Raw genomic sequence first — 53,983 nt, 5'->3', positions numbered from 1 at the left:
ATGCGCACCGCCGGTTCGCTGCGCAGCGTCGCGATCTGCTCCGGGATCAGGTTGAAGGCGGCGTTCACGTCGCCGCGCCGCACGGCGAGCAACTGCGCCGCGCTATCCGACAGGTGACGGATGATGACGCGTTCGAAGGGCGAGGCGCCGCCCCAGTAGTGCGGATTGCGCACCAGCTGGATCTGGTTGTTGCGTTCCCACCGTACCAGGCGGAAGGGGCCGGTGCCGGCGGAGTTGTTGTTCAGCCAGTCGGTCGCCTTGTCGGCTTCTCGCGCATTCTCCGCATCGGTGCCGCCCTGCGCCAGCACCGCCGCCTTCTCGAGGATGCCGTTGCCCGGTGCGGCGAGGATCGGCAGCACCGGCGCATTCGGCGCATTCATGATGAAATCGACGGTCTTGGGATCGACGACTTCGACGCGATCGACCGACTTCAGGTACTGCTGCGTCTGCTCCTTCATGTTGAGCAGGCGCATGAAGGTCCAGCGCACATCCTCGGCCGTCAGCGGATTGCCGGAAGCGAACTTCACGCCGTCGCGCAGGGTGAAGCGCCAACCACGCCCATCGGGCGTGCGTTGCCAGGATGCCGCCAGCGCCGGCTTGACGTTGACGAGGTCCTCCGGCGTCAGCGTCACCAGCGCGTCATAGGTCGCGGCCAGCGTCATCGGCGGCGTGTATTGCGCCTGGCGCACCGGATCGAGTGTCACGGTGTCGCTGATGTCGATGCCGATCACCAGCGTGTTGCTCCGCGACTGCGCCAGTACCTGCGCGGGCAGCATCGGCAGGGCAGCAGCCGAAAGGCCCAGCATGCGGGCAAGCGTGCGCCGATCGATCACGGTGGCTGTCATGGGGGGAATCCTCCTGCGAACCCTTGTGTCGGGTCTTTCCGGCAGGCAGCCTAATCCCCGTCTGCAACGGCGTGGAAGCCGGAATCGACAAGGGGAGAAGGCGCCATGGCGACCGGCGTCGGCATCATCGGCCTTGGCATGGCCGTGACGCCGCATATGCTCGCATTGCGGGATCTGGCTGCGGCCGGGCGTGCGCGGATCATCGGCGGACACGCTCCGTCGGCGGCGCGACGCGATGCCTTCGCGGCACGCTGGGCGGCACCGGTCTTCGACAACCTGCCTACGCTGCTGGCCGCGCCTGGGCTGGACCTCGCGCTGGTGCTCGCGCCGCCGGGCGCGCATCTGCCGATTGCCGAGGCAGTCGCCGCCGCCGGCAAGCACATGATCGTCGAGAAGCCGCTCGAACGCACCGTCGCGCGCGCCGAGGCCTTGGCGGGGCTGGCGGAACGCGCCGGCGTGCGCGCATCCGTCTGCTTCCAGCACCGCTTCCGCCCCGGCGCGCTGGAATTCGCGCGACGGTTGCGTGCGGGTGACCTCGGCACGCCGCTCAGCGCATCCGCCAGCATCCGCTGGTGGCGGGATGCCAACTACTTCGCGCAGCCCGGTCGCGGCACCATGGCGCGCGATGGCGGGGGCGTGCTGCTGACCCAGGCCATCCACACCATGGACCTGCTGCTGCACCTGATGGGGCCGGTCCGTGAAGTGACGGGCTTCGCGCGCAATTCCGGCCTGCGCGCGATCGATACCGAGGATGTTGCCGCTGCGGCGATCCGCTTCGAGAATGGCGCGATCGGCGTCGTCGATGCGACCTCCGTCGCCCGGCCCGGCTTTCCCGAGCGCATCGAGATCGCCGGCACCAAGGCGAGCGCGATACTGATCGGCAATCGCCTCGAATGGTATGCCGGGGATGGGCCGCCGGAGGTGATCGATCCCGGATCGGGCACCGGCGGCGGCGCCGATCCGATGGCCTTCGACCACGGCCCGCACCGCGCGCTGATCACCGAGATGCTCGACGCCATCGCCGAAGGGCGCGCGCCTTCGAACGACGCGCGCAGCGCGCTGCATGTCCAGCGACTGATCGAATCCTGGTTGGGGACGCAGGCATGACCATCACCGGCGCAACGCGCCTTTTCGCCATCGTCGGCGACCCGGTCGCGCCGCTGCGCTCGCCCGCGGTGTTCAATGCCGCCTTCGCGCGGCTTGGGCGCGATGCGGCCTTCATCGCCTTCCAACTGCCCGCGGGGACGCTCGCGCGCGCCTGGCCGGGCTTCGCGGCGATGGCGAACCTCGATGGCCTGGTCATGACCATGCCGCACAAGGAAGCGGTGGTGCCGTTGCTTGCGGCACTCGGCCCGACAGCGCGGCTGACGGGATCGGTGAACACGGTGCGCCGCCGCGCCGATGGCGCCTTCGAAGGCGACATGTTCGATGGCGAGGGCTTCCGCGACGGGCTGGACCGCGCCGGCCACCCGCCGCGCGGCAAGCGCATCCTGCAGGTCGGCTGCGGTGCGGCGGGGACGGCGATCGCCTGTGCGCTCGCACGGGCCGGCGCGGCGGAACTCACCTTGCATGACAGCACGCAGGAACGAGCGAAGGCGCTGGCCGCGCTGCTCGGTGCGAACTTTCCGTCGACGCGCGTGGTGATCGGACCTCCCGATCCGCGCGGCTTCGACATCGTGGTGAATGCCACGCCGCTGGGCCTGCGCGCGGGCGATGCGATGCCGGTTGATGCGGCGCTACTGGTGCCATCACAGGTCGTCGCCGACGTCATCCCGAACCCCGAGGTCACGTCCCTGATCGCCACCGCGCGGGCCATCGGATGCCCGACGACGACCGGGCGCGACATGCATGAAGGCCAGGCGAGGCTTGCCGCCGCCTATCTCGGCATCGAAGGCTGGTGACCATGCGCGATGACGGCCGCCTCGCCTATGACGACATCGCGGACGACCTCGCCTGGGAGACGCCGGGCATCACCGTGACGGAAAGCCACATCTTCGCCTTCGCCGGACTGTCCGGGGATTTCTACGAGATCCATGTCGATGACGACTATGCGCGCGCGCTTGGCTATCCCGGCCGCGTGGCACATGGGCTGCTCGGCCTCGCCCTGGCGGATGGGCTGAAGAACCGGTCCGCGGTGCGGCTCGCGGCGATCGTCTCGCTGGGCTGGCGCTGGCGTTTCGCCGGGCCGATCCTGGTGGGCGACCGCGTCCATGCAATCATCAAGGTCATCGGCAAGCGCACCACACGCCACGCCGATCGCGGCATCGTCACGCTGGACCTGACGCTGTTCAACCAGAAGGGGGAGGTGGTTCAGGCCGGCGAGAACGACCTGATGGTGCACCGTGCTATGCCAGCAGCGTCCGCGCCATGATCATGCGCTGGATCTGATTGGTGCCTTCGTAGATCTGCGTGATCTTCGCGTCGCGATAGAGCCGTTCGACCCGCACGCCGCGGATGTAGCCCGACCCGCCATGGATCTGCACTGCATCCGCCGTGCGCGCCACCGCGGCATCGGCGGCGAAGCACTTCGCCATGCTGGCCGCGAGCGTCGCGCGTCCGCCGCCATCGAGCAGCCGTGCCGCCTCCATGACCATCAGCCGCGTCGCCTGTGCGTCCTTGGCCATGTCGGCGATCATCCACTGCACCGCCTGGAATTCCGCGATGGCCTTGCCGAACTGCTCGCGCTGCTTCGCATAGGCGATGCTGTCCTCAAGCGCCGCCATCAGGATGCCGAGCGCCAGCGCGGCGATGCCGACACGCCCCTTGTCGAGCACCGACATCATCATGTGGAAGCCGCGGCCTTCCACCCCCAGCAGCGCATCGGTGGGCAGGCGCACATCCTCGAAGTTCAGGCCGCCGACGGGGGAAGCACGCTGCCCCATCTTGTGTTCCTTGCGCCCGCGCGACACGCCCGGGCTATCGAGATCGACCAGGAGCACCGACATGCCGCGATGCCCGGCCGTGGGGTCCGTGCGTGCCAGCACCGCGGCGAAATCCGCGATCGGCGCGTTGTGGATCCACAGCTTCGCGCCGTTCAGCACCCAGCCGGCGCCGTCACGCCTGGCCTCGGTCTTCAGCGACCCCAGGTCCGACCCCGCGCCGGCTTCCGTCAGCGCATAGGCGCAGCGCCGCTCGGCCTTCAGCAGCGGCGCGAGATACCGCGCCTGCTGCGTCGCCGTGCCGTGCTGCGTCAGCAGCGTGCCGAGCAGTTCCACCAGCCCGACCTGATCCGCGACCGAGGCATAGCCGCGCGAGAGTTCTTCCATCACCAGCGCATAGGCCAACGCATCGGCGCCGGCGCCGCCCAGCGCCTCCGGCACGGTGATGCCGAACAGCCCGGCGGATGCAAGGCTGCGATACAGCGCCGCCGGATAGGTCTCGCTCTCGTCGAGCTCCGCCGCGAGCGGCGCGATCTCGGCCTGTGCGAAGCGCCGCGCGGTCTCGCGCATCGCGGCATGCGTCTCGGACAGGCCCTGCGCGTCCAGGAGTTCGATCGTCATGCCGCTTCCCTCAACCCGCATCGTCCTTGCGGGGAAGTCTGCACCGCGCGGGCGGTGCGCGCCATGTCAGGCGGCGATCTCCACCAGCGTGATCTCCGGCGGCACACCGAGCCGCACCGGCAACGTGCTGATGCCGAGCCCGCCCGACACCACCAGGTCGCGCCCGTCTTCCCGCACATGCCCCCAGGCGTAGCGGTTGCCGTAGCGCGACGGCGTGTGCGGCGACCAGCCAAGCAGCCGCACCTGCCCGCCATGGGTGTGCCCGCTGAAGGTAACGGCGACGCGTCCCGGGAGCCTCGCGAAGATGTCGGGCTCATGCGCCATCAGCAGCAGCGGCGCATCGCCCGTCACCTGGCCGAGCAGGCGCGGCACGTCCTCCGCGCCGCGGTTCAGGCCGAAGGCCCATTGCGATTCAAGCCCGCCGACAAGGACCGGCCCGGCGCGTAGCACCTGGTTGCGCAGCACCGGAATGCCGACACCCTCCAACGCACGGGCCATCGCGGGGACGGCGCCGCCGCCACGGCGCATCGCCTCGCGATCCTCCCACCAGTCATGGTTCCCATTCGACGCATAGACGCCGAGCGGCGCCCGCAGCCCGGCGAGGCGCCGCGCGACGTCGGCGTGTGGCAGGACCCGGGTGACGAGGCGGCAGGATGGTCCGAAATCCCCGCTCATCAGCACCATGTCGGGCGACAGCGCATTGGTGCGCTCGACGATGTGCTCGATGCGCGCCTCATCCATCAGCGGTGCGCCGGCATGCAGGTCCGACAGCAGGGCGACGCGCAGGGACAGTCCTGGCGGCCATCCCGTCGGCCGCAGGCTGTGCCGCTGCACGGCAAGGCGCAGGAACGGCTCCACGCCGAAGCCATAGGCCGTCAGGCCTGCCCCGGCGGCTACCATGCCGCCCAGCCCCGAGATGATGCCGCGCCGTCCGATCATGCACCCATATTGCACGAGCGAAGATGGCGGTGTCGCGGCGAAGATTGCTGCATTCCCGCCGCGGGACCTCAAGCCGGTCGTGCCCAGGCCGACAATCGCCGCCAGCGCATCGGGGCAGGGCGCGAAGGCCAGGCAGGTGCATGCTGGCGCAGGCGGCGGCAAATCAACCGAGGCCCGGCGACGAGGACCCCTGGTGCGGTATTATTCGGTCGGGCGCTTCGCCCGGGCGCGCCTATGTGCGGCCGTAGGTGTCCTCGTAGCGCACGATGTCGTCCTCGCCGAGGTAGGAGCCCACCTGCACCTCGATCAGCACCAGCGGGATCATCCCCGGATTCTCCATCCGGTGCACGCAGCCGAGCGGCAGGTACACGCTCTCATTCTCGCGCAGCATGATCTCCTCCGCATCGCGCCGGACGATGGCGGTGCCGGAGACCACGACCCAATGCTCGGCGCGGTGGAAGTGCTTCTGCAGCGACAGCTTGGCACCCGGGCGGACCTGGATCTTCTTCACCTGGAAGCGCTGGCCGAGGATGAGGCCCTCATAATGGCCCCAGGGGCGATAGGCGCGGCGGTGCTCCGTCGCTTCCTTGCGGCCCTTCGCGCGGAGCTGCTCCACCAGCTTCTTCACGTCCTGCGCGCGGTCGCGATGCATCGCCAGCACCGCATCGTCGGTGACGACGACGACGGCGTTTTCAAGCCCCACGACGCCGGCGAGGATCCCTTCGCTGCGCACCAGGCAGTTGCGCGCGTCGACGAGCTCCACCGGCCCCTGCGTCGCGTTGCCGTTGGCGTCCTTCTCGCTGATGTCCCACAGCGCGGCCCAGGACCCGATGTCGGACCAGCCGATCGCGGCGGGCACCACCGCGGCGTGCCGGGTGCGTTCCATCACCGCATAGTCGATGCTGATCGACGGCGCGGCGGCGAAGGCGGCAGCGGCGAGGCGAACGAAATCCATGTCGCGGCTCGCGCCCTCGACGGCCGCGCGCACGGTCGCGAGCATCGTCGGTTCATAGCGTTCGAGTTCGGCGAGCAGGACCGAGGCGGTGGCGACGAACATGCCCGAATTCCACAGGTGCCGCCCGCCGGCGACGAATTCGGCGGCGCGGGCGGCGTCCGGCTTCTCGACGAAGCGGGCGATGGCCTGCACGCCGGGCAGGCCTGGCAGGGCGTCACCGACCTCGATATAGCCGTAGCCGGTCTCGGGCGCGGTCGGCTTCATGCCGAAGGTGACGATCCGCCCGGCGCGCGCGGCCGCGGCTGCCTGGCCCAGCGCGGCGTGAAGCGCCGGCAGGTCGGCCACCGCCGAATCGGCGGCCATGATCCACATGACCGTGTCGGGGCCGGCTTCCTCGGCCAGCAGGGCGGCGGCGGCGATGGCCGGGGCGCTGTTGCGCCCGCTCGGTTCCAGGACGATGCGCGCGTTGCGGCCGCGCAGCTGCTCGGCGACCAGGAAGCGATGCGCCTCATTGCAGACGACCATGGGGGGCAGGAAGCCCGCGCCCTCGGCGCGCGCGGCCGTTTCCTCCAGCATCGGCTGGGCGGAGGCGAGCGGCCAGAACTGCTTCGGATAGCCTTCGCGCGACAGGGGCCAGAGGCGCGTGCCGGTCCCACCCGAAAGGATGACGGGAAGGATCTGCGAGGTCGTCTGTGTCATGTCGTCCGGTGGTCTGATGCTGGAACGGGGCTGGTATGCGACGCAATGGCGGCAAATGGAAGGCGCGGCTCCCGCCGCCCCGGAAGGCACCGTAGCATCGCCGGGACCACAACCAAGGGGGCGTGAATGGCCGATGGCAGGGCGGCGGATGGTGCGGCGGAAGGGCAGGGCGCCATTCCCGCGGGTTTCGTGCCGCGGCGGGCGGGCGGCCCGTTCCTTGAGCCGATCGGTCCGATCTACCTCCGCGCGGGGGATGGCGGGTCGACCTTCGGCATCCGGCTGGAACGACGGCACTGCAACAATCAGGCGGTCGCACATGGCGGGATGCTGGCGACCTTTGCCGATCTGGTGCTGGGCATTGGCGGCACCGAGCAGGCCGGCGCGCCCGGGTCCTTCATCACGGTCAGCCTGGTGACGGACTACCTTGCGCCCGCGCCGCTCGGCGCCTGGTTGGAATGCCGTCCGGTCCTGCTGCGGCGGACGTCACGGCTGATGTTCATGGAGGGGCGCTTCGAGGCGGACGGCGCCGCCGTGCTGCGGGCAAGCGGCGTGTTCAACCTGCCGCGGCCAAAGGGCTGAGCCGCCGCGGCCCGGTCAGATCGGATCGAGGCGCGCCTCGATCCGGGAGCGCACGGCGCGACCGCGCCCAGGCCACCCACCGTCACCGATACGCCAGTGCAGGGCGCGAAAGCCAAGCCGCCGCATGGCGGCGCCGGCGTTTGAGGCACAAGAAAAGAAAAAGGCGGGCCCCGCAGGGCCCGCCTTCCCGTCATCCGACCGACAATCGCGGCCGGAGCAACATCAGCCGCCTTCCTGCAGCGCCGAGTCCTTGCCCTTGCGGATATTGGGCATGAGCATCGCGGCAAGGGCGATGGCGGCGACGGCGAGCATGCCGGCGCTGATCGGGCGCTCGATGAACACCATGGGGTCGCCGCGCGACAGCAGCATGGCGCGGCGCAGGTGTTCTTCCATCATCGGGCCGAGGACGAAGCCGATCAGCATCGGCGCGCCTTCCAGCCGCAGCTTCGAGCAGAGGTAGCCGAAGATGCCGAAGAACACCGTCTGGTACACGTCGAACACGTTGTTCTGCAGCGAGTACACGCCGATCGCGCAGAAGATCATGATGGACGGGTACATGTAGCGGTATGGCACCGCGAGCAGCTTCACCCACATGCCGACCATCGGCAGGTTGATGACGAGCAGCATCAGGTTGCCGACCCACATCGACGCGATCAGGCCCCAGAACAGGTCCGGCTGGGCCTCCACCATGCGGGGGCCGGGCTGGATGCCCTGGATGATCAGCGCGCCGACCATCAGCGCCATCACGGCGTTGGCCGGGATGCCGAGGGTGAGCAGCGGGATGAACGACGTCTGCGAGGCCGCGTTGTTGGCTGATTCCGGCCCGGCCACGCCTTCGATCGCGCCGGTGCCGAACTCATGCCGGCCCTTCGAGATCTTCCGCTCCATCATGTAGGAACCGAAGGAGGAGAGCGCCGCGCCGCCGCCCGGCAGGATGCCGAGGATGGAGCCCACCGCCGTGCCGCGCAGCACCGCCGGGATGGCACGACGAACTTCCTCGCGCGTCATCATCAGGCTGCCGACCTTGCCCGACATGACCGAACGCGCTTCCGGGCGCTCGAGGTTGAGGATGATCTCGGCGATGCCGAACATGCCCATGGCGATCGAGACGAAGCCGACGCCGTCCGACAGTTCCGGGATGCCGAAGGTGAAGCGCTGCTGGCCGGTTTGCACATCCGTGCCGACCATGCCCAGCGAGACGCCGAACACCACCATGCCGATCGACTTGACGACCGAACCCTGCGCGAGCACGGCCGAGATCACGAGGCCGAGGAACATGAGGGAGAAGTAATCGGCCGGGCCGAAGGACAGTGCCACCTGCGTCAGCATCGGGCCCGAGGCGGCGACCAGCACCGTCGCGACCGTGCCGGCGAAGAAGGAGCCGAGGGCGGCGATCGTCAGTGCCGCGCCCGCGCGCCCGCGCCGGGCCATCTTGTAGCCCTCAAGTGTCGTGACGACCGAACTGACCTCTCCTGGCAGGTTCAGCAGGATGGCCGTGGTCGAACCACCGTACTGCGCGCCGTAGTAGATGCCGGCGAGCATGATGATGGCGGTCGTGGCCGGCTGGCCGAAGGTGATCGGCAGCAGCAGGGAGATGGTCGCCACCGGGCCGATGCCCGGCAGCACGCCGATCGCCGTGCCGATGACGCAGCCGATGAGGCAGAAGAGCAGGTTGTTCAGCGTCAGCGCGACGCCGAACCCATGCCCAAGGTTCGCGATGAGATCCATTGTTCCGGCCCCCTTACTTCAGAATACCGGCCAGACCGGCACGCGGATGTCGAGTTCGTAGATGAACACCGCCCAGCACAGCACGCACAGAAAGACCACAAGGCCCACGACACCCTTCGGCGTATGCGTCTCATCGGCGAAGGCGGAAAGGATGACCGAAGTCGCGATGGCGATGATCAGCCCGAGCGGTTCGAGCACCAGCCCGAACAGGGCGAAGGCCGCGCTGATCAGGAACAGCGGTCGCCACGATTTGACGATGCTGGGTACGAGGCAACCGACGAACATGCCGATGCCGAGTGGGTTCCAGCCCGCCGACGGCCAGCCCGGCATCTGCGCGGCAATCAGCCCGGCCGCGGTGCCGACGACCGCGCCGCCGATCAGGAAGCCGATCTCCGCACTTGTCCACTTGTCGAGCGGGTCGGGCCCATTGAACAGCCCGAGCAGCAGCACGATGCAGCCGAGGCCAAGCTGCAGCGCGAAGGCGAGCCAGGGCATGTAGCCCGGTCCCATGCGCCGCGCGGTGCCCATCGTGTGGTCCATGTTGAGCCACAGCCCCACGGCTGCCAGCCCGATCAGGAGCGCTGCCGACAGCAGGTCCTTTGTGTTTAGCTTCATCCGCTTTCGCCCACCCACTAGATGATGAAGTTGGTCAACATACCGGCTAGTCCGCCGTCGCGCCGGAAGCCTGCACGAGTGGCGCCCACAGGGCCACCTCCCGCCGCACGAATTCCGTGTAACCTTCCGCCGTCAGGTCTCCGGGCGTGCCGCCGAGTTCGGCGAAGCGCCCCCGGATGTCGGGATTGGCGAGGAAGGCCCGCGTCTCCCGGTTCAGCCGATCGACAATGGCCGCCGGCGTGCCGGCGGGGAAGGACAGCCCGAACCAGGAATCGCTCGCCAGGTCGAAGCCCTGCTCGCGGAAGGTCGGGACGTTGGGAAAGGACGGGTGCCGTGCGGCGGACGCCATGCCCACCGCCAGCACCGAGCCCTGGTTGATGTGCGCTGCAGCAGACGGCAGGCTGTCCGACATCATCGGCACCTGGCCTGCGATCACGGCCTGCATGGCTGGGCCCGCGCCGCGGAAGGGGATGTGGTTCAGCTCCTTGCCGAGCAGCTGGCCCATGCGCACCACCATCAGGTGGTTCGACGATCCGGCGCCGGAGGTCGCGACATCGAGCCCACTCGCCGAGCGTGCCTTGGCCGCGGCATCGGCCAGGCTGCCGATGCCCGCGCGGGGATTGGCCACCCAGACGGTCGGATTGGTCACCACCAGCGCCGCATGTGCGAAGTCGGTGACCGGATCATAGCGGACGCGGCCGCGATAGACGGCAGGGCTGATCGCATGGCTCGCGATGTTCGACATCACCAGCGTGTAGCCATCGGGTGCGGCACGGGCGACGGTCTCGCTGCCCAGCGTGGCGCCCGCGCCGGCGCGATTCTCGACGATGACGGTGGCGCCCAGCCGTTCCTGCAGCCCGGCAGCGACAAGGCGCGCGACGAGGTCGGTCGTGCCGCCTGGCGCGAAGGGCACCACGATACGGATCGGCTGCGACGGCCAGGACTGCGCAACGGCGCAACGTCCGGCGATCGGTGCGATCACGCTCGCGGCCAGCAACGTGCGCCGGCCAGGCACCCAGGACATTGAACCCCCCAACTTATTTCCGCCTCGCCCTATGGCATGCACCTTCCGGAGGGGCAAGCGCCAGCCTTGCCTGCGCTGCGCGCGCACCTATGCTCGATGTAATCTGACGTTTCATCGGAATCACCGACATGCTCCCCAATGACCCGCAGCGTGCGATCAGCGAAGCCACCGATGCCGTCGCGCAGCATCTGATCGCGCTGCGACGCAACATCCATCGCGTGCCCGAACTCGCCTTCCAGGAAACACGCACCGCGGGCATCGTCGCAGCCGAGCTCGCGCGGCTTGGCATTCCGCACCGCACCGGCCTTGGCGTGACCGGCGTGGTGGGGGAGATCAAGGGCGGCCGGCCCGGACCCACCCTCGCGATCCGCGCCGACATGGACGCGCTGCCGATCCATGAGGAGACGGGGATCGAATACGCCTCGACCGTCGATGGGCAGATGCATGCCTGCGGGCACGACATCCACACCACGACGCTGCTCGGCGTCGCCGCGGTGCTGAAGGATCTCGCGCCGCAGATCGCCGGCACGGTGCGGCTGGTTTTCCAGCCAGCGGAAGAAGTGCTGGAAGGTGCGGCGGCGATGATCGCCGATGGCGCGGCCGATGGCATCGACATGGCGATCGGCTTCCACAACCATCCGGACATGCCGGTGGGCACCTTCGGCTTCGTGCGCGGGGCGTGCCTTGCTGCGTCGGACCGCTTCGACCTCGTGGTGCAGGGCAAGTCGGGTCATGCCGCGCATCCCTATGCCGCCGTCGATCCCATCGTCGCCGCGGCGCATTTCATCAGCCAGGCGCAGACGGTGGTGAGCCGCGAGATCAAGCCGCTGCATCCGGCGGTGGTGACGGTGGGCATGGTGCAGGGCGGCACCACCTACAACATCATCCCCGAGCGCGTGGCGCTGAAGGGCACGGTACGCACGCTGCATGCGGCGGCGCGCGACACCGCCGAAGCCGCGCTGCGTCGCCTGGCCGCGGGGCTGGAAACCACGATGCGCGTGCGCTGCGACCTGCGCTACGAGCGCAAGGTGCCGCCGCTGGTCAATGACGACCGCGTGCTGGAACCCGTGCTCGCCGCCGTCACGCGCCAGATGGGCATCGCGCCGGAGGAAGGCGAGCCGTCCATGGGCTCGGAGGATTTCGCCGAATTCGCAGCCCGCGCCCCGGCCTTCCAACTGCGCATCGGGTCCGGCGCGCCGGGCCGCGACGACCGGCTGCACAACGCCTTCTACCAGCCGGATGAAGCCTGCATCGCACTCGGCGTGCAGGCGCTCAGCCGGGCGGCACTCGACCTTCTGCGCTAAGGTAGCCGCCCTGGCGGAAGTCGCGGCCGGCTGGCACAACGGCACGGCCGGGCCCTGCCCGGGCTGATCGGAGGGAGGCGTCGCCATGCTCGGAATGGAGTTGCTTCGCGATCGCGGCATCGTCGTGCTGGAACCCAGCGGCCCCCTGATGGCGGAGGATTTCGACCGCCTCGCCGCGCTTGTGGATCCCTATCTCGCGGAAGCCGGGGAACTGCGCGGCGTCCTTGTCGACACGCGTCGCTTCCCGGGCTGGGATGGCCTCGACGCGCTGCTCGCCCATGGCCGCTTCGTGCGCGGCCACGTCGCACGCGTGAAGCGCGTTGCCATCGTCACCGCCAGCGACCTGGCCGGCATGATCGCGCGCGTCGCCGCCGCCATCATGCCGCCGGAGATACGCCGCTTCGAAGCCGGCGAGCGGGCGCAGGCCCTTGCCTGGCTCACCGCCGAAGACCCCGCGGCGTGACGCCGCGCCGCGCCCCGGACCCGTCCCTTCCTCGCAAGGCAATCGCATGACCCATCGCATCGCCGAACTCACCGCCCCGGAGGTCGCGTCCCGCCTTGCCGCCGGCGCGGTCGCCCTGCTGCCCATGGGAAGCCTCGAAACCCATGGCCCAGCCCTGCCGATGGGCGACTACCTGCTTGCCGAGGACATCGCCGAGCGCATCGCCGCCGCGGCCTCCGCCCAGGGTGCGGATACGCTGGTGGCGCCCGCGATCCCCTTCGGCGGGGAGGACTACTTCACCGGCGTCGCCGGGGGCATCACGCTCAGCGTCGCGACGCTGACCGCGGTGGTCGAGGAGATGGCCGAGGCCTTCCTGCGCACCGGCACGCGGCGGATCATGATCGTCAACGGCCATGCCGGCACGATCGGCCCGGCCGAGGCCGCCGCGCGCGCGCTGCGCCGCCGCCACGGCGTCATCATCCCCGCGCTGCACCTGTGGCGGGAGGCCGGGAAGCTGCACGCCGAGCTCGGCGGCGGCGCGCTGCGCTTCGGCCATGGCGGGGACCCGGTGGCCTCGGTGGCGATGGCTTTGCGCCCCGAACTGTGCCGCCCGCAGGATGCGCGGGAACGGCAGGGCGTCGGCCCGTTCCTGGGGCTGCCGCCCGCGAATTTCGGCGTGGTGCGCACTCATGGCGTGGATTTCTCGGTGCCGATGTGGGTCGAGGAAGTCGCACCCGGCGGCGTGATCGCCCCGGATGCGCGCGGGGCCAATGCCGAACACGGCACGGCGATCGTCGAGCGGCTGGTTGCCGGCGGGGCGTCGATGTGCGCGCTGCTGCGGGACCAGGTGAACTGATCCGCGCGCAGCGACGGGTCCGAGAGGGGCCTTGCCCCTCTCGGGCTCACCCCACCAAAGGCCAGGGGGCCTTTGGAATGCCGGTTTTTGGCGCCGGGCGTGGCGGCCGCGCCCACGATTGGCCGGCGCGGGAATTGCACGCGCGTCGGCGCGACTTCTTCGAGGAATTTCCATGACCCGTATCTGTGTCTTCGGGGCCGGCGCCATCGGCAGCCACCTCGCCACCCGTGCCGCCCTTGGCGGGGCGGAGGTCTCCGTCATCGCCCGCGGGCCGCATTTGGAGGCGATGAAGGCGAACGGCATCACCCTGCATGCCCATGACGGCATCAGGACGGTGAAGGTGCAGGCGGCCGCGACGGCCGCCGAGATCGGACCGGTGGACGCCGTGCTGATCACCACCAAGGTGCCCGCCCTTCCCGTCGCGGCGCAGGCGATCGGCCCGCTGCTCGGCCCGGACACGCCGGTCGCCTTCGTCACCAACGGCATCCCCTGGTGGTACTTCATGCGCCATGGCGGGGCGGCCGAAGGGGGCCGCATCCCGCTGCTCGACCCCGGCGGGGTGATCGAGCGCTTGGTCGGCATCGAGCGCACGCTCGGCGGCGTCGTCTATTCCGCCAGCGAGGTCCTCGCACCGGGCGTGGTGAAGTCCGAGCACGCCGACATCCGCCTGTTCCTCGGCGAGCCCGATGGCAGCCTCAGCGAGCGCGCCAGGATGATCGCGGGGTTCATCGACGCCGGCGGCATGCCGTGCCCTGTGGTGAACGACATCCGCCACCGCGTCTGGGGCAAGCTGATGGGCAACATCACCTCCGGCCCGCTGTGCATCCTGTCGCGTTCGCACATGAAGGCGACGCTGGCGGACCAGGCCGTGTTCGACGCCGCCGTCCGCATCGCCGAGGAAGGCGCGGCACTCGCCATGGCCTATGGCTTCGACCTGGCGACCGCGGCCGAATCGCGCATGCGCCGCTCGGCGAACATCACGCACAAGCCATCGATCCTGCAGGATCTCGAACTCGGCCGCGCGATGGAGATCGACGCGCTGTTCACCGTGCCGCTGCAGATGGCGAAGGAAGCCGGCGTGCCGATGCCGACCTTCGAGCTGGCGGCGCGGCTCGCCACGCAGGCGGCGACGGCGGCGGGGCTCTACACGCCACCCGGATGAAACTTCCGCTCGCTTCGCGCGTCATCGGGGCTGGACCCTCGTGACGCGGGAAGGATCATCGGGGATGAGCACCAACGCTCTCTATTTCATCGTCGGCGCATTGCTGGCCGGCGTGATCGGCGGCGGCATCTGGATGTACCAGGACAGCCATCGGTCGGGCGTCGAGATCTCGGTCGGCCGGCACGGGGTGTCGATCCAGGAACGCTGAGAGACCGGTTGAGAATGCGCCATGCGGCGCATTCTGAAGTCCGGCGCCGGCCCGCACCCCGACCCGTCCACCCATTCCAGGATACCGACGTGGGTGGCCGGGTCGGGGTGCGGGCCGATGCCGGACTTGTCAAATGGTCTCTGAGCCGCGCTTGCTCGCCTGATCGCGCGATGTGTCAGGCGCTTTCGGGCAACAGCCCGGTGCGCAGGACATGCGGCCAGGCGGCGTTGAAGCCCACCTCCTCCGCCCGTCGCGCCGCCGCGTTCCAGTCATAGGCGATCGCCAGCATCTCGACCTGCACGGCATCCCCGTTCAGGTGCAGCACGGCATAGCGCGCATGCGGCGTTCCGGCTTCCTGCCGGTGCGCCGGTTCGCGGCTGATGCGGAAGCCCGGAAGGCCAAGGCTGCCGGGATTGACCACCAGCGGCCCGCCCGGCACCTGAACCATGCCGGTGCGATGGCTGTGCCCGCACAGCACGACGCGCGCGGCCATGCCCGCCGCGCCCAGCCGCTCGCGCAGCACCGGCATCGGTGCCGGGCGCAGCCGCTCGGCGACGACTTCCTCGATCAGGTTCTGCAGGTCCGATCCGGGCGCGCCATGCACCGCCAGCACGCCGGGCGCCGGTTCCAGCGACAACGGCAGGTCCATCAGCCAGCCGCGCTGATCCGGTGACAGCTCATCGTAGGCAAGGCGGTCCTGCTTGCCCATCGTCTCGGGTTCGTGCTCGCTGATCCAGCGGTCGTGGTTGCCGCGGATGCAGGGGATGCCGGTCGCCTGCAGCATCTCGACCGTCTCGCGCGGCCAACCGGCGCCCGATGCGATGTCGCCGAGGCAGATGATGTCGCGCAACCCGCGCGCCGCCGCATCCTCCAGCATCGCGTCCAGTGCGGCGGCATTTCCATGGATGTCGGCGATCACGGCCAGTCGCATGCGCATTCCCTCGATTGGGCGCGCAGTCTTGCCCTTCCGCGCCGCCGCGTCACCCCTGCCGCAGCGATGCCTGTACCGCCTGCCGTGCGGCGCGGTCCCGCATGGCGAGGAAGACCGAACGTTGCGCATGGCTGCCGCCGAGCGCAGGCAGGCGCGGCAGCACCACGTCGAAATCCTCCACCGCGCCCATCGCGTCGCCGCTCAGCGCCGCCGCGACGGCGCGGGCGGCGCCGAGCCCGACCTCGGCATGCAGCCGCGCCTGGGTGTCGGCCTCGCTGCCCGCGCGGGCAGCGATCGAGGCGATCATGCGCCGGGCCGCGTCGCGCCGCCCCGCCCCGGCCAGGGCGAGGACGTAGTGCAGGTCGGCGAAGGCCCAGGCGTGTTCGCCGATGCGCCGCTCGGCGATCGCGGCCAGCGTATCCCAGCGCCGCGCGCCGACCGGCACGCCGGAGGCTTCCAGCCGCCACAGCAGATGCGCCGCATTCATCAGGTCGCGCACATCCTCGCTCGGTTCCGCCCAGACCTGACGGTCGTAAAGCGCCAACGCGTCCTCCGCCTGACCGAGCGCGAGATGGAACAGCGCGCGATGCCAATGCACGTGGCGGACGAAGTTGCTGCCGCCGACGAGGTTCGGCTCCAGCCAGCGCAGCCAGGCGATGCCTTCGCGCATGCGGCCCTGCGCGCCGATCGCATGCGCCACCGCATGCGCACCCCACAGGTCGCCCGGTTCCATCGCCACGGCGGCGCGCCCGACGGTCTCGGCGCGCGCGATGTCGCCGGTCTCCTCCAGCGCGAAGGCGTGGCAGCCGAGCAGGAAGCCGTACCCCGGCATCGCGGCATCCCAGCGCGGCAGCGCCGCCTCGATCGCGTGGCGCATCTCCGCCGCCTGGCCGAGCATGAAGCGGATGCCGTGCGACAGGCGCAGCGCGAGGATGTCGTGCGGGTCTTCTTGCGCCATGGCCTCCAGCCCCGCGGCGGCGCGCTCCATGTCGCCGCCCTCGGCCCAGCAGGCGAGCGCCTGGGTCAGGGCGCGTTCGCGCGGCGTCGCACCGCGAAGGGCGATGGCGTCCCGCGCACGGTCCAGGCTGCGAGCAGCCTCGGCGACCAGCGGCCGGCGCGCGGCGAGCATCTGCGCGAAGCCCGCCAGCGCATGGCCGGCCGAGAGCAACGGATCAGTTGCCAATGCTGCGCCGAGCCGCGCCCCGGCTTCCGCCTTCTGCCCGAGCAGCGCCATCGCCGCGGCATCGAGTTCCCGCGCAGCCGCCGCGCTGTCGGTGGTGATCGCCAATCCGCGGGGGTCGTGCTGCATGGGGGTGCTCCTTGCGCCTCTGCCCCCGCTTTCGCCGCCTGGCGCGGCGCGGTTACGCGCGCGGCAGCGCGGTCTGGCCGAGCACCCAGCCCTCCCAGGCACGGATTGCCGGATCATCCGGCACGAAGTCCGGCCGCGCCCCGTCCAGCACGCCGATCAACCCCAGCAGGCCGATGACGGAGTCGAAGCGGTCCTCGCCCGCGGCATCGGTGCCGAAACCGTCCATCGCCGCGGCGTGCAACGCCGCCGAGGGCGCCACACGCCGTGCCGCCATCGCGGCCAGCAGCGGGTCGGCGACCGATGCACGATCCGCCCGCACCCGCTTCGAACCGCGCAGCACCAGGCCGCAATGGCGCAGCGCCTCGGCCGGATAGACCTCGGCCAGCACGGCGCGGTCCCTGGCAAGCAACCCGTGCAGCGCGCCTGCGAAGGGCCAGATCGCATAGGGCGCGCCATCGGCCAGCCCCGGTGCCAGCCAGTCCCGCCAGGCGGCGATGGCGGCCTTGCCCGACTGGTTCGCCCCCAGCGTCCAGAACACCGGCGCACCGGCGGGGCGTTCGGCGGTGGCGCGGTCGCACCAGCGCGACAGGCCGCGCGCATCGCTCAGGCCGAGAGCTTCCGCATGCGCCGCCCGCGTCATCCCCTTCACCCCGCGTGCCGGATAGAAGGGGCGGCGGCGCGAGACTTCGGCGAGCGTCGGGGCCACGGCGAAGAAATCCGCGTCGCTCGCAAGGCCACGCAGGAACGGCACGAAGCCGGCCTCCGCGCGGCCCTCGGCGAAGCCGCGCGGCACGCCGAGCGGCAGGTCGAGACCCATCGCGACCGGCGCGCCCTCGGCCAGCAGCGCGGCGACGAGCCCGGCCGGGTCGCCGACCGGCACGGGTGCCTCCGCCCGCCAGCCGCGCGCGTCGCGGCGCGCGATGCTGACCCAGCGCTTGCGCGGGTCGGTGCTCCAATCGGCATGGGCGGCGATCATTCTCACGCGCGGTCCGGCCCCGGCGTGCGATACGCTCGCGGGACGACTCGTCGGAGACGCAGCATGGACGCGAGCCAAGCCACCGCCCTGCCGGGCCAGGATGCCGCGCATCCCGATGGGCAGTACGGGTCGGTCGCCAAATGGTTCCACTGGATCACGGTCGGCCTCATCGCCATCGCCCTGCCCACCGGCTTCGTCATCAAGTTCATCACCGGCGAGGCGGACGGTGCCTACAAGATGGGCTTCTACGCCATCCACGAAAGCGCGGGACTGACCATCCTGTTCGCCGCCCTCGCGCGCATCCTGTGGAAGATGCTGCACCCGCCGCCGCCGCATCCGGTGGACCTGCCGGCGATCATGCGCAAGGCGGCGACGGCGACGCATCACGGGCTCTATGCGCTGCTGATCATCCAGCCAGTGCTCGGCTTCTTCGCGACCAATGCCTGGGGCTTCCCGCTGCGCGACCAGACCGCCTATCTCGGCTTCATCCACCTGCCGAAGTTCATGGAGACCTGGGAAGGGCTCGCCAAGATCCTGGGCTGGTGCCACACCATCGGCGGCTACCTGTTCGTCGTGCTGCTCGCGGCGCATATCGGCGGGGCGATCTTCCACCACGCCATCCGTCGCGACGGAACGCTGATGCGGATGCTGTAGCGGACGCCCCGACGCACCATATGGTGGAGTGACCGGAGGCGGTGGACCCGATGACGGCAAACCGGCAGGACACGGCGCGCGAGGACGAGCTTCGGCACGAGGTGGTGGAGTGCCCGATCTGCGGTCAGGCCACCATGCCGAACGTCCTTGCCGATGGCAGCCGCGTCTGTTCCTGCCCCGCCGAGCGCGCGTTGTCGTCGCCGGAGGAATCCGGGCCGGTCCTGCCGCCGCCGGTGGACGACACCAGCTTCGTCGCGGCAGCGCACGACGCCTCGGCCGGGCTGCCGGAGTTCAAGGGCCAGTTCGGCCGCGACATCCAGACCGACGACTTCAAGCCGATGGACGACCCGCCGGTTAGCAGCGGCCGTTAGGCTCAGGACCCATTCGCGGCTGTGAGCGGCGTGGCGTGGTGTGATTCCGGGTCTGGCCGAGGGCCGCCATGCCCACGCCATGAGTCCTGACCCGGCCTCGCAATCCAGCGACAGGTTGCTTTCGACTGGCTTTTCATTCCGATTGGAGAAATGCTGGATCCAACCAGCGCGCTGCCAAGGACCGGCGCCAAAGCTTCGACGAGCGTCACGGTCCTGAGCAAACAGGTCAGGAATGAAAAGTGATCAGATTGTGGTCGTGTCGTCTCCTATTCACCCTCGGCTGCCTGCTGGCACCTGGAATGGCTGCGGCTACGGTCATCTATACATATTCGGGCCATATTGATCGTATCGTATACAACAACACCGCATCGAATACTCCGTCGCCTTTTACGCAAGGAGAAGCTGTTTCCGCGGAAATAACCATGCCTGGGCTGACGTCGGGGCACTTCGCAGTTACGGCGTCGTTGCTTTTTATAGATGACGTTCTCGTGTTCGGGTCCGGGCTCGGGTCGGGATTCATTCAGTTCGGTAGCTCAGATGAGAAGATCCTCTTCAGTCCGGGCAATGTACAGTCGGCTATTGCCGGGAATTTTCCGGAAACCTCCACGGACCCTCTGATCGAGAATGCGCAGTTCTGCTGCGATTTCCGGCCGCCTTGGTTCAATAGCCAGGAGAACGGCCAGGCGGTCTTCAATGGCAGTGATTTCTGGGCCCTGTACCTGCCGACCGGCCTGAGCAATATCAACGTCACCGCCTTTGGAACCGGGGTCTGGTCGGCACGCGTCATCCCGGAGCCGGCCAGTGTGGGCATGTTTGTTCTGGCACTCCTGGGCTTGTTCAAGATCGCGAGCGGGCAGCGCCATCGCGCTCGCCGGCGCGGTTCTTCTGGCCCGGTCAGCGCGTTCTGAGCCTGGTCGCAGCCATTGGAGCATTGGCTGAGCCCCCAACCGGCGGCGCACGCCTTCGCGTGGCTGGCTGATGCTTGAGGGCGGCCCGGGCGGTTGGTGTCGCGTCCGGCCTCAGGGTCCGTCGGCGCCGGTCGGCACCACGCGCATGCGGCGCAGCAGGCCGGGCCCGGCCTCGACCTCGGCGCGCAGCGCGCCCGCGGTGACATCCATGCGCCGCGCGGCGCCAGGTTCGGCAGCCAGGGCCGCCAGCACCGGCGCGGGCGGCAGGCCGAACAGGTCGAGCACCGTCGCCGCCGCCGCCGAGGCCCGCCACCACGCCTCCCCGTCACCGATCCCGCCGGGCCATTCCAGCACCACCGCGACGCGCCGCGTGCCGGCCACGCGCAGCACCGTCAGCACCGGCACCGCGGATGGCGGCACCTCGGGTGGGCAGAGGAGGGGCGGGGCCTCCACCGTCCCGCGCCAGAGTTCCGGTTCCGCGCAGCCGAGTGCGCGGGCGATGCGCGGCGCCAGCGCCGTGACGAAGGCCGGCAGCACCGCGGCATCGAGTGCGCGTGCCTCGGCCTCCGCCACGCCGGCCAGCCGGGGGCCGGGGCAGGGGCGCAGTTCCACCCGGTCGTTCATCGGTTCCGTCCGGCCGGCCTGGGCCAGCCGCGCCGGGCTGCGGTCCCCGGCGGCTTCCAGCGCCACATCGGCCAGATCGACCCCCTGCCGCGCCATCACCGCCACGACCGCCCGGGCGCGGGCGAGGGCGAGTGCCTCCGCCCCCGGGCCGTGATCGGCGTGGCCGCGCAGGCAATGGCCGCGGAAGGCCGGCGGCCGTGGCGGGCGCAGGAAGGCGAGCAGCACGTCGCGCGCTTCGGGCGTGACGACGGCGCTGCCCGGGGCGAACAGAATGACCGCGCCATCGGGCACGTAGCCCTGCGCGCGCGCCGGTCCGGGGGCCAGCGCGAGCATGCCAAGCATTCCGGCCAGCACGACCCGCATGGCGCCACGCTACACCCAGGCGGCGGAGCAGGACGCGGAAATGCGAAGCGCCGCGCAATCGCCGCCAAGCGGGGCGCCCGCCGGCCAGCCGCGCGCCAAGTCCGCAACGACAGGAACAGAAGCCGGATCGCGGCCACGCCGCGATCCGGGAGCGCAAAGCGCGACCGCGCCCGGAGCGCCCGCAGCACCCAACGCGCCAGTGCAGGGCGCGAAGGCAAGCCGCGCGGATGCGCGGCGCCCGCCGTCTGAGGGCAAGACAAACGCTCAGGACGGCCGCCGAATGGCGGCCGTCCGGCTGTCCGATTCAGATCGGTTTCTGTGCCTTCTCCAGCAGACGGCCGAAGAAGCCCGGCTTCTTCGGCGGCGCGGCCGGGACGGCCACCGCCGCGACCTCGGCACGCGCCTCCGCGGCGGCGCGCTTTTCCTTATCCACCAGCCATTTATCCAGGCTCATGCCCGCCTTGACGGCGCGCTTCGCCTCATAGGCGCGCTGCGCCTCCGTCATCTTCCGATCGCTCATGCCGGGAACCCTTGCCGAGGTGCGGTGAATGGCCCGCGCCGCGCCTTCCGGCAAGGGGCTGCGCGTGGCAGTTTGGCTGGCATGGAAGCGAAGGTGAAAGCAGGCATCTGGGTCTCGATGGCGATCCGCCTGTCGGACATGGCCGGACGGCCAGCCGCGGTGGTCCGCAAAGGGGACCCGGATTCGGGGGGCATCCTGTGCCTGATGCGCGGGCGGGAAGGCTTCGTGGTGCTGTCCCAGGCGCGCGACGCCGAAGGCCGCCCCGCCTGGGTCCGCGGCACCGGCAGCGCACCGGTCGAGGAAGGCCTCGCCAACGCCTATGTCGAACGCCAGGTGAAGCGCGACCCCGACCTCTGGGTCCTGGAATTCGAGGCGCCGGACCTGGTGCCGCCCTTCGAGGCGCGGCTGATCTGATCGAAGCCGGGACGATTCCGGCGGCATCCATCCCGCACGCGTGCTAAGGAGGGTATCGGCAGTCTTCTTCCATCACCGACCCGTGGCCGGAAAGGAGCCCCGCCGATGACCACCTACATCATGCTTGGGAACTGGACCGACCAGGGCATCCGCGCCATCGCGGACAGCCCGAAGCGGCTCGACGCCGCGCGGAAGATGCTGGCCGAGATGGGCGGCAGCTTCGGCGCCTTCTACATGACCATGGGCGACCACGACATGGTCGCGGTGTATGAGGCACCGGACGATGCCATCGCCGCGCGCTTCTCGCTGATGCTCGCACGCGGGGGCGCGGTCCGGACGCGCACGATGAAGGCGTTTCCGGAAGCGGCGTACCGGCAGGTGATGGCGTCGCTCGGGTGACGCGGCAACGGAGGGGGCGTCGCCCCTCCTGGACCGGCCTTAGCGCATGGCGCCCTTCAGGACCTCGCCGACTTCCTCGAGGATCGCGGGGTCGTCGATGGTGGGGGGCACCACATACTCGTCGCCATCGGCGATCTTGCGGAGCGTCGCGCGCAGGATCTTGCCGCTGCGCGTCTTGGGCAGGCGGGCGACGACACGCGCATCCTTGAAGGCGGCGACCGGGCCGATGCGGTCGCGCACCATGGCCACAAGATCCTTGCCGATCTCCGCCTCGGTCCTCGTGACGCCGTGCTTCAGCACCACCAGGCCCAGCGGCACCTGGCCCTTCAGCGTGTCGCGCACGCCGACCACCGCGCATTCGGCGACATCGGGGTGGGAGGACAGCACCTCCTCCATCGCACCCGTCGACAGGCGATGGCCGGCGACATTGATGATGTCGTCGGTGCGCGACATCACCCATACATAGCCATCCTCGTCGATCATCCCCGCATCGGAGGTCGAGTAGAAACCAGGGAAGGCCGCGAGATAGGCATCGCGGAACCGCTCATCGGCATTGAACAGCGTCGGCAGGCAGGATGGCGGCAGCGGCAGCCGCACCGCGAGGCTGCCGATCTGCCCGCGCGGGACTGCGCGATGCGCCTCATCCAGCACGACCACGTCGTAGCCCGGCGCGGGCTTGCCGCCGGAACCCGGCCGCGTGGGGAACAGGCCGAGGCCACGGAAATTGCCGGTGATCGTCCAACCCGTCTCGGTCTGCCACCAGTGATCGATCACCGACTTGCCCAGCAGCCGCTCGGACCAGGTCACGGTGTCCGGGTCGCAGCGCTCGCCGGCGAGATAGAGCGCTTCGAGCTTCGAAAGGTCGTGGCGCTTCAGCAGGACACCGTCGGGGTCTTCCTTCTTGATGGCGCGGATCGCGGTCGGCGCGGTGAACAGCACCTTCACGCCGTGCTGTGCGCAGACGCGCCAGAAGGTGCCGGCATCGGGCGTGCCGACCGGCTTGCCCTCGAACATGATCGTCGTGCAGCCGGCGAGCAGCGGCGCGTAGACGATGTAGGAATGGCCGACCACCCAGCCGACATCGGACGCCGCCCAGTACACGTCGCCGGCCTTCACGCCATAGACCATGGACATGGAATTGTGCAGCGCGACGGCGTGGCCGCCATTGTCGCGCAGGATGCCCTTCGGCGCGCCCGTCGTGCCCGAGGTGTAGAGGATGTAGAGCGGGTCCGTCGCCTCGACACTGACGCAGCCATGCGGCGTCGCCTGTTCCATCGCGGCGAGCAGGTCGGCATCGCGGCCGGGCGTCAGCTCGCAGGGGCTTTCGGGGCGCTGCAGGATCAGCATCGCGTCCGGCTTGTGTGGCGACAGCCCGATCGCGGCGTCGAGCAGCGGCTTGTATTTCACCACTCGCCCCGGTTCGAGCCCGCAGGAGGCGGAGACGATCGCCTTCGGCTTCGCATCGGCGATGCGCGTGGCGAGCTCGGCCGCCGCGAAGCCGCCGAACACCACCGAATGCACCGCACCGAGCCTTGCGCAGGCGAGCATGGCGATCGCCGCCTCGGGCACCATCGGCATGTAGATGATGACGCGGTCGCCCTTGCCGACGCCGCGCGATGCGAGCGCGCCGGCGAGGCGCGCGACGCGGTCGAGCAGGTCGGCATAGGTGATGGTCTCGATGCGCCCGGTCATCGGGCTGTCCCAGATGATCGCGGGTTGGCTGCCTCGGCCGGCCGCGACGTGACGGTCGACCGCATTGAAGCAGGTGTTCAGCCGGCCATCGGGAAACCAGCGGCCATAGACGCCGAGGGAGGGGTCGAAGATGCGTGAGGGTTGGGTGTCCCAGGTGATGCCGCGGGCGGCTTCGGCCCACCAGGCCTGCGGGTCGCGGCGCCAGGCCGCGTGGGTGGCGTCATAGCCGGTCGCGCCGTTCATCCTGGCTTCTTCCCTGTCCTTCGCATGCCCGCGGCCGGAGCCTGGACCGCCGGCCCCTGCGCAGGCAAGTGGCGGAGGCTGGGGCCGATTGCGTTGCGATGGATCAAGGGACGCCTGCGGCAAAGCCCTGGATACTGGGATGATGTTCCTGTATAGATCAGTTGCCAAGCGGCGCATTGCGCCCTGCGCCAGCCGGAACCTTTTCATGGCCCTGGTTCGAGGCAGCGCCGTCAGTCATCCGTTTTTTGGCGAGCAGCTTCACCTGCGCATCAGGTGAATCCACCTGAGCGGAACCCGCCCTAAAGGCCTAAAAACCTAAAATCGTAAAATCCTAAAGTGGCCATGACCCGACGGGCCTGCCGCCACTGGGCGCCAAGTCACGGTTTCCAAAGGCCTCGGGCCTTTGGTGGGGCTGTCCGGAGGGGCAAAGCCCCTCCGGCCTTCTTCACTTCCGCCGCTCGCCGACGATCACCCCGTCATTCTCCAGCGCCGCGATCTCGGCCTCGGAGAAGCCGCGCGCCAGCAGCACGTCCCGCCCGTGCTGGTTGAAGCGCGGCGGTTCGGACCGCGCCCCGCCCGGCGTGCGGGACAGCTTGATCGGCGTGTTCAGCGCGCGGAAATCGCCGATCTGCGCGACCATGTTGCGGAAGGCGGTGTGCTCGGCGGCCATCGCTTCGTCCACGTGCAGCACCGGCCCGGCCGGCAGGCCGGCGGCGAGCATGCGGCGCGTCAGCTCATGCCCGTCCTCGGTCGCGAAGCGGGCGTTGAGCACGTCGGTCAGCGCGGCCTTGTTGATGACGCGCTGGCCGTTGGTCGCGAAGCGCGGGTCCTTGGCGATCTCGGGGATGCCGAGGAAGTCGCAAAACTTGCGGAAGGCGGGGTCGTTGCCGGCGGCGACGAAGATCTCGCAGGTCTTGGTCGTGAACTTGGAATAGGGCGCGAGGTTCGGGTGCGGATTGCCCGTCGCCATCGGCCGCTTGCCGGAGAGGAAGAAGTTGGCGGCATGCGGATGCAGCAGCGCCATGCCGCAATCATGCAGCGTCATGTCGCAATACTGGCCCTGGCCGGACCGCTCGCGTTCATGCAGCGCCATCAGGATGGCAATGGTGCTGAACAGGCCGGTCGCGATGTCCACGATGGGGTTGCCGAGGCGCGTCGGGCCGGAGCTTTCCGTCCCGTTGATGGACATGAGGCCCACCATCGCCTGCAGCACCGCGTCATAGCCGGGGAAGCCGCCGAGCGGGCCTTCGCCGCCGAAGCCCGAGACACGGCAATGGATCAGGCGCGGGAACTTCTTCGACAGCACCTGCTCATAGCCGAGGCCCCACTTCTCCATCGAGCCTGGCTTGAAGTTCTCGACCAGCACGTCGGCACCTTCGAGCAGGCGCAGCAGCACCTCGCGTCCCGCCGGCTTGGACAGATCGAGGCCGACCGAGCGCTTGTTGCGGTTCACGCCGACGAAGTAGGAGGCATCGCCATCCGCGTTGAAGGGGGGGCCCCAGTCGCGCACCTCGTCACCCTGCGGGGGTTCGAGCTTGATGACCTCGGCGCCGTGGTCCGACAGCACCATGGTGCAGTAGGGACCGCCAAGCACGCGGGTGAGGTCGACCACGCGCAGCCCGGCCAGTGCGCCGGGGGAGAGTGTCGCCGTGCCTGCGCTCGCCGCATTGTCGTCCATCGGCCGGTTCCTCCTCGCAAAGGGGGCGGAACATGCGTCGGCGGCGACGGAATGTCGAGGGCGCTTCAGCCGAGGATGAGGCCCAGTGTCCACAGCGCGAACACGCCGGCCAGGAGGGCGACGACGGTCGCGACACGCCGCGGGTGCAGCGTCTCGATCCCGGCCGGGTCCATCGGGTCCCGGCGCAGCGGGACGCGCTCGCCGAGCGCGAAGGCGTGGCGATCCTCGGTCGTCAGGGTGGCCTCGCTGGTCCAGCCGCCGGGTTCGTCGAAGCCGAAGGTGACGATCCAGGCGTCGGCCGCCTCGTCGCGGGCGATCTCCAGTACGGTGCCGACCGCGCTGTGCCAGCGCGAGACCTGCCAGGACCTCGCCGCGATCCAGATCGCGGCCCCGCCGAGCAGCAGGGGGACGATCCACATGGCCATGTCACGCCTGCCGGGTCATGGCGGGGTCTCCTCCACCGGCCGGTCAGGCGGCCGCGGCGCGTCCCCAGACCTTACGGCAGAACTCGGGATAGGTTTCGTACATCTGGTCACACACCGGCCCGCGCAGCAGCGCGAGCTCCTCGGCGGTGGGCTCCGGCGTGGCGGGCACCTCGCCCGGCACGTCGAAATCGAAGCCGGTCGCCGCGCGGACACTGTCCACCGTCTCCCCAGGATGCAGGGATTCCAGCGAGAAGCGCGCCCGGTCCGGATGGAAGCGGAAGACGCACTTGCCGGTCACCAGCGCCTGCGCCGTGCCGCGCCGGAACACGCCCGGCGGCGAGACGCCGGGGGCGGAGATGTTGTCCACCGTCTCGACCAGCACGCGGGGCGAATGCTCCTCACGGAACAGGATGGTGCGCGGGGTCATGAAGTACATGAAGGCGGAACCGAAGCTGCCAGGGAAGCGGGCGTCGCGCCCGGGCCATTCCCCGGTGCCGACCAGGTTCAGGTTGGCCTGCCCGTCGATCTGCCCGCCGCCGAGGAAGAACAGGTCGATCCGCCCCTGGCCGGTCAGGTCGAACAGCTCGCGCGACCCTTCGGTGAAGGGGTTGGCGTTGCGCCTCTGCTGCAGGGAGATGTGCAGCCTGTTCCCCTGCGCGCGGGTCAGGAAGCAGGCGGCGGCCGGGATGGGCGAAGCCGAGCCGATCGCGACATGCCGCGCCGGCGGTGCCGTGGGGTCGCGCACCAGCCGCGCGATGGCGACGATGAGCCGCTCCTCGATCCGGACCGCGCTCATGCTGCGGCCACCCGTGCCGCGGCGACTTCGCGGGCGAGATAGGCGCGGAAGCCTTCCTCGGTCCGGGCGAGGCGCGCGTATTCGGCCATGTGCGCGGTGTCCGGCGCGTAGTCGTCGAACACGCCGCTGCTCGGCCAGGCGCCACGTTCGGCCAGAGCCGTCGCCTCGATGTAGAGCGCGCTGATCACGCCGGGCGCGAGGGTCTCGTCCTCGAGCATGTTGCCCTCGACCACGCGCTCGACCGTCACGAGCGCGCGCAGCGAGGCATGCGCCATGGTCGCGAGCTCACGTCGCCGCCCGACCCAGACGTTGCCATGCGCATCGGCCATCGCCGCGTGGAACACCGCGACGTCGGGGCGCAGCGCGGGGACCAGCACGATCGGGTCGGCGCCGTCGTCTGCGAAGGGGTTCGGCACGACCTTCCAATCCGGCCGCTGCGCCAGGATGTCGCTGCCGATCAGGCCGCGGATCGGCATGAAGGGCACGCCCTTCTCGGCCGCCTGCAGCATGGTGTGGATCGCCGGGCAGGTGGCGTCGCGCATGACGATGCTGCCGGCCCGGACGGCGGCGGTGAAGCGCGGCGCGAAGCCAGCCTCGCCGAGCGTCACGGCAGAGGTCTCCACCTCCGCCACGCAGCCCGCGCCGATCAGCAGGTCGGCGGCGAAGCCGAGGACCGGCGCGCCGAGCAGGCGCAGCCCGCGCGTGCCGCGGCGCACGACCGCCCGCGCCAGCGCGCAGGAGGGGAGCGAATAGTCAGGCGGCATCGCCACCAGCGCGCCGTCCTGTATCTCGGCGGCGAGCGCGTCCACGGATGGCAGCATCATCGGTCCATTCCTCCGGCCCGCGATGCTACGCCCTGACCGCCTGGGTGGCTAGAACAGCTCCAGGCTCGTCATGGTGAAGCCGCGGCCCGGGCCGAGGCCCACCGGCACGCCGGTATCGCCGATGGCGAGCAGCATGAGCACATCGGCGACATCGACCGTCGCGTTGCCGTCGCGGTCCTCGAAATAGTAGACGCCGAACTCCTCACCGTCGGCACCGCCGATGACGAGGATGATCCGTTCGTCCACGCCGGCATCGTTGTTGGTGATGCGCGCGCCGACGGTGTTGCGAACGGCGGTGAGCGAGCCGAAATTGTTGGCCGCGATGGTCTCGGTCGCGCCGAACCGGATCGCGCCCCAGCCGAGCTCGACATCCTGGCCCGCGCTGATGACGAGCGTCGTGCTGTTGTCGAGGCCGAACGCCTCCCAGTCCACGGCGATGAAGTTGCCCTCGAAGGCGAGGCCGGTGACGCGGTCGGCGCCGGCGAGCGAGCCCGCGCTCAGCGTGCCGTTGATGTCGATCGTGCCGTCGGTGATGGCGGTCATCACGGCGAGGTCGCGCTCGGTCCCGCCGGAGCCGAGGGAGATCCGGTCGCCGCCGTCGCCGCCGACGACCGTATCCTCGCCGCCGGAGCTGGTGATCGTGTCCGCCGCGTTGCCGCCGAACAGCGTGTCGTCGCCGTTGCCGCCGGACATCGTGACGCGCCCGGTCAGGGCCCTGCCATCGACGATGACGCCCTCATCGGCGATCACGTCGACCAGGACCGTGGTCAGGCCGCTCGGTCCGACGAGGTTCGCCGGCAGCCGCACTGCCGCGCCCAACCCCGCGGCGTCGAACAGGAAGGTGTCGATGCCCTGCACGCCGGCGAAGGCGTTGCCGGGCAGCGTGCGGTTCGCCGCCAGCATCACCTGCAGCACGTCGCCCGCCACGCCCTGATCGGCCACCACGTGGTCGAGCAGCGTGAGTTCCCCCGCACCAAAGATGGCGCGGTCGGTGCCGGTGCCGAGGAGGATCTCGTCGATGCCGCCGCCGGCCGCGACCGTATCGTCCCCGGCGCCGCCGATCACGGTGTCGTCGCCCGCCCCGGCCTCGATGATGATGTCGGTGCCGGCGGCGAGCAGGGTGGTGTCGATGCGGTCCTCGCCGCTGCCGCCGCGCACGGTGAAGTCGATCGAAACTGCACTGACACCGGCGACCATGGACGGGCGGATCGTCGCCTCGGTCCCTTCGGGGCCGAGTTCGAGGATCTCGATCCCCATCACCCCGGCAAAGGCGGTCTCGGCGAGGATCCCCCCGCCGGTCAGCCGCAGCAAATCCGCGAAGCCGGCGCCACCATCGATGGTGGAGGCGCCGAGGTCGTCCGTCGCCACGATCAGCAGGTCGTCGCCCAGCCCGCCATTGATGCGGGATGGGTCGGCGCCGCCATCCAGCGTGTCGTTGCCGCGGTTGCCGTCCAGCCGGTCGGCGCCGTCCCCGCCCAACAGCCAAAATCGCTTCGGCGTGCCGAGCGAGGCGACGCCGGAGGCATCCATCAGATCGGCGCCGGCGCCGCCATCCACCGTCACGACCGCGCTCGCCGCGCTGTCGGCGATGTCGTTGCCGATGACGATGGTGTCGTCGCCCGGGGTGAGGAAGAAGCGCTCGATGCCGCCGATGCGCGCGGCCAGGGCGGGCAGGATCGCCACCGGCCCCACCCCGGTGAATTCCAGCACGTCGAGGCTGCCATCCTCATCCGCCACCAGGTCGGCCGTGGTGAAGTCGGCGCCGAGGAAGCGGTGCCAGTCATTGCCCGCGCCGCCATCGGCGAAGTCGTTGCCTGCTCCGGACTCCATCGTGTCGTTACCGGCGCCGCCGGACAGCACGTCGTTATCCGCGCCACCATCGAGCAGGTCGTTGCCGATGCCGCCGATCAGGCGGTCATTGCCGGCCTCCCCGGACAGCGTGTCGTTGCCGTGATAGCCGGACAGCGTGTCCGCGCCGGTCCCGCCGAGGAGCATGTCGCTATCCGTGCTGCCGGTCAGCCGGTCGTCGCCGGCGCCGCCGAGCAGCACGACGCCGTCGAGATGCGGCGCGGCGGTGATCACATCATTGCCGCCGGCCCCCGCCACGGTGACAGTCGCGCCGTCGGTCGGCGCGAGATCGGCTGGCAGGCGGAAGACGAAGGCCGTAGTCAGGGAGGCCAGAGCTTCGATCCGCTCAATGCCCCGCAGCAGCACGCCCGGCGAGAGCGTCCCGCCCGCCGTGGTCAGCCACAGCGTGTCGGCGAGGCCCGCGCCGCCATCCAGCACGTCGCCGGCACCAAGGTCAGCCATTGCTGCGGTGATGGTGTCCTGGCCCGCCCCCGCATCGATGGTGTCGAGCCCGGCGCCGGGGTTCAGCAGGTCGTTGCCGCCGCCGCCGACCAGGCTGTCATTGCCGCCATTGCCAAGCAGGGACAGCGCCTTGGAGGCCACGCCCGCGCCGGAGACAGTATCACCCCCGGCGCCGCCAACGACGGAGAACGTCGCGAGATCCGAGGCGGCCGCCATGGCGTCGTCGAGCGTGACGGAACCACCCGCCGCCGCGGTGATGAGCAGGCGCTCGATCCCGCGTGCATTGGCGAAGGCCCCGGCGGCAAGCACGATCCCAGCCTGCAGCACGAGCTGATCGGTGACGTTGCCGGCGCCGCCCAGCACCGTGTCGGACCCGACCAGGCGCCCCGCCGCGCCAATGAAGAAACTGTCCACCACACCGGCCGCGCCGACGAGGCTGTCAGTGCCCGCGGTCAGGATGAAGCTCGCCATGGCCCGGATCCCCAGCGACGTTGTTTCGTGATAGATGGTGCGATATCGAAAGAATCCACAATGGGCGGGCCGATGCCGGAATGCCACAACGCCGTGATGCGTCCCGTGACCCTTGAGACACCGCGCCTGATCCTGCGTCCCTGGCGGGAAGAGGATCTCGATCCCCTCTTCGCCATCAACGGCGACGCGGACAGCATGCGGCACTTCCTGTCCGTCATGACGCGACCCGAAAGCGATGACTGGGGCAGGCGCATGCAGACGCACATCGACGCGCATGGCTGGGGCTTCTGGGCGGTGGAGGAGCGCGGCGGCGCGCCCTTCGTCGGCGTCGTCGGGCTGATGACGATCGCCTGGCAGGCACGCTTCACCCCGGCGGTGGAGATCGGCTGGCGCATCGCGCCTGCGCATCGGGGCCGCGGCTTCGCGACGGAAGCGGCACGGCGCTGCCTCGATTTCGGCTTCGGCACGCTCGGGCTGAAGGAGATCGTCGCCTTCACCATCGCGGCGAACACGGCGTCGTGGCGGCTGATGGAACGGCTCGGCATGCGCGCGGATGGCAGCTTCGAGCATCCACGCCTGCCGCAGAGCCACCCGAAGCGGCCGCACCTGCTCTATCGCCTGGCGGCGCCAGGGCGGTAGTATCGCCACGTCACCGCGAGCCGGCAGGAGGATCCCGTGTCCCGCACCAAGCGCTTTGCCATTGCGACGTTGTTCGGCCTGGCGGCCCTGCCGGCCGGCGCGGCATCGGTGTCCACCGCCTGGGTGGAACTGCGCTCCAGCAACCAGGACGAATGCATCGCCATCGGCCAGCGCGCTGTCACCGGGGCCGGCTTCGAGGCGAGCGTGTCGCAGGACCGGCAGACGATCTTCGGCTGGCGCGGCGATGAGGCGCTGACGGTGCGCTGCATCGGGTCGCAGCGCGTCGCCGCGGTGTTCGCCTGGGTCACCGACCAGTCGAATGACAGCGCCCAGTTGGTCGAAGCCGTCACCCGTGCCTATCGCAACCGTCAGTCGCCCGGCGGCGGCAACCTCACCGGTGGCGGTGGCGGTGGTGGCGGCGGCGGCAACCTGACCGGGGGCGGCGGAGGTGGCGGCAATTTCGGTGGCGGCGGCAGTGGCGGAAACCTCGGCGGCGGCAATTTCGGCGGTGGCGGCAGCGGCGGCGTGGTGAAGCGCTGAACCGGCCCGGACCCGGTCGGCCGCCGGGCTGGGGTGCAGCCGAACCTGCCGGCCATCCCGTGCACGCCGTCCGTGCAGTGCAGGAATGCGCCGCCACGTGCGGGGCGCAGGGTTGCGCTCCCGCCGCGTGGCGCGCACGTCTTGGGGCAGTGCCATTATTCTCGAAGGGCCGGCGGCCGGCCGGCAGGGGACTGTCTGAATGTCCGTGACGCGTCAGGAATTCCGCGATGCCATGGCGCGCCTCGGGGCCGCGGTGAACATCGTCACCACCGACGGGCCGGCGGGCCTCGGCGGGCTGACGGTGTCCGCCGTCTGCTCGGTGACGGATGACCCGCCGACGCTGCTGGTCTGCCTCAACCGCGGCAGCCCGCAGAACCGCCTGTTCAAGGACAATGGCGTGCTCTGCGTGAACAGCCTCGCACCGGGGCAGGAGGCGCTGTCCGCCCGCTTCGCCGGCCGTTCCGCCGAGGCGGACATGACCGAGCGCTTCTCCCATGCGACCTGGGGGCTGCTCGATACCGGCTCCCCGGTGCTCGATGGCGCGACCGTCTCCTTCGATTGCCGCATCGCCGAGGTGGTGGAACGCGGTACGCACAGCGTGATCTTTGCCGAGGTCCAGGCGGTGCGGCAGGGCGCGGCATCCCGCGGCCTGATCTGGTTCAGCCGCGACTACCATTCGATCGGGGTCGGTTGAACCCTTCACCCGCGGACGGGGAGCGCACAGCGCGACCGCACCAGACCGGCAGCGGCCCCCAGCGCACCAGTGCGCGGCGCGAAGGCAAGCGGCCCCGATGGGCCGCGCCCGCCGCTTGAGGACAAACAAACCCGGCGCATTCCTCCCATGCCGAGGTCGCAAAGGCGCCGCAAACGGTTTGCACCCTATCCTCTTCGCAGGTGCAACCAAGGAGCCCGTTGGATGACTGAAGTGAAGGTGGAACTGCCGGACAGCCTGGCCGCGGAGATCGCCCGCCGTGCCGCGGCGCTCGGCACCACCGCCGAGGAGTGGGTGTCCGCGGTTGTGCAGGATCTCGCCGCCGACCTGCCGGAAGAGACGGCCGACGGTCCGGACAGCTGGATCGCCCGGTAAGCCTACCACTCACCGTAGAAGACGCCGGCCGCCTTGTGGCGGTCGGTGCGCAGTTCGGCCTCGGCCCAGCTTAGCGTCGTCCGGCGCTTCAGGCCGGTGAACCAGGCGAGCAGCCGCTGGCGCATCGCCTCCCGCACCCCCCCGAGCGCGGGGTCGGCGCCAAGGTCGTGGAATTCCTGCGGGTCGGCCGCCAGGTCGAACAGCATCGGCCGCAGCCCGTCGGTCCAGTGGACGTATTTCCAGCGGTCGGTGCGGACCATCCAGGCATGATGCTGGCCGGTCTTCAGCCCGAGCCGCCGCCGCGCCCCGCGGAAGGTCCAGTCGAGTTCACTGAATACCGCATCGCGCCACGGCGGGGACGCGCCGCGCATCAGCGGCAGCAGCGATCGTCCCTCCACCACATGCTCCGCCGCGTCGAGGCCGAGCGCGTCGAGGATGGTTGGCACCACGTCGATCGCCTCGACCAGGCGGTCATCGACGCTGCCGCGCGTGGCGTCGGCCGCGCCTGACGGATCGGCCACCAGCATCGGCACGCGCTGGATGCAGTCGTGGAACAGCTCCTTCTCGCCCAGCCAATGGTCGCCGAGATAATCGCCATGGTCCGAGGTGAAGACGACCAGCGTGTCGTCCCATCGGCCCAACCTTTCCAACGCATCCCACACCCGCCCGAGATGGTGGTCGAGTTGCGCGATCAGCCCCTGATAGGCCGGGCGCACCGTCGCGATGCAATCGCCCAGCTGGAAGGATTGCGCGACTTCCTCGTTCTGGAATTCGCGCAGGGCAGGATGGGCGCTGGGCTCGCGTTCCGCGGCGTCGCGTGACACCGGCAGGCATTGGTCGGGCGTGAACATCGCGTGCCAGGGTGCCGGCGCGATGTATGGCCAGTGCGGCTTCACATAGGACAGGTGCAGCACCCAGGGGCGATCGCCCTGCGTCTCCATGAAGTCGATGGCGCGATCGGTGGTGTAGGCGGTCTCGCTGTGTTCGTCCTTCACCCGGGCAGGATGGCGCGCATTGCGCATCTTCCAGCCGTTCTGCGTGCGGCCCTGCTCATCCGTCACCGCGATGACGTAGTCGGTCCAGGGATCGCGGCTGTCATAGCCCTGCGCGCGCAGCCAGTCGGCATAGGCGCTGTCCGTTTCGGCATGATGGCCATCATGGCGGTCCACCAGGGTGAACCAGCCCTCGCGCAGCAGCACCGCAAGTTCGTCCTGCCCATCGAGCAGCAGGCGCTTCATGCCGCGCGCATCGGGCAGCATATGCGTCTTGCCGGCCAGCGCGAGCGTCCGTCCGCTCTCTCGCAGATGCCAGCCCAGCGTGACCTCGCCGACCGACAGCGGCACGCGGTTGTGCGTGGCCCCGTGGGAGGAGACGTAGCGGCCCGTATAGGCGCTCATCCGCGACGGGCCGCAGATGCCTGACTGCACATAGGCCTGCGCGAAACGCACGCCGCGCGCGGCCAGCGCATCAATGTTCGGCGTGCGCAGGAAGGGATGTCCGGCGCAGCCGAGGTGATCCCAGCGCAGCTGGTCGCACATGATGTAGAGCACGTTGCGTATGGTCATGCGCGGCCAGCGTCCCCGTTCCTCGGCGCGGGACGGTAGGGCAGGGGGCTGCAACCCCACAAACGCGACGCATCGACCGGGGAGGGCTGCGCCCTCCCCAGACCCCTCCGGCCAGGGCTCCGCCCTGGACGCGCCAAAGGCCCGGGGTCTTTGGAAACCGTCAGTTGGCACCAATCACAGAGGCGTATCGCGGGGATGTGATGTCGCAGGACTCGCAACAGACTGAGTTTCGATATATCTAAAAATAAGCTATATCGAAATACGGTCGATATGCGCATCAACACAAGGTACGAACCCATGCGACATCCCCACGATCGACATCATGAACGCGGCCATGGCTGCCGCTTCGCCCGCCCCGACCGGCCCGAGGACGGGCCCCGCTTCGGGCGCCGTCATCGTGGCGGCGGCCGCTCTGGCCTCGGCCGCTTCTTCGCCCATGGCGACCTGCGCCTCGTCATCCTCGGCCTGATCGCCGAGAAGCCCCGCCATGGCTACGAGATCATCAAGGCGATCGAGGAACGCGTCGGCGGCGCCTACAGCCCATCGCCCGGCGTGATCTACCCGACGCTGACGCTGCTCGAGGAACTCGGCTACGTCACCGTCGACACCTCAGGCGAAGGCAGCCGCAAGCTGCATGAGGCGACAGAGCAAGGCCGAGCTTTCCTCGAAGCCAACCGCCCTGCGCTCGACGCCCTGCTCGCCCGCATGGACGAAGCCGGCCGTGCCCAGGGCGGCGGTCCCGCGCCACAGATCATTCGCGCGATGGAGAATCTGAAGCTCGCCCTGCGGCTGCGCTTCGCCCGCGGTCCGCTCAGCCAGGACCAGATCGACGCGGTCGCCGCGGCGATCGACGCGGCCGCCCATGGCGTGGAGCGCAGCTGATGGACACCACCCCCGCCATGATGGCGTCGGATGCGCGCGCCGCCACCGGCGTCCCGCGCCGCTACCTCGGTCAACTCTGCAAGCACTTCCAGCACAAGTTGCCGGTGGATCTCGGCGAGACGACGGGTCGCATCGCATTCGCCATGGGCGTGTGCGTGCTCGACGCGGCGTCGGTGCCGGAGACGCTGCTGATGCAGGCCGTGGCACCAGACGAGGCATCCCTCACCAAGCTGGAGGACGTGATCGCCCGCCACCTCGAACGCTTCGCCTTCCGCGAGACGCTGAGCGTCCAGTGGGTCCGGCGGTAGGCGAGACCGCCGCTCCACGATTGATCCTGGACCCGATCAGGGGCAGGACGGGTCCGCACGCCGGACCGGTGTGCCGAACGGTGACCAGTCAGGGACGGAGGATCGCGGCACATGGACGATCATGGCGAGGTGACCGAAGCCGGAACCGTGCGTTTCCGGCGCCTGCTGCCCGGCCCCATCGAACGGGTCTGGGCCTTCCTGACGGAGCCGGAGAAGCGCGCCACCTGGTTCGGCGGCGGGCCGATGGAACTGCGTCCCGGCGGCGCGGCGCGGATGCATTTCCGCCACGCGAATCTCTCGCCAGGGGAAACGCCGCCGGAGAAGTACAGGCAGGTGCAGGAGGGCCTCGAATTCGACTATCGCATCCTCGCCTGCGACCCGCCGCGGCTGCTCGCCTTCACCTGGCCCCGCGATGAGGGCGAACCGGATTCCGAAGTGACCATCGAACTATCGGAACAAGGTGATCGCGTGCTGCTGGTGCTGACGCATCGGCGCCTTGACCACGCCGGCATGATCAACGTCTCGGGTGGCTGGCACACCCATCTCGGCATCCTCGCGGCAAGGCTTGCCGGCACGGCGCCGCCGCCATTCTGGGACACGGTCGCGCGGCTGGAAGCCGAATACGCCGCGCGCATCCCCTGAAACGAAGAAGGCCCCGGCGGTATCCCGCCGAAGCCTTCCCATCGCGTGGCCGGTTGCGGCCCGCGAAGCCCTGGTGACCCGCGGAGCTATCGGTCCGCGGTGATCCGGGCCGCGAGCGCGACTGCCCGATTGATGCGATGAGACACCGGATCACCTCCTTTCGGTTGTTGACGAATCGGAGTCTGCGCCTTCGCCGTTGCGGCAATCAAGCGGTTCGAGATGCCGCTCGACGAGTGCACGCGTCTGTGACGAAGGAACCACAGGCACGAGCTCGAAGGTGACGAGGTCACCCCAACCCAGCACCCATTCCTGCAGCAGCAGCGGATCGTCGCATTCCATCACCTGGAAGCAGCGATCGAAATTCGCCTCGATCCATGACCCGACATAGTGCAGCCCTTCGGGCAGGCCGCGGCCCTCCGCGCGCAACTTCCTGTAGACCGCCTTGGCGTCGCGGTTCCGGAAACGCTCGATGACCATGAAGTGCATCGTGGCAGCTTCACCGGCGATGCGCGCGGGGATGGGCCACACCCCCGCGCGCCACCATTCACGAAATCTCGGCGTAGGCCCCGTTGCGCCAGACGTAGAAGACGTAGTCCGGCACAGTCACGTCGCCCTTCGGCGTGAAGGAGATCGGGCCGAGCACCGACTGCCACGGCCCGTCCGACTTCAGGATTGCCGCGAGGCGCCGCGGGTCCGTGGTGTTCGCCTTGGTCGCCGCCGCCGCGAAGATCTGGATGGCGGCGTAGGTGTAGAGGACATAGCCCTCGGGATCGACGTTGCGGGCGCGGAAGCGCGCCACGACATCAGCAGCGGTCGGGCGCTTGCGCGGGTCGGAGGAGAAGGTCATCAGCGTGCCTTCACCCGCCGCGCCGCTGATCTGCCAGAACTCGTTGGTCACCAGCGCATCGCCGCCGATCAGGGTGACATTCATCCCCTGTTCCTTGGCCTGGCGGATGATCAGCCCGCCTTCCGTGTGGTAGCCGCCGAGATAGATGACATCGATCCCCGCCGCCTTCATGCGCGACACGATCGCGTTGTAGTCGCGCTCGCCGGGCGTGTAGGCGGCGTACATCGTCTCCTGCATGCCGCCGGCGTTCATCGCCTTCTTGGTCTCGTCGGCGAGGCCCTTACCGTAGGCCGAGTTGTCGTGGAGAATCGCGACCTTCTTGTCGCGGAAGTTGCGCAGGATATAGGCGCCGGCGACCTGGCCCTGCTGGTCGTCGCGGCCGCAGACGCGGAAGGTGTTCCACTTGCCTTCGTCGGTGAAGCGCGGGTTCGTCGAGGCGGGCGACATCTGCAGCACGCCTTCCTCGGCATAGACGTCGCGCGCCGGGATCGAGGAGCCGGAGCAGAAATGCCCCGCGACGAACTGCACGCGCCGCCCGGCGAGCTGGTTCGCCACCGACACCGCCTGGCGCGGGTCGCAGGCATCGTCGCCGACCTCGAGCGCCAGCTGCCGGCCGAGCACGCCGCCCGCTCCGTTGAGATCGTTCACGGCCTGGGTCGCGCCTTCGCGCATCTGGGTGCCGAAGGCGGCGTACTGGCCGGTCATCGGGCCGGCGGTGGCGATGCGGATCGGGCCCGATGCGGCTTGCGCGAAGGCATCCCGCCCGATGGCCAAGGTGCCGAGGCCCGCGCCGAGCACCAGCCTGCGTGTCGTGACCATTGCTTGTCCCTTCGTTGAAGCCGGCCGCCTTGCGCCCCGATGGCCCGCGGCCCTGTCTGAGGGAAGGTTAGAGCAGTTACCGGCGGCGGGGGAACACGCGATCGGCGGCCATTCGCGCCACCTCCAGCGTGACCTGGCGCACGCGGCGGCGCGCGGCGCTCTGGCACAAGGGGTAACGGCCTGTTACGCTGTCTCGCCTATCTTCTCTCGGGAGTTTTTTTGATGCGTTCCTCCCTTCGCCGCCCTGTCGCCTGCCTCACCGCCGCCGTCATGCTTGCCGGCTGCTCGACCCAGGCGGGCCGCATCGGGGCGGATGACGGGCGCGATGCCTGCCGCGCCTATGTCGTGCAGCTCGATTCCACCGGCAATTTCTATGGCGAGGATATCGTGCGCGGCGCGGCCATCGGCGCCGGCACCGGCGCGATCGCGGGTGGCTTGCTGGCCGCGGCGACCGGGCGGCGCGGCAGCGACATCCTGGCCGGTGCGGCGATCGGCGCGGTGGCGGGTGGCGTGGTCGGCGGCGTCGGTGGCTACATCGCAGCGCGCCAGCGTCAGTCGCAGAATCAGGGCGCGCTGGTGCAGGCCGTCGGTGGCGACATCGCGAACGAAAATCGCCAGCTCGATGCGACGCAGCTCGCCTTCAACCAGCTGGTCGATTGCCGCGTGAATGCCGCGAACCAGATCCGCGCCGGCGTGCGCGCCGGCCGGATGAGCCGCGACCAGGGCATGGCGCTGATGACGTACCAGCGCGACCTGATGCGTCGCGACGTCGCTCTCGCGCAGACGATCAACCAGAAGATCGGCACCCGCGGCGCCGAGTTCGACAGCGCCATCGAGACCATCTCCCCGGGCACGAAGGGCCAGGTGCAGGCGCGCCGCGCGGTGAGGGCAACCCCCACCACGGCGCGTGTCTCCGCCCCCATCCGCATCCGTCCCGATGCCGGCGCGGCCGAGATCGGCCAGCTCAGCCGCAACGAGACGGTGACGGTCAGCCCGGCGCAGGGCAATTTCGCCCGCGTCGAGACGTCCTCGGGCGTGGTCGGCTATGTGCCGGCGAGCTCGGTCGGCGTGCGCGGCCTCGGCAGCCCGGAAGCGGGCGTCGGTGGCCGTGGCCAGGATGGCGAGTTCCGCCAGCTCGCGGCGTCCAACATCGCCCGGCGTGACAACTTCTCCGAGAGCGTGGCGACCGCCGACCGGCTGGCGCAGGGCCAAGGCTTCGAGCTGAGCAGCAGCTGAGCCGATGATCGGTCGCCGCACGCTGCTGGGCCTGTGGCTCGCGGCGACCCTCGGGCTTTTCGCGCCGGCGCCGGCCCAGGCGCCGAACGAGCCGCCGCAGCAGCCTTACCTGCGCATCGAGGCTGGGGCCCATATCGCCCCGGTCGCACGCCTCGCGACCGATGCGGCGGGCGGCACGCTCGCCACCGTATCCGACGACAAGACGCTGCGGTTGTGGAACCTGCCGGAGGGCACGCAGCGCTTGGTCATCCGTCCGCCCATGGGTGCCGAAGCGGAAGGCGAGCTCTACGCCGTGGCGCTGACCCCCGATGGCGCGCGCGTCGCGGCGGCCGGCTTCACCGCGCGGTCCTGGGACAGCAGCTTCGCGCTCTACATCTTCGATGCGAATACCGGGCGGCTGCTGGCGCGGCTGCCGGGACTGGCCGCGCCGGTGCAGCATCTCGCCTTCTCGGCAGATGGCACGCGGCTCGCGGCCGCGCTCGGCGGGCGCGCGGGCATCAAGGTCTGGGACGCGCGCAACGGGCGCTTGCAGTTCGAGGATGCGAGCTTCACCGGCCCCACCCGTATGGTCGCCTTCGACGGCGGCGGGCGGCTTGCCGCCAGTTCCGCCGATGGCTCGGTGCGGCTCTATGCGCCGGATGGGCGGCGGCTTGCGCAGCGCACGCCGGTCCAAGGCGCGCGGCCCTATGGCATCGCCTTCTCGCCGGAAGGCTCGCTGCTGGTGCTTGGGTTCGAGGACCGGCTGCGCGTGGAGGTCCTGGCCGCATCGGATCTGCGCACGGTCTTCGTGCCCGACGTCGCGGGGCTGGCTGGGGAGGGGCTGCCGGCAGTGGCGTGGGCGCATGACGGGCGCGGCGGGTTGCAGCTCTATGCCGGCGGCTATGCGCGGCATAACCGTCCGGCCGGTCCGCAGGGCGCCGCACCCGCACCCGCACCGGCGCCAGCGCCGCCCGCAACCCCAGCCAACGCGCCGCGGCCCGCCGGGCCGGCATCATCCTCGTCCTCATCCCCCGCGCCGGGTGGCGGGCGCGGCCTGGTCGTGCGACAGCAACAGCCGTCACCGGGCGCCATGCTCGACCCGGCGCTGGTCTCACCGCCGGATACGCGGCGCGAGTTCATGATCCGCCGCTGGGCCGATTTCGGCTTCGGCGCGGCGACCGACATCCCCGCGTCACGCGACGCGGTCGCGCATATGGTGCCGCTGCCGCAGGGCGGGCTGGTCTATGCTGCCGCGGATCCGGGCTGGGGGCGGATCGCGCCCGACGGCACGCTGGCCGCGGCGCCCCGGCCGCCGGGCGGGGATTTCCGCAATACCGGTGTCACCCTCGCCCTGTCGGCCGATGGGACGCAGGTGCAGTTCTCGCTGCGCGCCGGCGGCACGCCGATCGTCTTCGATCCGCTGACCGGTAATCTCAGCGCCTGGGGCGGGGAGGCCGGCTTCGCCACGGCGCGGACCGAGACGCCGCGCATCCGCGTGCTCGACTGGCGCAATTCCAACCGTCCGCGGCTGAACAACGTCCCGCTTCGTCTGGGCGAGGGCGAGTTCGCCCGCAGCCTTGCCATCCTGGTGCGGGAGGACGGCTTCCTGCTCGGCACCGACACGCATCTGCGGCTGTTCGACGCGCAGGGCAGGCTGGTCGACGCGATCCCGACGCCCGGCGCGGTCTGGGGCGTGACGGTGGCGGGCGACATGGGCGTCGCCGCGCTCGGCGACGGCACCATTCGCTGGTACCGCTTCGAGGCGGGCGCGCTGCGCGAACAGGCCGCGCTGTTCGTCCATGCCGAGACCCTGCGCTGGGTGTTGTGGTCGCCCGAGGGTCTGTTCGACCACGCCGCCAATGGCGGGCAGGAACTCGTCGGCGTGCACCTGAATGGCGGGCGCAACCAGACGCCGGAATGGGCCTCCTTCCAGCAGGCCTATCGTGCGCTCTACGCACCGCGCGCGGTGCGGTCGCGCATCGCGGGGGATTTCGCCCCGGCGCAGGAACGCCTTGCGCAGCTGGGCGAGGTCCGCAACCGGATCGGCCGCCTGCCGACGCTCGCCCCGGCGTCGCTCTGCGCCGTGGTGGGCACGGAATGCCAGGCGATCGCCTGGGATGCGCGGGCATTGCCGGAAGGATCCACGGCGCTGCGCATGGGCTTCACGGCGACGGATCGTGGCCTTGGCTTCGGGCCGCTCGACGTGCTGGTGAATGATCGGATCGCCGCGCGCGCCGAACCCTCGGCGGGCGATGCGGGCGTCGAGGTGCCGCTCGACCCCGGCAGCAATCGCATCGCCACGCGGCTCTACGCCAGCGACGGCACGCTGTTCGCCGAAGGCCCGTCCCTGACGCTGCGCCGGCCCGGCGAAGCCGAACCCGCAGCCGGGGCTGGGCGGCTGGTGGTGCTCGCCATCGGCGTGAACGAGTACGCGCAACCCGACCTCAACCTGCGCTTCGCCGAACCCGATGCGAAATCGGTGGGCGAGGCGCTGCGCGCCAGCGGCGCCGGCCTGTTCCGCGAGGTCGATCTGCGCTTCCTGCCGAGCGCGCGCGCCAATCGTCGCGGTGTCCTCGAAGCGCTGGCGGCCGTGGCGCGCGATACCGGGCCGGCCGATACCTTCATCCTGTACATGGCGGGGCATGGCATCGTCTCCCAGCCCGGCAACCACTTCCTGTTCCTGCCATCAGACGTGCGCGACACCAGCAGCTTCCCCGTGCTGCGCCAGCAGGCGCTGGACGACACGACGCTGGTCGCGGCACTCGCCCGCATCCGCGCGCGCGACGCCTTCATCCTGATCGACACCTGCTATGCCGGGCAGATCGACATCGATCAGCTCGCCGCGATCGGCAACGACACCGGCCGCTTCCTGCTGGCGGCGTCGTCGAGCGTGCAGGAGGCGCTGGATTCCTACGACGACCGCAACGGCGTCTTCGCCTATGCGCTGATGGAAGGGATTCGCGGCCGCGCGGCGGTGGATTCCGAAGGGCGCGTGACGGCGCTGGCGCTGGGCGAATGGGTCATGCGGCGCGTGCCGCAGCTCGCCCGGGAAAAGGGGCATCAGCAGAACGCGGTGTTCCGCGCCGCGCAGCGCGATCTGCGATCGTTCCCTCTGGCGATGGTGCCGCGGTAGCGGTCAACCCTCCGGCGGCGTCGCCACGCAACCGCCGCCGCTGCGCGTGAAGGATGCGACGCGATCCGCGCGGACTTCGAAGGTCACGCGGCAAGGTGGCGGCGGCGCATAGGCGGGATAGGCCGATCCCAGCCCCCATCCGCCGCCCCAGCCGCCACGCCAGCCGAATCCGCCGACGCCGAAGCCCATCACCGGCATCGGCGTGGGGGCGGAGGTACCGAGCCGTTCATACTGCAGGAAGCGACGACCCTCGGGCGTGGTGAAGTCGCCATCCGGCACGCCGATGCGTTGCACCAGGTCGCCGACCGGCAGACCGACCAATTCCTGCATGCGCGTGTCGAAGCCGGCCTGGGTGGCGCAGCCGGCGAGTGCCAGTCCGGCGAGAAGAAGGATCGGGCGCATGGTGTTGAGAATGGTATGCAACTGGGGCGGTTTCTAGGCCGCCTCGCCCGCGGCCCAGCCGCTCGACCAGGCCCACTGGAAATTGTAGCCGCCGAGCCAGCCGGTAACGTCCACTGCCTCCCCGATCACGAAAAGCCCGGGCACGTCCTGGGCCATCATGGTCTTCGATGACAGCGCATCGGTGCCGATGCCGCCGAGCGTCACCTCAGCCTTCGCGTAGCCCTCGGTGCCCGAGGGTTCGGGCCGCCATGCCTTCAGCAGCGCGCCGAGCGCCTTGAGCGGCGCGTCGCCGATCTCGCCCATGATGCGCGGCGGCAGATGCGCGGCGGCGAGCGCCTGGGCGAGGCGCTGCGGCAGCAGGTCCGCCAGGATGGTGCGCGGTTCCGCCTTCGGCCGCGCGCGCTTTGCCGTGAGCAGAAGTGCCGCCGCATCCTGGCCCGGCAGCAGGTCGAACTCCACGGGAGTGCCGGGTTGCCAGTAGGAGGAAACCTGCAACACCGCCGGCCCGGACAGGCCGCGATGGGTGAACAGCATCGCCTCGGGAAAGGCGGCGCGGCCGCATCGCGCGATCACCGGCAGCGCCACGCCAGCTAGCGGGCGCATCAAGTCGAGCGCCGCGCCGTCGAAGGCCAGCGGTACCAGGCCGGGGCGCGGTGCGACGACCGGCAGGCCGAAGCGTCGTGTGACGTCATGCGCGAAGCCGGTCGCGCCCATCTTCGGTATCGACAGCCCGCCGGTCGCCAGCACCAGGCTCTCTGCGGTGAAGGCGCCATGGTCGGTGGTGATGGTGAAGCGACTGCCGCGCGTGACCTCGGTGACGCGGTGGCGCAGCCGAAGGTCCACGCCCGCGGCCTCACATTCCGCCAGCAGCATCTGCACGACCTGCCGCGCCGAGCCGTCGCAGAACAACTGGCCGAGCGTCTTCTCGTGGAAGGCGATGCGGTGCTTGCCGATCAGCGCGATGAAGTCGTGCTGCGTGTAGCGCGCCAGCGCCGACCGCGCGAAATGCCGGTTGACCGAGATGAAGCGGTCCGGCACGCAGCCGGTATTGGTGAAGTTGCAGCGCCCGCCGCCGGAGATCAGGATCTTCTTGCCGGGCTCATCGGCATGATCCAGCAGCAGCACGCGCCGCCCGCGCTGGCCGGCGCGCATCGCAGCGAACAGCCCGGCCGCACCCGCGCCGAGGACGACGACGTCGAAATCCGTCACGCTGCCGCCACGCCCAGTCCCGCCATGTCGCGGCCCACCGCCTCGGCCACACGGATGCCGTCCACGCCGGCCGAAAAGATGCCGCCCGCATAGCCCGCGCCCTCGCCGGCCGGATACAGCCCGACCGTGTTGACGCTGCGGAAGGACGCATCGCGGCGGATGCGGATGGGAGACGAGGTGCGCGTCTCCACCCCTGTCATCACCGCATCCTCCATGTCGAAACCACGGATCTGGCGGCCGAAGGCGGGCAGGGCCTCGCGGATCGCCGTGACAACGAAATCCGGCAGGCAACGTGAAAGATCGGTCGGTGTCACGCCCGGCTTATAGGACGGCACCACCGAGCCAAGCACGGTCGAGGCCCGCCCCGCCAGGAAGTCCCCCACGCGCTGCGCCGGCGCGCTGTAGTCGCTGCCGCCGGCGATGAAGGCCTGTTCCTCCCAGTGTCGCTGGAAGTCGATGCCGGCGAGCGGATGGCCGGGATAGTCCTGGTCCGGCGTGATGCCGACCACGATGCCGGCATTGGCGTTCCGCTCGGCGCGCGAATACTGGCTCATGCCGTTGGTCACGACGCGGCCGGGTTCGGAGGCCGCGGCGACCACCGTGCCGCCGGGGCACATGCAGAAGGAATAGACGCCGCGCCCGTTCGCAGCGTGGTGCACCAGCTTGTAGTCCGCCGCGCCGAGAATCCTGCTCCCCGAGAAATCCCCGAAGCGGGCGCGGTCGATGATGGACTGCGGATGTTCGATGCGCACGCCGATGGAAAACGGCTTGGCCTCGATATGCACGCCGCGGTCGAACAGCATCTGGAAGGTGTCGCGCGCCGAATGGCCGATGGCGAGCACGACGTGGTCCGCTTCGATCGTCTCGCCGGCCTCGGTGACGACGCCGCGCATGCGGCGGATGCCGTCGCGACCGGTCTCGACCAGGATGTCCGTGACCTTGGTGCCGAAGCGATACTCGCCGCCGAGCGCGGTGATCTTCTCGCGCAGGCTTTCCACCATCGTCACAAGGCGGAAGGTGCCGATATGCGGCTTGGCGACGAACAGGATCTCCTCCGGCGCGCCGGCTGCGACGAATTCCGTCAGAACCTTCCTGGTGATCGATTCCGGCGCCTTGATGCCGGAGTAGAGCTTGCCGTCGGAGAAAGTGCCCGCGCCGCCTTCACCGAACTGCACGTTGCTTTCAGGCGTCAGTTCGCGGCGGCGCCACAGGCCCCAGGTGTCCTTGGTGCGTTCGCGCACCACCTTGCCGCGGTCGAGGATGATCGGGCGGAAGCCCATCTCGGCGAGGATCAGCGCGGCGAACAGCCCACAGGGGCCGGTGCCGATGACCACGGGGCGCTTCCAGCCGGCGGGCGGCGCATGCGCGACCTGGCGATAGGCGGTGTCCGGCGTGGGACCGAGCGTGCGCACCAGCCTGCGGTCCCGCGCCGCGCGGCGCAGCAGGGCGGCTTCGTCCGCCACCTCGATATCGACGGAATAGACGAGGAAGATGTCCGAACGCTTGCGCGCATCCCAGGCACGGCGGGCGACGTGGATCGCGCGCAGCTCATCGGCGCGCAGGTCGAGGCGCGTACGGATGGCCGCCTCGATCGCCTCGGGCGGGTGGTCGAGCGGCAGTTTCAGTTCGGTCAGGCGCAGCATGGGGGGCGTATAGCACGGGATTGGAGGGGCTCTGCCCCTCCAAGCCACCCCGCCAGGGGGCAACGGCCCCCTGGACCGCGGAAACTCAGTGGCCCCCGCCGAGGTAGGCGTCGCGGACCTCCGGCATGGCCAGAAGGTCGCGGCCGGGGCCGGCCAGGGTGATGCGGCCATTCACCAGCACGTAGCCCCGATGGGCCAGGCGCAGCGCCTGGTTGGCATTCTGTTCCACCAGCAGCACGGTCAGGCCCTCGGCTTCGTTCAGCGCGCGTATCGCCTGGAAGATCTGGCGCACAACCAGTGGGGCGAGGCCGAGGGAGGGTTCGTCCAGCAGCAGCAGCCGCGGCTTCGACATCAGCGCGCGGCCAATGGCCAGCATCTGCTGCTCCCCGCCCGACAGCGTGCCGCCACGTTGCACCTCCCGTTCCTTCAGGCGCGGGAACAGGGCAAAGACCTGTTCGAGCAGCGGCGCCGGATCGTGGCCGGCAACCTGCGCGCCCATCAGCAGGTTCTCCATCACCGACATGCGCGGGAAGACGCGCCGTCCCTCCGGCACCTGCGCGAGGCCGAGGCGCATGATCTGGTGCGTCGGCAACTGGGTGATGTCGCGGCCTTCGAAGACCACGCGGCCGGACCGCGCGCGCGGATCGCCGCAGATGGTCATCAGCAGGGTGGATTTGCCTGCGCCATTGGCGCCGACCAGGGTGACGATCTCGCCCTGCGCGACCTCGATCGACACGTCACGCAGCGCCTGCACGGCGCCATAGGCGGTGGAGACGGCTTCGACGGCCAGCATCGGGGCGGTCATTCCTCGTCGCCCTCCCCGAGATAGGCGGCGATGACGCGGGGATCGGCACGGATCTCGGCCGGCGTGCCATCGGCGATCTTGCGCCCGTGGTCGAGCACCACGACCCGGTCGGAAATGCCCATCACCACGCCCATGTCGTGTTCGATCAGCAGCAGCGAGCAGCCGCCGTCGCGGATGGCGCGCAGCAGGACCGACAGTTCCTCCGATTCACGCGGGTTGAGGCCCGCGGCCGGTTCGTCGAGGCACAGCAGAACCGGGTCGGTGCACATGGCGCGCGCGATCTCGAGCCGGCGTTGCTGGCCGTAGGGCAGGGCACCGGCCGGGTCGTCCGCGCGTTCGATCAGCGCGGTCTGTTCCAGCCAATGCACGGCCTTGGCGATCGCCGCCTTCTCCGCGCGGCGATACCCGGGCGCGCCGAGCAGGGCGCCGACGCCGAAGCCGGTCGCGGCCATCAGCGTGTTGTGCTGCGCCACGAGCAGGTTCTCGAGCGCCGTCATGCCGGGAAACAGGCGGATGTTCTGGAAGGTACGCGCGACCCCGGCGCGGGCGATGCGGTGGCCTGGCAATTGGTGCAGGGCGACCGGCGCGCTGTCGCGGAACAGCCGCAGCGCACCGGCGGAAGGCCGGTAGAAGCCGGTGATGCAGTTGAACAGCGTCGTCTTGCCCGCGCCGTTCGGGCCGATGATGGCGGTGATGTCGCCGCGCATGGCGGTGAAGGTCACGGCATCCACGGCGACCAGGCCGCCGAAGCGCATGGTCAGGGTATCGGTCTCGAGGATCGGCATCGCCATGAGTCAGCCATGCCCCTCGGCGACATGCTCGGCGCCGATGCTGCGTCTTTCGCGCAACGCGACCGAGGGCGTGCGATGCCCGACCAGTCCGCGTGGGCGCACGACCATGATCAATACCATCGCGCCGCCGAACACCAGCATCCGGTACTCACCGAGATCGCGGAACACCTCGAACCCGCCCATCATGATGAGGGCGGAGATGGCGATGCCGATCTGGCTGCCCATGCCGCCGAGCACGACGATGGCGAGGATCGTAGCACTTTCGATGAAGGTGAAGGATTCCGGGCTGATGAAGCCCTGCCGCGTGGCGAAGAAGGACCCCGCGAAGCCGGCGAACATCGCACCCAGCGCGAAGGCGGTCAGCTTCGTGGTGGTGATGTTGATGCCAAGGGCGCGGCAGGCGATCTCATCCTCCCGCAGCGCTTCCCAGGCGCGCCCGAGCGGCTGGCGCCGCAGCCGCACGCTCACCCAGTTGGTCAGCAGCGCGAGCGCGAGGATCAGGTAGTAGAGGAAGATCACGCGATGCGAGGGGGAGGGCTCGATGCCGAAGAAATCGGAGAAGGAGCCGGGGCCCCCGCCGGCACTGAAACTCAGGCCGAAGAAGGTCGGGCGTGGGATGCCGGTGATGCCGTTCGGCCCGTTGGTCAGGCTGACCCAGTTGAGCAGCAGGACGCGGATGATCTCGCCGAATGCCAGCGTGACGATGGCGAGGTAGTCGCCGCGCAGCCGCAGCACCGGAAACCCGAGCAGGACCCCCCAGAACGCCGCGAGGATGCCCGCCAGCGGCAGGCAGATCCAGAAGGACAGGCCGAAGGTCGTCGCCAGCAGCGCATAGGAATAGGCACCGACCGCGTAGAAGGCGACGTAGCCGAGGTCGAGTAGCCCGGCGAGCCCGACCACGATGTTCAGCCCCCAGCCGAGCATCACATAGGTCAGCACCAGGATGCCGAGGTCGAGCTCATACCGTCCTGTCCCGGGGATGAAAGGCAGCAGCACCGCCAGTGCCAGCAACACCGGCGCGACCAGCCGCCCCGCCTTGCGCAGGGCCTCCACGCGCGCCGCGGAAGCGGGCTTCGGCTCACCCCTTGCGGCGCGCCAGGCCAGCAGGGCGAGCCTTCCGGCGAAAGCGAGGCCGACCAGGATCGCCACATCCCCCCAGCGCTGGCGCAGCACCAGGCTGCCGGTCGGCCCGACATCGGTGCGCAGCCCGACCATGGGAACGAACAGGCCGAGCGCGACCAGCGCCGTCAGCGCCGCATCCTTCAGCGCCCGCAGCGTCATACCTTCTCGACCTCTGCCCGGCCGAGCAGTCCGGTCGGCATGAAGATCAGCACCAGCACGAGGATCGAGAAGGCCGCGACATCCTTGTACTGGACGGAGAAATAGGCGGACCAGAAGGTCTCGATCAGCCCGATCAGCAGCCCGCCGAGCACCGCGCCGGGCAGCGAACCGATGCCGCCGAGGACCGCGGCGGTGAAGGCTTTCACCCCCGCGAGGAAGCCGATGTAGAAGTCGATCACGCCGTAGCGCAGCAGGTACATCGTCCCCGCCACGGCCGCGAGCGCGGCGCCGATCACGAAGGTCAGGCTGATCGTGCGGTCGGTGTCGATGCCGAGCAGGGACGCCATCTTGCGGTCCTGCTCGCAGGCCCGCATGGCGCGGCCGAGCGGCGTGCGCGTGACCAGCCAGGTGAAGACCGCCAGCACGCCGAGCGTGATCGCGATGATCAGCATCTGCATGTAGGAGAACTGCACGGCGAAGGCGTCCATGTGCAGAACCGTCACGCCGCCGGGCAGCACCGCGTCGATCGGCTTCACCCGCGCGCCCTGGGCCACCTGCACGTAGTTCTGCAGCACGATCGACATGCCGATCGCCGAGATCAGCGGTGCGAGGCGAAACGACCCGCGCAAGGGGCGGTAGGCCACGCGTTCCACGGTCCAGCCATACAGCGCGGTGACGCACATCGACACCAGCAGCACGATCAGGATCGCGGCCGGCCCGTCCATGATGCCGCCCGACACCAGCATGACGATCGAGATCAGCGCGATGAAGGCGCCGACCATGAAGATGTCGCCATGGGCGAAGTTGATCATGCCGATGATGCCGTAGACCATCGTGTAGCCCACGGCGATCAGCCCATAGATCATCCCGAGGCTGATCCCGTTGATCAGCTGTTGCAGCGCATAGGCCACGTGTCCCCCGACTGCAGTCTCCCGCCCCGACGCTAGGGCAGCCCGGGGGCGGCCGGAAGCGGATTCGGACATCCGGATGGCCGGGCGGCGGTTGGTCCGGTGCAACTTCGTTGCGTCCGCGGCGTTCACTGCCCGCAACGGAGTGGAGGAGAACGACCATGCGACGCGGAGCGATTGCCTGTCTGTCCCTGCTGGCCGCCACGGGCTGCGGCATGACGGCCCCCGGCACCTCGCGCGCCCCGGATCAGGTGGTTGTCGTGCCGAGCGCCTATCCCGGCGCCACCCAGCAGGTGGTGCTGTCCGGCGAGATGCTGACGAACCGCGTTCCGATCGGCGGGCACAGTGAACCACGCCACGACCTGTACATCCGGGTGAACGGCCAGCCGGCGGTGCAGGGCACGCTGGTGACCTATGGCGACACCACGCTGCAGGGCTATGCCGGGACCATGCCGGTCAGCTCGGCATGCCGGTCGCGGGAGATCGGCCACGCCGACCGCCAGTTCGACTGCGTCATTACGCTAAATGGACGGCAGGCGACGACCATGTCCTTCCGCGCGACGCCGATCGGGCCGCAGCCGCCCGTCGGCGCGTAGTCGCGGCCCCCGCCAGGAGGGGGTGCCGGAACCGGGGGGCCTGGGCCCCCGCGTGAAACGGATCACAGCGCGGACCGGCCGCGGCTTGCCGCGCGCCGGCGGCGCTGTAGGAGAGTGCTCCCAATCTTCCGGAGCCATCATGATCCGTCGCCTGACCACCGATGTTCCGCGCATCCTGCTTGCCTTGATCTTCCTGCTCGGGGCGGCGAACGGCTTCGCTTGGATGCTGACCGGGCAGCAACTGATCCATCCGCCGACCTCCGATGCCGGGCTGCGCCTCGAGGAGGAACTGAAGGCAAGCGGCTTCCTCTGGCCGCTGATGAAGACGATCGACCTGATCGCGGGGCTCTGCCTGCTGTTCAACCGGGCGCCGGCGGCGGCGCTTCTGCTGCTGCTGCCGATCATCACCGTCATCATCCTGTTCCACCTGGTGCTGAACCCGGGTGGTCTGCCGCTCGCCCTGGTCCTCGCCGTGCTGACGGGAATGCTGCTGTTCGCCTATCGCGACCGCTACGCGCCGCTGCTGCGCTGACGGCGCGCCGGTGCCTCGGCCGGGCTGATCGGCTATGGCTGGAACGCCCTGGCCGCCGCAGGGTGCCGGTGGCCGGCGCGCGCGGCGGCGCATGACCGGAATGGCCCGATGCGATCGCTACTGCCCTTCTTCGGTGGTTCCCGCCGCCGCTTCGACAGCCTCTCGGCGCAGGAGATCCTAGCGCTGGCGATTTCCTCCGAGGAGGAGGACAGCCGCATCTACGCGCTCTATGCGAGCCGCCTGCGCGACAGCTACCCCGCCTCGGCCGCCGTATTCGACGCCATGGCCGAGGAGGAGAACGAGCATCGCCGCCGCCTGATCGACCTGTATCGCGCGCGCTATGGCGATCTGATCCTGCCGATCCGGCGCGAGCATGTGGTCGATTTCTACGGCCGCAAGCCGGTCTGGCTGGTCGAGAATCTCGGCCTCGACCGGATCCGCGAGGAGGCCGCGGCGATGGAGCGGGACGCGCAGGCCTTCTACGCCGCCGCGGCCGCCCGCAGCACCGATGCCGAGGTGCGCAAGCTGCTTGGCGACCTTGAGGCAGCGGAGGCGCAGCATGAGGACCGGGCGGACCACCTGGTCGCCGACCGGCTCGGCGGCGAGGCCGGCGCGCAGGAGGTGACCGCCGCCAGGCGGCAATTCGTGCTGACCTGGGTACAGCCGGGCCTTGCCGGGCTGATGGATGGATCGGTGTCGACCCTCGCACCGATCTTCGCGACTGCCTTCGCGACACAGAACCCGGCGACGACCTTCGTGGTCGGCCTGTCAGCCTCGCTCGGCGCCGGGATATCCATGGGCTTCACCGAGGCGGCGCATGACGACGGCAAGCTGTCGGGCCGCGGATCGCCGTGGAAGCGGGGGTTGGCGTCGGGGGTGATGACGGCGCTGGGCGGGCTCGGCCACGCGCTGCCCTATTTGATCCCGCATTTCTGGACTGCGACGGTGATCGCGCTGGTGGTTGTGTTCTTCGAGCTGTGGGCGATCGTCTGGATCCAGCATCGCTACATGGAAACGCCGGCCGGGCGGGCGATGTTCCAGATCCTGCTGGGTGGCGGGCTGGTGCTCGCCACCGGCATCCTGATCGGCGGGTCGTAGTTCTGCGTCAGGCAAGCATCTCCCGCACCAGCGGGACCACCTTCGTGCCGTACAGCTCGATGCTGCGCAGCAGCCGCGCATGGCTGAGCGCGCCGGCGCTGTACTTCAGCTGGAAGCGTTGAAGGCCGAGCGCCTTCACCGTCGCGGCGATCTTGCGCGCCACCGTCTCCGGCGCGCCGACATAGAGCGAGCCGTGCTCCACCTCATTGTCGAATTCCGCGCGGGTCATGGGCGGCCAGCCGCGTTCCGCGCCGATGCGGTCGCGCATGCGTCCGTAGTCCGGCCACAGCTCCTCACGCGCCGCTGCATCGGTGTCGGCGACATAGCCGGGCGAATGCACGCCGATCGGCCGCACGGGCTGGCCGAGCTTGTCGCAAGCCTGGCGATAGAGATCGGCATAGGGGCCGAAGCGGTGCGGATCGCCCCCGATGATGGCGAGCATCAGCGGCAGCCCGTAGCGCGCCGCCCGGATCACCGATTCCGGGCTGCCGCCGACGCCGATCCAGGTCCGCAGCGGCGGGTTCTCGACGACGGGAAAGACGCGCTGGTCGCGCAGCGGCGGGCGTGTCGAGCCCGACCAGGTCACCGGGCCCTGCGGCAGCAGCTTGGCGAAGAGGTCGAGCTTCTCCTCGAACAGCACCTCATACTGATCGAGCGCGAAACCGAAGAGAGGGAAGGATTCGGTGAAGGACCCGCGGCCAAGTATCACTTCGGCCCGGCCGTTCGAGGCCGCATCGAGCGTGGCGAAACGCTGGAAGACGCGGATCGGGTCATCCGAACTCAGCACCGTGACGGCGGAGCCGAGCCGGATCCGATTCGTCCGGCCAGCGATGGCGGCGAGCACCACCTCGGGCGCGGAGACGGCGAAATCCTCGCGGTGATGTTCCCCGACGCCGAAGAAATCGATGCCGAGGCTGTCGGCGAGCGCCGCCTCGGCGATGACGTCACGAATCACCTGTGCCTGCGGCAGCGCCGCGCCATCCGCGCTTGCGGTGACGTCGCCGAAGGTATCGAGGCCGAATTCGATGGGAGCGGTCATCGGGTTTTCCGAGGAGTGATGCGATGTAGGACTAGCCTGCCCGCTTCGGGCGGCAAAACCGGCGGGCAGGGAACGCCGGCGGCATGCCTATCCGGCGCCCACCGGGGACACGACCAAGCCAAGCGCACTCGCCTGCAGGCGAGCCTCACGCACGGGTCAGATGATAGGGAAGGATGGTGCCCAGGGGCGGAATCGAACCACCGACACTGCGATTTTCAGTCGCATGCTCTACCAACTGAGCTACCTGGGCCCATGAAGGTTCCCGTGGGAACCCGGCGAGGCGGCGGGAAATAGCGGAGGCGGCGGCCCCTGTCCAGCCGGGTCAGGCACCGTCCTTCTCGTCATCGTCCGGTTCGGCCGGAATTGCGTAGCTGCCGGTCAACCAACGCCCGAGATCCGCCTGCGCGCAGCGTGGCGAGCAGAAGGGCCGTGTCTCGGCCTGGGCCGGCCGGCCGCAGATCGGGCAGCGCGCCGGCCGCCGTGGTGCTGGTTCAGTCGCCATGGCGGACCTCCTCGATCGAAGGATCGGCGGCAGCCGGGTCGGGACGTAGCAGCAGCGCGGTGCCTGCCTCGGCCGCGAAGGCTTCCAGCGCGCCGGGCAGTCCCTCCAGCGCCGCGACCACCATCGGCGCCGCGCGCAGCGCGAGTCGCTGCCCCGGCCGCGCCGCTGCCTCCCGCGCCGCCTGGCGAAGCGCCGTCAGCCCCCGCGTCAGCGCTGAGGCCGGCCGGCCCAGCACCTCATGCAACGGCGGATGGACGCGGTCCCGAACGATCTCGGCGAGGCCAAGATGGGTGAAGCCCAGCAGCCGCGCCTGGCGATCGGGGGCCAGGGCATCCCGCAGCGGTTCGGCCAGTGCCTCCCGCCGCTTGGGCGACAGGCCGGCGAAATCGACCATGATGGCGCCGCCCAGGTTCCGCGCGCGGATCTGCCGCGCGAGTTCCGGCAGCGCGCTCCGGTTCAGCAAGGCGACCTCATGCGGGCCGCGCGCCCCGGCCGCGCTGCCGGCATCCATGTCGATGGCGGTCAGCGCCGGGGTGGGGTGGATCAGCAACCGCCCGCCACCGGGCAGCGGCGCCTCGCTTCCGGCCAGGATGTCGAATTCGGCCTCGATCGCATCGTCGAAAGCCAGGGCCAGGCGCGCGCGCTCACCCAGCGCCGGGCGCAGGCGCGCCAGCAGCGCGGCGCTGTCCACCAGCAATTCGGCCTGCGGAAAGCGGGCCGCGAGCCGTTCCGCGGC

General features: G+C 70.0%; 57 protein-coding genes and 1 tRNA gene (1 of these 58 cut by a window edge). 26 read left to right on the top strand and 32 right to left on the bottom strand.

Annotated elements, in window-relative coordinates:
* A protein-coding gene (locus AC2YHJ_RS16780) for an ABC transporter substrate-binding protein (RefSeq protein WP_487397233.1) crosses the window boundary here: on the bottom strand, positions 1–845 show its 5' portion. The gene continues 766 nt to the left of window position 1, outside the view; 845 of the gene's 1,611 nt are visible here — the first part of the coding sequence; its start codon is at positions 843–845; the stop codon falls past the left edge of the window.
* Between the two features lie 105 nt (positions 846–950).
* Here AC2YHJ_RS16780 and AC2YHJ_RS16775 point away from each other — a divergent pair, with 105 nt between their 5' ends.
* From AC2YHJ_RS16775 to AC2YHJ_RS16765, 3 genes are read left to right on the top strand one after another with little or no spacing between them, the layout of a single operon-like run.
* Entirely contained in the window at positions 951–1,952 is a 1,002-nt protein-coding gene (locus tag AC2YHJ_RS16775) for a Gfo/Idh/MocA family protein (RefSeq protein ID WP_487397232.1), read from the top strand.
* Positions 1,949–2,746 (top strand): shikimate dehydrogenase family protein, encoded by a 798-nt coding sequence (locus tag AC2YHJ_RS16770; protein ID WP_487397231.1) that lies wholly within the window; start codon positions 1,949–1,951, stop codon positions 2,744–2,746. Before AC2YHJ_RS16775 ends, AC2YHJ_RS16770 begins: the two co-directional genes overlap by 4 nt.
* A 2-nt stretch (positions 2,747–2,748) precedes the next feature.
* Positions 2,749–3,216 carry a MaoC family dehydratase gene (locus AC2YHJ_RS16765; protein WP_487397230.1) on the top strand — a complete coding sequence of 156 codons (468 nt, stop codon included), beginning with the start codon at positions 2,749–2,751 and terminating at the stop codon, positions 3,214–3,216.
* Here the strand turns inward: AC2YHJ_RS16765 and AC2YHJ_RS16760 are convergent.
* The 3 genes from AC2YHJ_RS16760 to AC2YHJ_RS16750 all read right to left on the bottom strand — a co-directional run bounded on the left by AC2YHJ_RS16760 (position 3,191) and on the right by AC2YHJ_RS16750 (position 6,938).
* Positions 3,191–4,345: an acyl-CoA dehydrogenase family protein gene (locus AC2YHJ_RS16760; protein ID WP_487397229.1), complete on the bottom strand. Its 1,155-nt coding sequence runs from the start codon at positions 4,343–4,345 to the stop codon at positions 3,191–3,193. The genes AC2YHJ_RS16765 and AC2YHJ_RS16760 overlap by 26 nt on opposite strands.
* A 66-nt stretch (positions 4,346–4,411) precedes the next feature.
* A complete protein-coding gene (locus AC2YHJ_RS16755; protein WP_487397228.1) occupies positions 4,412–5,284 on the bottom strand; it encodes a metallophosphoesterase in 873 nt (290 codons plus the stop codon).
* Positions 5,285–5,516: 232 nt separating this feature from the next.
* The gene (locus tag AC2YHJ_RS16750; RefSeq protein WP_487397227.1) at positions 5,517–6,938 is read right to left on the bottom strand and encodes a mannose-1-phosphate guanylyltransferase/mannose-6-phosphate isomerase; all 1,422 of its coding nucleotides are present in this window, start codon (positions 6,936–6,938) and stop codon (positions 5,517–5,519) included.
* Positions 6,939–7,064: 126 nt separating this feature from the next.
* Between AC2YHJ_RS16750 and AC2YHJ_RS16745 the strand changes: the two genes are divergently transcribed.
* Entirely contained in the window at positions 7,065–7,517 is a 453-nt protein-coding gene (locus AC2YHJ_RS16745) for a PaaI family thioesterase (RefSeq protein WP_487397226.1), read from the top strand.
* Between the two features lie 222 nt (positions 7,518–7,739).
* On the opposite strand, the gene AC2YHJ_RS16740 is transcribed toward AC2YHJ_RS16745, so the two are convergent.
* Genes AC2YHJ_RS16740 through AC2YHJ_RS16730 form a run of 3 tightly spaced genes read right to left on the bottom strand, consistent with a single transcriptional unit; the run spans position 7,740 to position 10,884 of the window.
* Positions 7,740–9,245 (bottom strand): tripartite tricarboxylate transporter permease, encoded by a 1,506-nt coding sequence (locus AC2YHJ_RS16740; protein WP_487397225.1) that lies wholly within the window; start codon positions 9,243–9,245, stop codon positions 7,740–7,742.
* Between the two features lie 18 nt (positions 9,246–9,263).
* Complete coding sequence (locus AC2YHJ_RS16735; RefSeq protein ID WP_487397224.1) at positions 9,264–9,860, bottom strand: hypothetical protein; 597 nt, start codon at positions 9,858–9,860, stop codon at positions 9,264–9,266.
* Between the two features lie 46 nt (positions 9,861–9,906).
* Complete coding sequence (locus AC2YHJ_RS16730; RefSeq protein ID WP_487397223.1) at positions 9,907–10,884, bottom strand: Bug family tripartite tricarboxylate transporter substrate binding protein; 978 nt, start codon at positions 10,882–10,884, stop codon at positions 9,907–9,909.
* Between the two features lie 128 nt (positions 10,885–11,012).
* Between AC2YHJ_RS16730 and AC2YHJ_RS16725 the strand changes: the two genes are divergently transcribed.
* From AC2YHJ_RS16725 to AC2YHJ_RS16705, 5 genes are all read left to right on the top strand, one after another.
* Complete coding sequence (locus AC2YHJ_RS16725) at positions 11,013–12,188, top strand: M20 metallopeptidase family protein (protein WP_487397222.1); 1,176 nt, start codon at positions 11,013–11,015, stop codon at positions 12,186–12,188.
* An 85-nt stretch (positions 12,189–12,273) separates the two neighbouring features.
* Positions 12,274–12,651 carry a SpoIIAA family protein gene (locus tag AC2YHJ_RS16720; protein WP_487397221.1) on the top strand — a complete coding sequence of 126 codons (378 nt, stop codon included), beginning with the start codon at positions 12,274–12,276 and terminating at the stop codon, positions 12,649–12,651.
* 46 nt (positions 12,652–12,697) lie between these two features.
* Positions 12,698–13,486 carry a creatininase family protein gene (locus AC2YHJ_RS16715; protein ID WP_487397220.1) on the top strand — a complete coding sequence of 263 codons (789 nt, stop codon included), beginning with the start codon at positions 12,698–12,700 and terminating at the stop codon, positions 13,484–13,486.
* 172 nt (positions 13,487–13,658) lie between these two features.
* Entirely contained in the window at positions 13,659–14,648 is a 990-nt protein-coding gene (locus AC2YHJ_RS16710) for a ketopantoate reductase family protein (RefSeq protein WP_487397219.1), read from the top strand.
* Between the two features lie 64 nt (positions 14,649–14,712).
* On the top strand, positions 14,713–14,856 hold the full coding sequence (locus tag AC2YHJ_RS16705; protein ID WP_487397218.1) for a hypothetical protein: 144 nt from the start codon (positions 14,713–14,715) through the stop codon (positions 14,854–14,856).
* Between the two features lie 175 nt (positions 14,857–15,031).
* Here AC2YHJ_RS16705 and AC2YHJ_RS16700 read toward each other — a convergent pair whose 3' ends face one another.
* From AC2YHJ_RS16700 to AC2YHJ_RS16690, 3 genes are read right to left on the bottom strand one after another with little or no spacing between them, the layout of a single operon-like run.
* Positions 15,032–15,787 (bottom strand): metallophosphoesterase family protein, encoded by a 756-nt coding sequence (locus tag AC2YHJ_RS16700; protein ID WP_487397217.1) that lies wholly within the window; start codon positions 15,785–15,787, stop codon positions 15,032–15,034.
* Between the two features lie 49 nt (positions 15,788–15,836).
* Positions 15,837–17,096: a tetratricopeptide repeat protein gene (locus AC2YHJ_RS16695; RefSeq protein ID WP_487397216.1), complete on the bottom strand. Its 1,260-nt coding sequence runs from the start codon at positions 17,094–17,096 to the stop codon at positions 15,837–15,839.
* A 52-nt stretch (positions 17,097–17,148) separates the two neighbouring features.
* The gene (locus AC2YHJ_RS16690; RefSeq protein WP_487397215.1) at positions 17,149–18,072 is read right to left on the bottom strand and encodes a hypothetical protein; all 924 of its coding nucleotides are present in this window, start codon (positions 18,070–18,072) and stop codon (positions 17,149–17,151) included.
* A gap of 63 nt (positions 18,073–18,135) precedes the next feature.
* Here AC2YHJ_RS16690 and AC2YHJ_RS16685 point away from each other — a divergent pair, with 63 nt between their 5' ends.
* The 3 genes from AC2YHJ_RS16685 to AC2YHJ_RS16675 all read left to right on the top strand — a co-directional run bounded on the left by AC2YHJ_RS16685 (position 18,136) and on the right by AC2YHJ_RS16675 (position 20,005).
* A complete protein-coding gene (locus AC2YHJ_RS16685) occupies positions 18,136–18,726 on the top strand; it encodes a cytochrome b (RefSeq protein WP_487397214.1) in 591 nt (196 codons plus the stop codon).
* Between the two features lie 41 nt (positions 18,727–18,767).
* Positions 18,768–19,097: a hypothetical protein gene (locus AC2YHJ_RS16680; protein ID WP_487397213.1), complete on the top strand. Its 330-nt coding sequence runs from the start codon at positions 18,768–18,770 to the stop codon at positions 19,095–19,097.
* A gap of 422 nt (positions 19,098–19,519) precedes the next feature.
* On the top strand, positions 19,520–20,005 hold the full coding sequence (locus AC2YHJ_RS16675; protein WP_487397212.1) for a hypothetical protein: 486 nt from the start codon (positions 19,520–19,522) through the stop codon (positions 20,003–20,005).
* 111 nt (positions 20,006–20,116) lie between these two features.
* On the opposite strand, the gene AC2YHJ_RS16670 is transcribed toward AC2YHJ_RS16675, so the two are convergent.
* A complete protein-coding gene (locus AC2YHJ_RS16670) occupies positions 20,117–20,962 on the bottom strand; it encodes an OmpA family protein (protein WP_487397211.1) in 846 nt (281 codons plus the stop codon).
* Positions 20,963–21,296: 334 nt separating this feature from the next.
* A complete protein-coding gene (locus AC2YHJ_RS16665) occupies positions 21,297–21,497 on the bottom strand; it encodes a hypothetical protein (RefSeq protein ID WP_487397210.1) in 201 nt (66 codons plus the stop codon).
* Positions 21,498–21,593: 96 nt separating this feature from the next.
* On the opposite strand from AC2YHJ_RS16665, the gene AC2YHJ_RS16660 reads away from it, so the two are divergent.
* Together AC2YHJ_RS16660 and AC2YHJ_RS16655 are read left to right on the top strand one after the other, a co-directional pair.
* On the top strand, positions 21,594–21,926 hold the full coding sequence (locus AC2YHJ_RS16660; RefSeq protein ID WP_487397209.1) for a DUF1491 family protein: 333 nt from the start codon (positions 21,594–21,596) through the stop codon (positions 21,924–21,926).
* A 105-nt stretch (positions 21,927–22,031) separates the two neighbouring features.
* Positions 22,032–22,325, top strand: a complete 294-nt coding sequence (locus AC2YHJ_RS16655; protein ID WP_487397208.1) for a GYD domain-containing protein — start codon at positions 22,032–22,034, stop codon at positions 22,323–22,325.
* A 39-nt stretch (positions 22,326–22,364) separates the two neighbouring features.
* Here the strand turns inward: AC2YHJ_RS16655 and AC2YHJ_RS16650 are convergent, their stop codons facing one another.
* From AC2YHJ_RS16650 to AC2YHJ_RS16625, 6 genes are all read right to left on the bottom strand, one after another.
* Positions 22,365–24,260, bottom strand: coding sequence for a propionyl-CoA synthetase (locus AC2YHJ_RS16650; RefSeq protein WP_487397207.1), 1,896 nt, complete (start codon positions 24,258–24,260; stop codon positions 22,365–22,367).
* Between the two features lie 445 nt (positions 24,261–24,705).
* Positions 24,706–25,938 carry a CaiB/BaiF CoA transferase family protein gene (locus tag AC2YHJ_RS16645; RefSeq protein ID WP_487397206.1) on the bottom strand — a complete coding sequence of 411 codons (1,233 nt, stop codon included), beginning with the start codon at positions 25,936–25,938 and terminating at the stop codon, positions 24,706–24,708.
* A 65-nt stretch (positions 25,939–26,003) separates the two neighbouring features.
* Entirely contained in the window at positions 26,004–26,357 is a 354-nt protein-coding gene (locus tag AC2YHJ_RS16640) for a hypothetical protein (protein WP_487397205.1), read from the bottom strand.
* A gap of 49 nt (positions 26,358–26,406) precedes the next feature.
* A complete protein-coding gene (locus AC2YHJ_RS16635) occupies positions 26,407–27,159 on the bottom strand; it encodes a CoA-transferase (protein WP_487397204.1) in 753 nt (250 codons plus the stop codon).
* Entirely contained in the window at positions 27,156–27,983 is an 828-nt protein-coding gene (locus AC2YHJ_RS16630; protein ID WP_487397203.1) for a CoA transferase subunit A, read from the bottom strand. Before AC2YHJ_RS16630 ends, AC2YHJ_RS16635 begins: the two co-directional genes overlap by 4 nt.
* A gap of 48 nt (positions 27,984–28,031) precedes the next feature.
* On the bottom strand, positions 28,032–30,764 hold the full coding sequence (locus AC2YHJ_RS16625) for a hypothetical protein (protein ID WP_487397202.1): 2,733 nt from the start codon (positions 30,762–30,764) through the stop codon (positions 28,032–28,034).
* Between the two features lie 96 nt (positions 30,765–30,860).
* On the opposite strand from AC2YHJ_RS16625, the gene AC2YHJ_RS16620 reads away from it, so the two are divergent.
* The 4 genes from AC2YHJ_RS16620 to AC2YHJ_RS16605 all read left to right on the top strand — a co-directional run bounded on the left by AC2YHJ_RS16620 (position 30,861) and on the right by AC2YHJ_RS16605 (position 33,030).
* Positions 30,861–31,403, top strand: coding sequence for a GNAT family N-acetyltransferase (locus tag AC2YHJ_RS16620; protein WP_487397297.1), 543 nt, complete (start codon positions 30,861–30,863; stop codon positions 31,401–31,403).
* Positions 31,404–31,439: 36 nt separating this feature from the next.
* On the top strand, positions 31,440–31,943 hold the full coding sequence (locus AC2YHJ_RS16615; protein WP_487397201.1) for a hypothetical protein: 504 nt from the start codon (positions 31,440–31,442) through the stop codon (positions 31,941–31,943).
* Positions 31,944–32,142: 199 nt separating this feature from the next.
* Positions 32,143–32,637, top strand: coding sequence for a flavin reductase (locus tag AC2YHJ_RS16610; protein WP_487397200.1), 495 nt, complete (start codon positions 32,143–32,145; stop codon positions 32,635–32,637).
* A gap of 222 nt (positions 32,638–32,859) precedes the next feature.
* Positions 32,860–33,030, top strand: a complete 171-nt coding sequence (locus tag AC2YHJ_RS16605; RefSeq protein WP_487397199.1) for a hypothetical protein — start codon at positions 32,860–32,862, stop codon at positions 33,028–33,030.
* Positions 33,031–33,032: 2 nt separating this feature from the next.
* Here the strand turns inward: AC2YHJ_RS16605 and AC2YHJ_RS16600 are convergent, their stop codons facing one another.
* Positions 33,033–34,595: a sulfatase-like hydrolase/transferase gene (locus AC2YHJ_RS16600; protein ID WP_487397198.1), complete on the bottom strand. Its 1,563-nt coding sequence runs from the start codon at positions 34,593–34,595 to the stop codon at positions 33,033–33,035.
* A 297-nt stretch (positions 34,596–34,892) separates the two neighbouring features.
* On the opposite strand from AC2YHJ_RS16600, the gene AC2YHJ_RS16595 reads away from it, so the two are divergent.
* The 3 genes from AC2YHJ_RS16595 to AC2YHJ_RS16585 all read left to right on the top strand — a co-directional run bounded on the left by AC2YHJ_RS16595 (position 34,893) and on the right by AC2YHJ_RS16585 (position 36,427).
* Complete coding sequence (locus AC2YHJ_RS16595; protein WP_487397197.1) at positions 34,893–35,477, top strand: PadR family transcriptional regulator; 585 nt, start codon at positions 34,893–34,895, stop codon at positions 35,475–35,477.
* Positions 35,477–35,785: a DUF2218 domain-containing protein gene (locus AC2YHJ_RS16590; RefSeq protein WP_487397196.1), complete on the top strand. Its 309-nt coding sequence runs from the start codon at positions 35,477–35,479 to the stop codon at positions 35,783–35,785. The genes AC2YHJ_RS16595 and AC2YHJ_RS16590 overlap by 1 nt, the downstream gene beginning before the upstream one ends.
* Before the next feature lie 111 nt (positions 35,786–35,896).
* Positions 35,897–36,427, top strand: coding sequence for an SRPBCC family protein (locus AC2YHJ_RS16585; protein ID WP_487397195.1), 531 nt, complete (start codon positions 35,897–35,899; stop codon positions 36,425–36,427).
* 150 nt (positions 36,428–36,577) lie between these two features.
* Here the strand turns inward: AC2YHJ_RS16585 and AC2YHJ_RS16580 are convergent, their stop codons facing one another.
* Both AC2YHJ_RS16580 and AC2YHJ_RS16575 read right to left on the bottom strand, forming a co-directional pair.
* Positions 36,578–36,904, bottom strand: coding sequence for a DUF3303 domain-containing protein (locus AC2YHJ_RS16580; RefSeq protein ID WP_487397194.1), 327 nt, complete (start codon positions 36,902–36,904; stop codon positions 36,578–36,580).
* A 67-nt stretch (positions 36,905–36,971) separates the two neighbouring features.
* Positions 36,972–38,093: a branched-chain amino acid ABC transporter substrate-binding protein gene (locus tag AC2YHJ_RS16575; protein ID WP_487397193.1), complete on the bottom strand. Its 1,122-nt coding sequence runs from the start codon at positions 38,091–38,093 to the stop codon at positions 36,972–36,974.
* 222 nt (positions 38,094–38,315) lie between these two features.
* On the opposite strand from AC2YHJ_RS16575, the gene AC2YHJ_RS16570 reads away from it, so the two are divergent.
* Entirely contained in the window at positions 38,316–39,329 is a 1,014-nt protein-coding gene (locus AC2YHJ_RS16570; protein WP_487397192.1) for an SH3 domain-containing protein, read from the top strand.
* A 4-nt stretch (positions 39,330–39,333) separates the two neighbouring features.
* Positions 39,334–42,441, top strand: a complete 3,108-nt coding sequence (locus tag AC2YHJ_RS16565) for a caspase family protein (RefSeq protein ID WP_487397191.1) — start codon at positions 39,334–39,336, stop codon at positions 42,439–42,441.
* Between the two features lie 3 nt (positions 42,442–42,444).
* On the opposite strand, the gene AC2YHJ_RS16560 is transcribed toward AC2YHJ_RS16565, so the two are convergent.
* From AC2YHJ_RS16560 to AC2YHJ_RS16530, 7 genes are all read right to left on the bottom strand, one after another.
* Positions 42,445–42,864 (bottom strand): hypothetical protein, encoded by a 420-nt coding sequence (locus AC2YHJ_RS16560; protein WP_487397190.1) that lies wholly within the window; start codon positions 42,862–42,864, stop codon positions 42,445–42,447.
* 12 nt (positions 42,865–42,876) lie between these two features.
* Complete coding sequence (locus AC2YHJ_RS16555; RefSeq protein ID WP_487397189.1) at positions 42,877–44,052, bottom strand: BaiN/RdsA family NAD(P)/FAD-dependent oxidoreductase; 1,176 nt, start codon at positions 44,050–44,052, stop codon at positions 42,877–42,879.
* A complete protein-coding gene (locus AC2YHJ_RS16550; RefSeq protein WP_487397188.1) occupies positions 44,049–45,695 on the bottom strand; it encodes an NAD(P)/FAD-dependent oxidoreductase in 1,647 nt (548 codons plus the stop codon). Before AC2YHJ_RS16550 ends, AC2YHJ_RS16555 begins: the two co-directional genes overlap by 4 nt.
* An 85-nt stretch (positions 45,696–45,780) precedes the next feature.
* Entirely contained in the window at positions 45,781–46,500 is a 720-nt protein-coding gene (locus tag AC2YHJ_RS16545; protein WP_487397187.1) for an ABC transporter ATP-binding protein, read from the bottom strand.
* On the bottom strand, positions 46,497–47,291 hold the full coding sequence (locus AC2YHJ_RS16540) for an ABC transporter ATP-binding protein (protein ID WP_487397186.1): 795 nt from the start codon (positions 47,289–47,291) through the stop codon (positions 46,497–46,499). The genes AC2YHJ_RS16545 and AC2YHJ_RS16540 overlap by 4 nt, the downstream gene beginning before the upstream one ends.
* Positions 47,292–47,294: 3 nt before the next feature.
* Positions 47,295–48,572, bottom strand: coding sequence for a high-affinity branched-chain amino acid ABC transporter permease LivM (gene livM / locus AC2YHJ_RS16535; RefSeq protein ID WP_487397185.1), 1,278 nt, complete (start codon positions 48,570–48,572; stop codon positions 47,295–47,297).
* Positions 48,569–49,483, bottom strand: coding sequence for an ABC transporter permease subunit (locus AC2YHJ_RS16530; protein WP_487397184.1), 915 nt, complete (start codon positions 49,481–49,483; stop codon positions 48,569–48,571). The genes livM and AC2YHJ_RS16530 overlap by 4 nt, the downstream gene beginning before the upstream one ends.
* A 158-nt stretch (positions 49,484–49,641) precedes the next feature.
* On the opposite strand from AC2YHJ_RS16530, the gene AC2YHJ_RS16525 reads away from it, so the two are divergent.
* The 3 genes from AC2YHJ_RS16525 to mbfA all read left to right on the top strand — a co-directional run bounded on the left by AC2YHJ_RS16525 (position 49,642) and on the right by mbfA (position 51,706).
* On the top strand, positions 49,642–50,076 hold the full coding sequence (locus AC2YHJ_RS16525) for a hypothetical protein (protein ID WP_487397183.1): 435 nt from the start codon (positions 49,642–49,644) through the stop codon (positions 50,074–50,076).
* 139 nt (positions 50,077–50,215) lie between these two features.
* Positions 50,216–50,608, top strand: a complete 393-nt coding sequence (locus AC2YHJ_RS16520) for a hypothetical protein (RefSeq protein ID WP_487397182.1) — start codon at positions 50,216–50,218, stop codon at positions 50,606–50,608.
* Positions 50,609–50,716: 108 nt separating this feature from the next.
* Positions 50,717–51,706, top strand: coding sequence for an iron exporter MbfA (gene mbfA, locus AC2YHJ_RS16515; protein WP_487397181.1), 990 nt, complete (start codon positions 50,717–50,719; stop codon positions 51,704–51,706).
* A gap of 7 nt (positions 51,707–51,713) precedes the next feature.
* Here the strand turns inward: mbfA and AC2YHJ_RS16510 are convergent, their stop codons facing one another.
* The 4 genes from AC2YHJ_RS16510 to AC2YHJ_RS16495 form a co-directional block, all read right to left on the bottom strand.
* Positions 51,714–52,745: an LLM class flavin-dependent oxidoreductase gene (locus AC2YHJ_RS16510; RefSeq protein WP_487397180.1), complete on the bottom strand. Its 1,032-nt coding sequence runs from the start codon at positions 52,743–52,745 to the stop codon at positions 51,714–51,716.
* Positions 52,746–52,919: 174 nt separating this feature from the next.
* A tRNA-Phe gene (locus tag AC2YHJ_RS16505) sits at positions 52,920–52,995 on the bottom strand.
* A 72-nt stretch (positions 52,996–53,067) separates the two neighbouring features.
* Positions 53,068–53,247: a DNA gyrase inhibitor YacG gene (gene yacG, locus AC2YHJ_RS16500; protein ID WP_487397179.1), complete on the bottom strand. Its 180-nt coding sequence runs from the start codon at positions 53,245–53,247 to the stop codon at positions 53,068–53,070.
* Positions 53,237–53,983, bottom strand: a 747-nt coding sequence (locus AC2YHJ_RS16495; RefSeq protein WP_487397178.1) for a ribonuclease E/G, incomplete at its 5' end; no start/stop codon positions are given. The genes AC2YHJ_RS16495 and yacG, both read right to left, overlap by 11 nt.

Source organism: Roseomonas sp. SRI_022 (assembly GCF_057586215.1).
The sequence above is the reverse complement of the archived record's forward strand: the minus strand, read 5'-3'. Positions and strand labels throughout refer to the sequence as shown.

Coding starts and splice junctions, on each gene's coding strand:
- AC2YHJ_RS16775 (WP_487397232.1), top strand. CDS start 951: ATGGCGACCGGCGTCGGCATCATCGGCCTTGGCATGGCCGTGACGCCG.
- AC2YHJ_RS16770 (WP_487397231.1), top strand. CDS start 1,949: ATGACCATCACCGGCGCAACGCGCCTTTTCGCCATCGTCGGCGACCCG.
- AC2YHJ_RS16765 (WP_487397230.1), top strand. CDS start 2,749: ATGCGCGATGACGGCCGCCTCGCCTATGACGACATCGCGGACGACCTC.
- AC2YHJ_RS16760 (WP_487397229.1), bottom strand. CDS start 4,345: ATGACGATCGAACTCCTGGACGCGCAGGGCCTGTCCGAGACGCATGCC.
- AC2YHJ_RS16755 (WP_487397228.1), bottom strand. CDS start 5,284: ATGATCGGACGGCGCGGCATCATCTCGGGGCTGGGCGGCATGGTAGCC.
- AC2YHJ_RS16750 (WP_487397227.1), bottom strand. CDS start 6,938: ATGACACAGACGACCTCGCAGATCCTTCCCGTCATCCTTTCGGGTGGG.
- AC2YHJ_RS16745 (WP_487397226.1), top strand. CDS start 7,065: ATGGCCGATGGCAGGGCGGCGGATGGTGCGGCGGAAGGGCAGGGCGCC.
- AC2YHJ_RS16740 (WP_487397225.1), bottom strand. CDS start 9,245: ATGGATCTCATCGCGAACCTTGGGCATGGGTTCGGCGTCGCGCTGACG.
- AC2YHJ_RS16735 (WP_487397224.1), bottom strand. CDS start 9,860: ATGAAGCTAAACACAAAGGACCTGCTGTCGGCAGCGCTCCTGATCGGG.
- AC2YHJ_RS16730 (WP_487397223.1), bottom strand. CDS start 10,884: ATGTCCTGGGTGCCTGGCCGGCGCACGTTGCTGGCCGCGAGCGTGATC.
- AC2YHJ_RS16725 (WP_487397222.1), top strand. CDS start 11,013: ATGCTCCCCAATGACCCGCAGCGTGCGATCAGCGAAGCCACCGATGCC.
- AC2YHJ_RS16720 (WP_487397221.1), top strand. CDS start 12,274: ATGCTCGGAATGGAGTTGCTTCGCGATCGCGGCATCGTCGTGCTGGAA.
- AC2YHJ_RS16715 (WP_487397220.1), top strand. CDS start 12,698: ATGACCCATCGCATCGCCGAACTCACCGCCCCGGAGGTCGCGTCCCGC.
- AC2YHJ_RS16710 (WP_487397219.1), top strand. CDS start 13,659: ATGACCCGTATCTGTGTCTTCGGGGCCGGCGCCATCGGCAGCCACCTC.
- AC2YHJ_RS16705 (WP_487397218.1), top strand. CDS start 14,713: ATGAGCACCAACGCTCTCTATTTCATCGTCGGCGCATTGCTGGCCGGC.
- AC2YHJ_RS16700 (WP_487397217.1), bottom strand. CDS start 15,787: ATGCGACTGGCCGTGATCGCCGACATCCATGGAAATGCCGCCGCACTG.
- AC2YHJ_RS16695 (WP_487397216.1), bottom strand. CDS start 17,096: ATGCAGCACGACCCCCGCGGATTGGCGATCACCACCGACAGCGCGGCG.
- AC2YHJ_RS16690 (WP_487397215.1), bottom strand. CDS start 18,072: ATGATCGCCGCCCATGCCGATTGGAGCACCGACCCGCGCAAGCGCTGG.
- AC2YHJ_RS16685 (WP_487397214.1), top strand. CDS start 18,136: ATGGACGCGAGCCAAGCCACCGCCCTGCCGGGCCAGGATGCCGCGCAT.
- AC2YHJ_RS16675 (WP_487397212.1), top strand. CDS start 19,520: ATGCCTGGGCTGACGTCGGGGCACTTCGCAGTTACGGCGTCGTTGCTT.
- AC2YHJ_RS16670 (WP_487397211.1), bottom strand. CDS start 20,962: ATGCTCGCGCTGGCCCCCGGACCGGCGCGCGCGCAGGGCTACGTGCCC.
- AC2YHJ_RS16665 (WP_487397210.1), bottom strand. CDS start 21,497: ATGACGGAGGCGCAGCGCGCCTATGAGGCGAAGCGCGCCGTCAAGGCG.
- AC2YHJ_RS16660 (WP_487397209.1), top strand. CDS start 21,594: ATGGAAGCGAAGGTGAAAGCAGGCATCTGGGTCTCGATGGCGATCCGC.
- AC2YHJ_RS16655 (WP_487397208.1), top strand. CDS start 22,032: ATGACCACCTACATCATGCTTGGGAACTGGACCGACCAGGGCATCCGC.
- AC2YHJ_RS16650 (WP_487397207.1), bottom strand. CDS start 24,260: ATGAACGGCGCGACCGGCTATGACGCCACCCACGCGGCCTGGCGCCGC.
- AC2YHJ_RS16645 (WP_487397206.1), bottom strand. CDS start 25,938: ATGGACGACAATGCGGCGAGCGCAGGCACGGCGACACTCTCCCCCGGC.
- AC2YHJ_RS16640 (WP_487397205.1), bottom strand. CDS start 26,357: ATGTGGATCGTCCCCCTGCTGCTCGGCGGGGCCGCGATCTGGATCGCG.
- AC2YHJ_RS16635 (WP_487397204.1), bottom strand. CDS start 27,159: ATGAGCGCGGTCCGGATCGAGGAGCGGCTCATCGTCGCCATCGCGCGG.
- AC2YHJ_RS16630 (WP_487397203.1), bottom strand. CDS start 27,983: ATGATGCTGCCATCCGTGGACGCGCTCGCCGCCGAGATACAGGACGGC.
- AC2YHJ_RS16625 (WP_487397202.1), bottom strand. CDS start 30,764: ATGGCGAGCTTCATCCTGACCGCGGGCACTGACAGCCTCGTCGGCGCG.
- AC2YHJ_RS16620 (WP_487397297.1), top strand. CDS start 30,861: ATGCGTCCCGTGACCCTTGAGACACCGCGCCTGATCCTGCGTCCCTGG.
- AC2YHJ_RS16610 (WP_487397200.1), top strand. CDS start 32,143: ATGTCCGTGACGCGTCAGGAATTCCGCGATGCCATGGCGCGCCTCGGG.
- AC2YHJ_RS16605 (WP_487397199.1), top strand. CDS start 32,860: ATGACTGAAGTGAAGGTGGAACTGCCGGACAGCCTGGCCGCGGAGATC.
- AC2YHJ_RS16600 (WP_487397198.1), bottom strand. CDS start 34,595: ATGACCATACGCAACGTGCTCTACATCATGTGCGACCAGCTGCGCTGG.
- AC2YHJ_RS16595 (WP_487397197.1), top strand. CDS start 34,893: ATGCGACATCCCCACGATCGACATCATGAACGCGGCCATGGCTGCCGC.
- AC2YHJ_RS16590 (WP_487397196.1), top strand. CDS start 35,477: ATGGACACCACCCCCGCCATGATGGCGTCGGATGCGCGCGCCGCCACC.
- AC2YHJ_RS16585 (WP_487397195.1), top strand. CDS start 35,897: ATGGACGATCATGGCGAGGTGACCGAAGCCGGAACCGTGCGTTTCCGG.
- AC2YHJ_RS16580 (WP_487397194.1), bottom strand. CDS start 36,904: ATGGTCATCGAGCGTTTCCGGAACCGCGACGCCAAGGCGGTCTACAGG.
- AC2YHJ_RS16575 (WP_487397193.1), bottom strand. CDS start 38,093: ATGGTCACGACACGCAGGCTGGTGCTCGGCGCGGGCCTCGGCACCTTG.
- AC2YHJ_RS16570 (WP_487397192.1), top strand. CDS start 38,316: ATGCGTTCCTCCCTTCGCCGCCCTGTCGCCTGCCTCACCGCCGCCGTC.
- AC2YHJ_RS16565 (WP_487397191.1), top strand. CDS start 39,334: ATGATCGGTCGCCGCACGCTGCTGGGCCTGTGGCTCGCGGCGACCCTC.
- AC2YHJ_RS16550 (WP_487397188.1), bottom strand. CDS start 45,695: ATGCTGCGCCTGACCGAACTGAAACTGCCGCTCGACCACCCGCCCGAG.
- AC2YHJ_RS16545 (WP_487397187.1), bottom strand. CDS start 46,500: ATGACCGCCCCGATGCTGGCCGTCGAAGCCGTCTCCACCGCCTATGGC.
- AC2YHJ_RS16540 (WP_487397186.1), bottom strand. CDS start 47,291: ATGGCGATGCCGATCCTCGAGACCGATACCCTGACCATGCGCTTCGGC.
- livM (WP_487397185.1), bottom strand. CDS start 48,572: ATGACGCTGCGGGCGCTGAAGGATGCGGCGCTGACGGCGCTGGTCGCG.
- AC2YHJ_RS16525 (WP_487397183.1), top strand. CDS start 49,642: ATGCGACGCGGAGCGATTGCCTGTCTGTCCCTGCTGGCCGCCACGGGC.
- AC2YHJ_RS16520 (WP_487397182.1), top strand. CDS start 50,216: ATGATCCGTCGCCTGACCACCGATGTTCCGCGCATCCTGCTTGCCTTG.
- mbfA (WP_487397181.1), top strand. CDS start 50,717: ATGCGATCGCTACTGCCCTTCTTCGGTGGTTCCCGCCGCCGCTTCGAC.
- AC2YHJ_RS16510 (WP_487397180.1), bottom strand. CDS start 52,745: ATGACCGCTCCCATCGAATTCGGCCTCGATACCTTCGGCGACGTCACC.
- yacG (WP_487397179.1), bottom strand. CDS start 53,247: ATGGCGACTGAACCAGCACCACGGCGGCCGGCGCGCTGCCCGATCTGC.